43 protein-coding genes, 1 tRNA gene, 2 pseudogenes and 3 riboswitches (1 of these 49 cut by a window edge) are annotated in these 57,671 nt (G+C 61.8%); of the genes and pseudogenes, 27 read left to right on the plus strand and 19 right to left on the minus strand.

The annotated features are described in order from the left end of the window. The first annotated feature begins 109 nt into the window (after nt 1-109). From M0D67_RS11285 to M0D67_RS11315, 7 genes are all read left to right on the plus strand, one after another. Complete coding sequence (locus M0D67_RS11285) at nt 110-580, plus strand: F0F1 ATP synthase subunit B (RefSeq protein ID WP_168435572.1); 471 nt, start codon at nt 110-112, stop codon at nt 578-580. A 2-nt stretch (nt 581-582) separates the two neighbouring features. Further along, on the plus strand, nt 583-1,122 hold the full coding sequence (locus M0D67_RS11290; RefSeq protein ID WP_054038574.1) for a F0F1 ATP synthase subunit delta: 540 nt from the start codon (nt 583-585) through the stop codon (nt 1,120-1,122). Between the two features lie 58 nt (nt 1,123-1,180). Continuing rightward, on the plus strand, nt 1,181-2,722 hold the full coding sequence (gene atpA / locus M0D67_RS11295; protein ID WP_054038572.1) for a F0F1 ATP synthase subunit alpha: 1,542 nt from the start codon (nt 1,181-1,183) through the stop codon (nt 2,720-2,722). A gap of 139 nt (nt 2,723-2,861) precedes the next feature. After that, nucleotides 2,862-3,746, plus strand: coding sequence for a F0F1 ATP synthase subunit gamma (gene atpG, locus M0D67_RS11300; RefSeq protein ID WP_115781412.1), 885 nt, complete (start codon nt 2,862-2,864; stop codon nt 3,744-3,746). Between the two features lie 116 nt (nt 3,747-3,862). Further along, nucleotides 3,863-5,257, plus strand: a complete 1,395-nt coding sequence (gene atpD, locus M0D67_RS11305; RefSeq protein WP_266238849.1) for a F0F1 ATP synthase subunit beta — start codon at nt 3,863-3,865, stop codon at nt 5,255-5,257. A 156-nt stretch (nt 5,258-5,413) separates the two neighbouring features. After that, nucleotides 5,414-5,839, plus strand: coding sequence for a F0F1 ATP synthase subunit epsilon (locus M0D67_RS11310; RefSeq protein ID WP_012434800.1), 426 nt, complete (start codon nt 5,414-5,416; stop codon nt 5,837-5,839). Nucleotides 5,840-6,081: 242 nt separating this feature from the next. Next, the gene (locus tag M0D67_RS11315) at nt 6,082-7,812 is read left to right on the plus strand and encodes an AMP-binding protein (RefSeq protein WP_171925296.1); all 1,731 of its coding nucleotides are present in this window, start codon (nt 6,082-6,084) and stop codon (nt 7,810-7,812) included. Between the two features lie 849 nt (nt 7,813-8,661). Here the strand turns inward: M0D67_RS11315 and M0D67_RS11320 are convergent. Then, nucleotides 8,662-9,459, minus strand: a complete 798-nt coding sequence (locus M0D67_RS11320) for a transporter substrate-binding domain-containing protein (RefSeq protein WP_154558723.1) — start codon at nt 9,457-9,459, stop codon at nt 8,662-8,664. A gap of 218 nt (nt 9,460-9,677) precedes the next feature. Between M0D67_RS11320 and hemE the strand changes: the two genes are divergently transcribed. From hemE to M0D67_RS11355, 7 genes are all read left to right on the plus strand, one after another. Then, nucleotides 9,678-10,778 (plus strand): uroporphyrinogen decarboxylase, encoded by a 1,101-nt coding sequence (hemE, locus tag M0D67_RS11325; protein WP_171925297.1) that lies wholly within the window; start codon nt 9,678-9,680, stop codon nt 10,776-10,778. 464 nt (nt 10,779-11,242) lie between these two features. After that, nucleotides 11,243-13,489, plus strand: coding sequence for a primosomal protein N' (locus M0D67_RS11330; RefSeq protein ID WP_171925324.1), 2,247 nt, complete (start codon nt 11,243-11,245; stop codon nt 13,487-13,489). 181 nt (nt 13,490-13,670) lie between these two features. Then, on the plus strand, nt 13,671-15,101 hold the full coding sequence (locus tag M0D67_RS11335) for a YeiH family protein (protein WP_171925298.1): 1,431 nt from the start codon (nt 13,671-13,673) through the stop codon (nt 15,099-15,101). After that, nucleotides 15,101-15,346 (plus strand): hypothetical protein, encoded by a 246-nt coding sequence (locus tag M0D67_RS11340; protein ID WP_171925299.1) that lies wholly within the window; start codon nt 15,101-15,103, stop codon nt 15,344-15,346. The genes M0D67_RS11335 and M0D67_RS11340 overlap by 1 nt, the downstream gene beginning before the upstream one ends. Nucleotides 15,347-15,941: 595 nt before the next feature. After that, nucleotides 15,942-19,871 carry a trifunctional transcriptional regulator/proline dehydrogenase/L-glutamate gamma-semialdehyde dehydrogenase gene (gene putA / locus M0D67_RS11345; protein ID WP_171925300.1) on the plus strand — a complete coding sequence of 1,310 codons (3,930 nt, stop codon included), beginning with the start codon at nt 15,942-15,944 and terminating at the stop codon, nt 19,869-19,871. Nucleotides 19,872-19,960: 89 nt separating this feature from the next. Continuing rightward, entirely contained in the window at nt 19,961-21,109 is a 1,149-nt protein-coding gene (locus M0D67_RS11350) for a branched-chain amino acid ABC transporter substrate-binding protein (protein ID WP_154558718.1), read from the plus strand. Nucleotides 21,110-21,363: 254 nt separating this feature from the next. Then, complete coding sequence (locus M0D67_RS11355) at nt 21,364-21,978, plus strand: hypothetical protein (protein ID WP_171925325.1); 615 nt, start codon at nt 21,364-21,366, stop codon at nt 21,976-21,978. An 81-nt stretch (nt 21,979-22,059) separates the two neighbouring features. On the opposite strand, the gene M0D67_RS11360 is transcribed toward M0D67_RS11355, so the two are convergent. The 9 genes from M0D67_RS11360 to M0D67_RS11400 form a co-directional block, all read right to left on the minus strand. Then, nucleotides 22,060-22,326: a PepSY domain-containing protein gene (locus M0D67_RS11360; RefSeq protein ID WP_154558717.1), complete on the minus strand. Its 267-nt coding sequence runs from the start codon at nt 22,324-22,326 to the stop codon at nt 22,060-22,062. 149 nt (nt 22,327-22,475) lie between these two features. Further along, on the minus strand, nt 22,476-24,191 hold the full coding sequence (locus M0D67_RS11365) for a thiamine pyrophosphate-binding protein (protein WP_171925301.1): 1,716 nt from the start codon (nt 24,189-24,191) through the stop codon (nt 22,476-22,478). Between the two features lie 51 nt (nt 24,192-24,242). Then, nucleotides 24,243-25,631, minus strand: coding sequence for an L-serine ammonia-lyase (locus tag M0D67_RS11370; RefSeq protein WP_154566475.1), 1,389 nt, complete (start codon nt 25,629-25,631; stop codon nt 24,243-24,245). 28 nt (nt 25,632-25,659) lie between these two features. Beyond that, nucleotides 25,660-26,790 (minus strand): alginate lyase family protein, encoded by a 1,131-nt coding sequence (locus M0D67_RS11375; RefSeq protein ID WP_154566474.1) that lies wholly within the window; start codon nt 26,788-26,790, stop codon nt 25,660-25,662. A gap of 117 nt (nt 26,791-26,907) precedes the next feature. Beyond that, on the minus strand, nt 26,908-29,838 hold the full coding sequence (gene gcvP / locus M0D67_RS11380) for an aminomethyl-transferring glycine dehydrogenase (protein ID WP_266238850.1): 2,931 nt from the start codon (nt 29,836-29,838) through the stop codon (nt 26,908-26,910). A 94-nt stretch (nt 29,839-29,932) separates the two neighbouring features. Further along, nucleotides 29,933-30,313 carry a glycine cleavage system protein GcvH gene (gene gcvH / locus M0D67_RS11385; protein WP_154566472.1) on the minus strand — a complete coding sequence of 127 codons (381 nt, stop codon included), beginning with the start codon at nt 30,311-30,313 and terminating at the stop codon, nt 29,933-29,935. 63 nt (nt 30,314-30,376) lie between these two features. Then, nucleotides 30,377-31,495 carry a glycine cleavage system aminomethyltransferase GcvT gene (gene gcvT / locus M0D67_RS11390; RefSeq protein WP_266238851.1) on the minus strand — a complete coding sequence of 373 codons (1,119 nt, stop codon included), beginning with the start codon at nt 31,493-31,495 and terminating at the stop codon, nt 30,377-30,379. A gap of 80 nt (nt 31,496-31,575) precedes the next feature. Next, nucleotides 31,576-31,735, minus strand: a riboswitch (glycine riboswitch). 33 nt (nt 31,736-31,768) lie between these two features. Beyond that, a riboswitch (glycine riboswitch) is annotated at nt 31,769-31,870 on the minus strand. 141 nt (nt 31,871-32,011) lie between these two features. Then, complete coding sequence (locus M0D67_RS11395; RefSeq protein WP_154566470.1) at nt 32,012-32,365, minus strand: hypothetical protein; 354 nt, start codon at nt 32,363-32,365, stop codon at nt 32,012-32,014. A 200-nt stretch (nt 32,366-32,565) separates the two neighbouring features. After that, complete coding sequence (locus M0D67_RS11400; protein WP_171925304.1) at nt 32,566-33,615, minus strand: oxidoreductase; 1,050 nt, start codon at nt 33,613-33,615, stop codon at nt 32,566-32,568. Nucleotides 33,616-34,046: 431 nt separating this feature from the next. Between M0D67_RS11400 and M0D67_RS11405 the strand changes: the two genes are divergently transcribed. Both M0D67_RS11405 and M0D67_RS11410 read left to right on the plus strand, forming a co-directional pair. Next, complete coding sequence (locus M0D67_RS11405; RefSeq protein ID WP_171925305.1) at nt 34,047-36,137, plus strand: UvrD-helicase domain-containing protein; 2,091 nt, start codon at nt 34,047-34,049, stop codon at nt 36,135-36,137. 220 nt (nt 36,138-36,357) lie between these two features. Then, the gene (locus M0D67_RS11410; protein ID WP_171925306.1) at nt 36,358-36,951 is read left to right on the plus strand and encodes a hypothetical protein; all 594 of its coding nucleotides are present in this window, start codon (nt 36,358-36,360) and stop codon (nt 36,949-36,951) included. An 82-nt stretch (nt 36,952-37,033) separates the two neighbouring features. Here the strand turns inward: M0D67_RS11410 and M0D67_RS11415 are convergent, their stop codons facing one another. Continuing rightward, nucleotides 37,034-37,933, minus strand: a complete 900-nt coding sequence (locus M0D67_RS11415; RefSeq protein ID WP_171925307.1) for a cytochrome c5 family protein — start codon at nt 37,931-37,933, stop codon at nt 37,034-37,036. Nucleotides 37,934-38,229: 296 nt separating this feature from the next. Between M0D67_RS11415 and M0D67_RS11420 the strand changes: the two genes are divergently transcribed. Beyond that, nucleotides 38,230-38,305: transfer RNA gene (locus M0D67_RS11420), tRNA-Arg, on the plus strand. Between the two features lie 75 nt (nt 38,306-38,380). On the opposite strand, the pseudogene M0D67_RS11425 reads toward M0D67_RS11420, so the two are convergent. The 3 genes and pseudogenes from M0D67_RS11425 to M0D67_RS11435 form a co-directional block, all read right to left on the minus strand. Then, a pseudogene (locus tag M0D67_RS11425) lies at nt 38,381-38,503 on the minus strand (site-specific integrase); the annotation flags it as partial. Continuing rightward, nucleotides 38,502-38,777: a BrnA antitoxin family protein gene (locus M0D67_RS11430; RefSeq protein WP_154566466.1), complete on the minus strand. Its 276-nt coding sequence runs from the start codon at nt 38,775-38,777 to the stop codon at nt 38,502-38,504. The gene M0D67_RS11430 and the pseudogene M0D67_RS11425, both read right to left, overlap by 2 nt. Then, nucleotides 38,749-39,030 carry a BrnT family toxin gene (locus tag M0D67_RS11435; protein ID WP_154566465.1) on the minus strand — a complete coding sequence of 94 codons (282 nt, stop codon included), beginning with the start codon at nt 39,028-39,030 and terminating at the stop codon, nt 38,749-38,751. The genes M0D67_RS11430 and M0D67_RS11435 overlap by 29 nt, the downstream gene beginning before the upstream one ends. 291 nt (nt 39,031-39,321) lie before the next feature. Between M0D67_RS11435 and M0D67_RS11440 the strand changes: the two genes are divergently transcribed. Beyond that, on the plus strand, nt 39,322-39,678 hold the full coding sequence (locus M0D67_RS11440) for a helix-turn-helix domain-containing protein (RefSeq protein ID WP_233465125.1): 357 nt from the start codon (nt 39,322-39,324) through the stop codon (nt 39,676-39,678). A gap of 95 nt (nt 39,679-39,773) precedes the next feature. Further along, the gene (locus M0D67_RS11445) at nt 39,774-40,076 is read left to right on the plus strand and encodes a hypothetical protein (RefSeq protein WP_171925308.1); all 303 of its coding nucleotides are present in this window, start codon (nt 39,774-39,776) and stop codon (nt 40,074-40,076) included. A gap of 59 nt (nt 40,077-40,135) precedes the next feature. On the opposite strand, the gene M0D67_RS11450 is transcribed toward M0D67_RS11445, so the two are convergent. Further along, nucleotides 40,136-41,155, minus strand: coding sequence for an NADP-dependent oxidoreductase (locus tag M0D67_RS11450; RefSeq protein WP_266238852.1), 1,020 nt, complete (start codon nt 41,153-41,155; stop codon nt 40,136-40,138). Between the two features lie 164 nt (nt 41,156-41,319). Further along, a riboswitch (yybP-ykoY riboswitch) is annotated at nt 41,320-41,491 on the plus strand. Between the two features lie 100 nt (nt 41,492-41,591). Here M0D67_RS11450 and M0D67_RS11455 point away from each other — a divergent pair. Next, the gene (locus tag M0D67_RS11455) at nt 41,592-42,602 is read left to right on the plus strand and encodes a sodium:calcium antiporter (RefSeq protein ID WP_171925310.1); all 1,011 of its coding nucleotides are present in this window, start codon (nt 41,592-41,594) and stop codon (nt 42,600-42,602) included. Between the two features lie 59 nt (nt 42,603-42,661). Here the strand turns inward: M0D67_RS11455 and M0D67_RS11460 are convergent, their stop codons facing one another. Continuing rightward, nucleotides 42,662-43,723, minus strand: coding sequence for an HAD family phosphatase (locus M0D67_RS11460; RefSeq protein ID WP_266238853.1), 1,062 nt, complete (start codon nt 43,721-43,723; stop codon nt 42,662-42,664). A 636-nt stretch (nt 43,724-44,359) separates the two neighbouring features. Here M0D67_RS11460 and M0D67_RS11465 point away from each other — a divergent pair. From M0D67_RS11465 to M0D67_RS11495, 7 genes and pseudogenes are all read left to right on the plus strand, one after another. Further along, nucleotides 44,360-45,154 carry a hypothetical protein gene (locus tag M0D67_RS11465; protein WP_171925312.1) on the plus strand — a complete coding sequence of 265 codons (795 nt, stop codon included), beginning with the start codon at nt 44,360-44,362 and terminating at the stop codon, nt 45,152-45,154. Nucleotides 45,155-45,191: 37 nt separating this feature from the next. Continuing rightward, on the plus strand, nt 45,192-46,616 hold the full coding sequence (locus M0D67_RS11470; RefSeq protein ID WP_171925313.1) for a DUF1254 domain-containing protein: 1,425 nt from the start codon (nt 45,192-45,194) through the stop codon (nt 46,614-46,616). Between the two features lie 28 nt (nt 46,617-46,644). After that, nucleotides 46,645-48,132: a DUF1254 domain-containing protein gene (locus M0D67_RS11475; protein WP_266238854.1), complete on the plus strand. Its 1,488-nt coding sequence runs from the start codon at nt 46,645-46,647 to the stop codon at nt 48,130-48,132. Between the two features lie 101 nt (nt 48,133-48,233). Then, nucleotides 48,234-49,205: a transporter gene (locus M0D67_RS11480; protein ID WP_171925315.1), complete on the plus strand. Its 972-nt coding sequence runs from the start codon at nt 48,234-48,236 to the stop codon at nt 49,203-49,205. A gap of 78 nt (nt 49,206-49,283) precedes the next feature. After that, the gene (locus M0D67_RS11485) at nt 49,284-50,402 is read left to right on the plus strand and encodes a BamA/TamA family outer membrane protein (protein ID WP_266238855.1); all 1,119 of its coding nucleotides are present in this window, start codon (nt 49,284-49,286) and stop codon (nt 50,400-50,402) included. A 167-nt stretch (nt 50,403-50,569) separates the two neighbouring features. Continuing rightward, nucleotides 50,570-51,298, plus strand: a complete 729-nt coding sequence (locus M0D67_RS11490; protein WP_171925317.1) for an acetyltransferase — start codon at nt 50,570-50,572, stop codon at nt 51,296-51,298. 170 nt (nt 51,299-51,468) lie between these two features. Then, nucleotides 51,469-53,821 (plus strand): annotated as a pseudogene (locus tag M0D67_RS11495) (carbohydrate-binding family V/XII). A gap of 21 nt (nt 53,822-53,842) precedes the next feature. Here the strand turns inward: M0D67_RS11495 and M0D67_RS11500 are convergent. The 3 genes in view from M0D67_RS11500 to M0D67_RS11510 are tightly spaced (at most 46 nt apart) and all read right to left on the minus strand, a layout consistent with a single transcriptional unit that may run on beyond the window. Beyond that, entirely contained in the window at nt 53,843-54,505 is a 663-nt protein-coding gene (locus tag M0D67_RS11500) for an acetyltransferase (RefSeq protein WP_171927655.1), read from the minus strand. A gap of 32 nt (nt 54,506-54,537) precedes the next feature. After that, nucleotides 54,538-55,686, minus strand: a complete 1,149-nt coding sequence (gene vioA / locus M0D67_RS11505) for a dTDP-4-amino-4,6-dideoxy-D-glucose aminotransferase VioA (protein ID WP_171927654.1) — start codon at nt 55,684-55,686, stop codon at nt 54,538-54,540. A gap of 46 nt (nt 55,687-55,732) precedes the next feature. Then, on the minus strand, nt 55,733-57,671 hold the 3' portion of the coding sequence (locus tag M0D67_RS11510; RefSeq protein ID WP_171927658.1) for a tetratricopeptide repeat protein. Its footprint extends 407 nt past the window's final position; the window shows 1,939 of its 2,346 coding nt (coding positions 408-2,346); its start codon lies off the right edge, out of view — the gene reads right to left on this strand; it ends in the stop codon at nt 55,733-55,735.

The following is a 57,671-nucleotide window of genomic DNA, read 5'->3' on the forward strand; positions in this document are numbered from 1 at the left end:
AACTGGTAAAGGCGCAGGGCGGAACGGGCACTTGGGCGCTGATCGAATACAGAATCGATGAGCGCCTTGCCGTTTCACTTTCCGAACTAGCAACGTTTAAGGAAACACCGTGAATCTCAACGCAACCCTGTTTGCGCAAATGGTCGTGTTCCTGATCCTCGCGTGGTTCACGATGAAGTTCGTGTGGCCGCCGTTGATCAACGCCCTCGACGAGCGCTCAAAGAAGATTGCTGACGGTTTGTCTGCCGCTGAAAAGGGCAAGGCTGAACTCGAAGCCGCCCACAAGCGCGTCGACCAGGAACTGGCTCAGGCACGCAACGACGGTCAGCAACGTATTGCTGAGGCAGAAAAGCGCGCAGTGACAGTCGCCGACGAAATCAAGGCTCAAGCACAAGCTGAAGCCGCTCGCATCATCGCGCAAGCGAAGGCCGACGCGGAACAGCAAGTCGTGAAGGCCCGCGAAACGCTGCGCGGCGAAGTTGCCGCGCTGGCAGTGAAAGGCGCTGAACAGATCCTGAAGCGCGAAGTCGACCAGGCAGCTCACGCTGACCTGCTGAATCAACTGAAAGCCGAGCTCTGATCATGGCCGAACTTGCAACCATCGCCCGTCCGTACGCAGAAGCGCTGTTTGGCGTGGCCGAAGCTGGTGACATCGCCGCCTGGTCCACGCTCGTGCAGGAGCTGGCACAGGTTGCGCGTCTGCCCGAAGTGCTGTCGATCGCCTCGAGCCCGAAAGTGAGCCGCGCACAGGTCAGCGATCTGCTGCTGTCCGCGGTCAAGTCGCCGCTCAAGGACAATGCGCAAGCGAAGAATCTGGTGCAAATGCTGGTCGATAACCATCGTCTGCAATTGCTGCCGGAAATCGCCACGCAGTTCGAAGAGTTGAAGAACGCCCGCGAAGGGGCGGCAGATGTGCTGATCGTCAGCGCATTCCCGCTCGAAGGCGCGCAGTTGAACGAACTCGTCGCAGGTCTCGAACGCAAATTCAAGCGCAAGCTGAAGCCGACGGTCGAAGTCGACTCGTCGCTCATCGGCGGCGTGCGCGTGACGGTCGGCGACGAAGTGCTCGATACCTCGGTCCGCGCGCGGCTTGCCAGCATGCAGACGGCTCTGACGGCCTGAAGTGCCCAAGGCGCTGAAGCGGCTGGCACGCAACAGAATTGACTATCAGGAGCGAATAATGCAACTCAATCCCTCTGAGATCAGCGAGCTGATCAAGAGCAGGATCCAGGGCCTTGAAGCGAGCGCAGACGTTCGCAACCAGGGCACTGTGATCTCCGTGACCGACGGTATCGTGCGTATCCACGGCCTGTCGGAAGTGATGCAGGGCGAAATGCTCGAATTCCCGGGCAACACCTTCGGTCTCGCACTGAACCTCGAGCGCGACTCGGTCGGCGCCGTGATTCTGGGTGAGTACGAACATATTTCGGAAGGCGACATCGTCAAGACGACGGGCCGTATTCTCGAAGTGCCGGTGGGTCCGGAACTGCTCGGCCGCGTGGTCGATGCACTCGGCAACCCGATCGACGGCAAGGGCCCGATCAACGCGAAGAAAACCGACGCAATCGAAAAGATTGCTCCGGGCGTGATCTGGCGTAAGTCGGTTTCGGAGCCGGTTCAAACCGGTCTGAAGTCGATCGACGCGATGGTGCCGGTTGGCCGTGGCCAGCGTGAGCTGATCATCGGCGACCGCCAGTGCGGCAAGACCGCAGTCGCAGTCGACGCGATCATCAACCAGAAGGGCAAGAACCTCTTCTGTATCTACGTCGCGATCGGTCAGAAAGCTTCGTCGATCATGAACGTGGTCCGCAAGCTGGAAGAAACCGGCGCGCTGGAATACACGATCGTCGTGGCCGCTTCGGCTTCGGAATCGGCTGCGATGCAATACCTCGCACCGTACGCCGGCTGCACGATGGGCGAATACTTCCGCGACCGCGGTCAAGACGCCCTGATCGTTTATGACGATTTGACCAAGCAAGCTTGGGCATACCGTCAGATCTCGCTGCTGCTGCGCCGCCCGCCGGGCCGTGAAGCGTATCCGGGTGACGTGTTTTATCTGCACTCGCGTCTCCTGGAGCGTGCTGCTCGCGTCTCGGAAGAGTACGTCGAGAAGTTCACGAACGGCGAAGTGAAGGGCAAGAGCGGTTCGCTGACGGCACTGCCGGTCATTGAAACGCAAGCAGGCGACGTGACCGCATTCGTTCCGACGAACGTGATCTCGATTACCGACGGCCAGATCTTCCTGGAAACCGACCTTTTCAACGCAGGTATCCGCCCGGCAATTAACGCCGGTGTGTCGGTCTCGCGCGTGGGTGGTGCGGCTCAAACCAAGGTTGTGAAGAAGCTGTCGGGCGGTATCCGTACCGACCTGGCGCAGTACCGTGAACTCGCAGCGTTTGCGCAGTTCGCATCTGACCTCGACGAAGCAACCCGCAAGCAACTGGAGCGCGGCCGCCGCGTGACGGAACTGCTGAAGCAGCCGCAGTATCAGCCGCTGCAAGTGTGGGAACTGGCTGTCGCGCTGTTCGCTGCGAACAACGGTTACCTCGACGACCTCGAAGTCGCGCAAGTGCTGCCGTTCGAAAAGGGCCTGCGCGATTACCTGAAGTCGAAGCACGCAGACCTGATCAAGCGCATCGAAGACACCAAGGAACTCTCGAAGGACGACGAAGCCCTGCTGCACACGGCTCTCAAAGACTTCAAGAAGTCCGGCGCTTATTGATCCGCGAGTGACCCGCAAGGCATAAACGGACCTTGAAGCGGCGCGGGCCGCAGGCAACTGAACTCGCGCTGCTTCGATCGCTTTGCATGGGACCCGAGTAACCGCTAAAGCGCTGACTCGGGCCGACAAGGAGTAAGCAATGGCTGGAATGAAGGAAATTCGCGGCAAGATCAAGAGCGTGCAAAACACGCGCAAGATCACGAAAGCGATGGAGATGGTGGCCGCATCGAAGATGCGCCGCGCTCAGGAGCGCATGCGCGCTGCTCGCCCGTATGCCGACAAGGTCCGCGATATCGCTGCGCACATGAGCCGTGCGAACCCGGAGTATCGTCACCCGTTCATGGTGTCGAACGAAGGCGCGAAAACGGCCGGCATCATCCTCGTCACGACCGATAAAGGTTTGTGCGGTGGTATGAACACCAACGTGCTGCGTGCGTCGCTGCAGAAGTTCAAGGAACTGGAAGGCCAGGGCAAGACGATCGAAGCAACTGCGATCGGTACCAAGGGTCTGGGTTTCCTGAATCGTCTGCGCGCCAAGGTGGTGTCGAATGTCGTGCATCTGGGCGACACGCCGCATCTGGAAAAGTTGATCGGCGCGGTGAAGGTGCAGCTCGACCTGTACTCGGAAGGCAAGGTTTCGGCGGTGTACCTCGCGTACACGCGCTTCGTCAACACGATGAAGCAGGAGCCGGTGATCGAGCAACTGCTGCCGCTGTCGGCAGACCAGTTCGAGCGCAAGGACGAAGACGGCACGACGCCGAGCACGCAGTGGGACTACATCTACGAGCCGGATGCACAGGCAGTGGTGGACGAACTGCTGGTGCGTTATGTCGAAGCGCTGGTCTATCAGGCCGTCGCGGAAAACATGGCATCGGAGCAGTCGGCACGGATGGTCGCAATGAAGGCCGCTTCGGACAATGCGAAGACGGTCATCAACGAACTACAGCTCGTGTACAACAAGAGCCGTCAGGCCGCGATCACGAAAGAACTGTCGGAAATCGTCGGTGGCGCGGCGGCAGTCTGACCATAAAGGTCAGGTACGCCGCTTCGTGTGCGCCCTGTGAGGCGCACCCGGCTGGGCGCCCCCACCAAAACTGCGCCTTTGCGCGAGTGAAGAATTGAGTATCTAAAGGAAAAGCGATGAGTACTACTGCTTTGGTAGAAGGCAAGATCGTACAGTGCATCGGCGCGGTGATCGACGTGGAATTCCCGCGTGACCACATGCCGAAGATTTACGACGCGCTCATTCTCGAAGGTTCGGAACTGACCCTCGAAGTCCAGCAGCAGCTGGGCGACGGCGTCGTCCGCACCATCTGTCTGGGTGCATCGGACGGTCTGCGCCGTGGTACGACGGTGAAGAACACCGGCAAGCCGATCAGCGTGCCGGTTGGCAAGCCGACCCTCGGCCGGATCGTGGATGTGCTGGGTCGCCCGATCGACGAAGCCGGCCCGATCAACTCGGACGTGGTTCGCGGTATTCACCAGAAGGCCCCGGCGTTCGACGAACTATCGCCGTCGACGGAACTGCTCGAAACCGGCATCAAGGTTATCGACCTGATCTGCCCGTTCGCCAAGGGCGGTAAGGTTGGCCTGTTCGGTGGCGCCGGTGTGGGCAAGACCGTGAACATGATGGAACTGATCAACAACATCGCTAAGGAACACGGTGGTTACTCCGTGTTCGCCGGTGTTGGTGAGCGTACCCGCGAAGGGAACGACTTCTATCACGAAATGAAGGACTCGAACGTTCTCGACAAGGTCGCGCTGGTGTACGGCCAGATGAACGAGCCGCCGGGCAACCGTCTGCGCGTCGCGCTGACCGGTCTGACGATGGCTGAGCACTTCCGTGACGAAGGCCTCGACGTGCTGTTCTTCGTCGACAACATCTACCGTTTCACGCTGGCAGGCACGGAAGTGTCGGCACTGCTCGGCCGTATGCCGTCGGCAGTGGGCTATCAGCCGACGTTGGCTGAAGAAATGGGTAAGCTGCAAGAGCGTATTACGTCGACCAAGACCGGCTCGATCACGTCGGTTCAGGCCGTGTACGTCCCTGCGGATGACTTGACCGACCCGTCGCCGGCTACGACTTTCGGCCACTTGGACGCAACCGTCGTGTTGTCGCGTGACATCGCTTCGCTGGGTATCTACCCGGCAGTGGACCCGCTCGATTCGACCTCGCGTCAGATCGACCCGAACGTGATCGGCGAAGAGCACTACGCAATCACGCGCGGCGTGCAGCAAACGCTGCAGCGCTACAAGGAATTGCGCGACATTATCGCGATTCTGGGTATGGACGAACTGGCGCCGGAAGACAAGCTCGCCGTGGCGCGCGCTCGTAAGATCCAGCGTTTCCTGTCGCAGCCGTTCCACGTCGCTGAAGTGTTCACGGGTTCGCCGGGCAAGTACGTGCCGCTGAAGGAAACCATTCGTGGCTTCAAGATGATCGTTGAAGGCGAGTGCGACCACCTGCCGGAACAAGCGTTCTACATGGTCGGCACGATCGACGAAGCCTTCGAAAAGGCCAAGAAGATCCAGTAAAGGTCGGGTGTAACGAAGCGGGTGCCGCTCCGCGCTGAAATGCTACCTGCGGGGTAGTATTTCGCGGAAACGGCGCCTCTCACTACACTCAATCCAGCCTTGCATGGGACCCGAATAAGCGCCAAAGCGCTAACTCGGGTCGCCACAGGAGTCGATATGGCAACCATTAAAGTAGACGTCGTCAGCGCGGAAGAGCAGATCTTCTCGGGCCAGGCGAAGTTCGTCGCGCTGCCGGGCGAAGCAGGTGAACTCGGCATTTTGCCGGGCCACACGCCGCTCATCACGCGGATTCGTCCGGGTGCGGTGCGCATCGAAGCTGAAAACGGCGAAGAAGAGTTTGTGTTCGTCGCCGGCGGTATCCTCGAAATCCAGCCTGGCGCTGTGACGGTTCTCGCCGACACGGCGATCCGCGGCAAGGATCTCGACGAAGCCAAGGCCGAAGATGCACGCAAGCGCGCAGAAGAAGCGCTGCAGAACACGGGTTCGAACCTTGAATACGCTACCGCGCAAGCGGAACTGGCGTACGCGACGGCTCAGCTCGCTGCGATCCAGCGTCTGCGCAAGCTGCGCGGTCAGAACTAAGCACCACGTATCAGAGAGAAAGCAGCCTTCGTGGCTGCTTTTTTTTGACCTTCACTTGACGTTTACGGAAAGGTCAGCAAAATCGTGCATTCCGAGCGAACAATGCGCGGTTGCGGCGCCCCCAGCAGCAGTCGATGCGGTGCGGGTAAGACTTGATGCCGTACAGACACACGCCGGTGGCACAATCGATTTCAATTTCATTTCAATAGACTGGGCGAGCTTCCGCTCACGGAGACAACACCATGGCAACCCACCTGTCAGGCGAAGGCGCACTCATCGAACCCAAGGACAACCTGTCGTATGTTCGCGGGTCGACCGAGATCCCGTTGAGCGAAGCACCGGTAGGCCAGTTTCTGCGCGACACCGCGGCGCGTTTCCCTGAGCGCCCGGCCGTGGTGTTTCGTGAGCAAGGAATCAGCTGGACATGGAAGGAGTTCGCCGAAGAAATCGACGTGCTGGCGGCCGGTCTTCTCGCACTCGGCATCGTGAAGGGCGACCGCGTCGGCATCTGGTCGCCGAACCGGGTGGAATGGCTGCTTACGCAGTTCGCGACGGCACGCATCGGCGCCGTGCTCGTCAACATCAACCCGGCTTACCGGCTCGCCGAACTTGAGTACGCCTTGAACAAGGTGGGCTGCAAGGCGATCATTGCCGCAGAGCGTTTCAAGACATCGATGTACCTCGAGATGCTGCAGGAGCTCGCGCCGGAGCTGGCGACCCAGGCGCCGGGCGAACTGCACGCCGCACGCCTGCCCGATCTGCGCTACGTGATCCGCATGTGCGACACGGAAACGCCCGGCATGCTGACCTTCTCCGACGTGATCGAGCAGGGCCGCGCAACACTCGACGTCGCCAGGCTCGACGCCATCGGCGCGACGCTTTCCTCCCACGACCCGATCAACATTCAGTTCACCAGCGGTACGACCGGCAATCCGAAGGGCGCGACGCTGACCCACAGGAACGTCGTCAACAACGCGCGCTATATCGCGATGGCGATGCGCCTAACGGAGCAGGACGGCCTGTGCATTCCCGTCCCGCTCTATCACTGCTTCGGCATGGTGCTGGCGGTGCTGGCCTGCGTATCGGTCGGCGCGAATATGGTGTTTCCAGGTGAGGGCTTCGATCCAGCTGCCACCCTGGCGGCCGTCGCCGAAGAGCAGTGCACCGCGCTGCACGGGGTGCCGACCATGTTCATCGCCGAACTCGATCATCCGAATTTCGCCACTTATGACTTTTCGCGGCTGCGCACCGGAATCATGGCCGGTTCGCCGTGCCCGATCGAGACGATGAAGAAGGTCGTCTCGAAGATGCATCTGAACGAGATCACGATCGCATACGGCATGACGGAGACCAGCCCGGTGTCCTTCCAGAGTTCGACTACCGATCCGCTCGACAAACGCACCACGACGGTCGGGCGTATCCAGCCGCATCTGGAGGTGAAGATCGTCGACCCGCTCGGCGCGATCGTGCCGATCGGCGAGACGGGCGAACTGTGCACCAAAGGTTATTCAGTGATGCAGGGCTATTGGGGGGACGAAGCGAAGACGCGGGAAAGCATCGTCGACGGCTGGATGCATACCGGCGATCTGGCGACGCTCGATGCCGAAGGCTACTGCAACATCGTCGGCCGCCTGAAGGACATGCTGATTCGCGGCGGCGAAAACATCTACCCGCGCGAGATTGAGGAGTTTTTGTTCCGCCACCCGAAAATCCAAAGCGTGCAGGTCTTCGGCGTGCCCGACGCGAAGTACGGCGAGGAAGTGTGTGCGTGGATCGTATTGCGCTCAGGAGAGCAGGCCACAGCGGAGGAAATCCAGCAGTTCTGTCAGGGCCAGATCGCGCACTACAAGGTGCCGAAGTACATCCGCTTCGTCGACGAACTGCCGATGACGGTGACCGGCAAGGTGCAGAAATTCGTCATGCGCGAACGGATGATCAGTGAATTGAAGGTGCAGGAAGACAAGACGGCCTGATGGCCAAGCGGGTTCGGCGCCGCGCGAAGATTCGCGCGGCGCCGGCCGACATCTTGGGGAAAACCGTTTGCCATCGAATGAATCCGTGGGCCGCAAATTGACCCGCCCGGCAGCTCGCAAACGTTTGACCAGACGAAAAAAAAGCGGGCCTGGAGCCCGCTAAAAACCACACGCTACGGGGTTAGCGCGAGGAGACCAAAGATGGAACCAACTGAGACGACGACCCTGCGTCGACTACGGCCCCAGCAGGGATGCCCCTTCACAGGGCTTCGGCAAACGCCGACCGGCAAGTGCATCGTATCCGCTCACACCACGCACCCAGCCACATCCGTGTTGAAACCGTTGAGGGCATTGTGGGCGAATTAACCTACGAGCGCGGTAACAAAGTGTTTCAGGTTGTAACGCCCGCCAGATAAGGCGTTGCGGGACTTATTTCCAATCCGAAACGTTTTAAAAGTAATTTTTACCGATGACTGTAACGCAATTTCATACGCTTGATTGATGCTATTCGCGACGCATATTGCGGCGTAATCCATTCAGTCGATTCCGCATGAAATGGTTGCATGCTCATCTTTTTCTGCATGAATCGGCTGTATTACAGGCGCTTTTCCAGCGTTACGAAGTCCGTCTGTGTGCGGACAAGTATGTGCGCTGCGCTGCAACACCCCGCACATGAGGGTAATCGTGCAAGCGGCCGGTTCGTTGGGCCCTTGTTCAACGGCATTGTTCGGGTTTTGCGTAGCGCCTTGGGGTCTGGTTACACGATTGTCTCAGCCATGCGGACCTATTAATCGTTCAAGCCGCTTGCCTTTTCCAATTAAGCGCGACGCAGGCCGCACCTCACAACCTTCACTTCAGCCACTTATCCGAGATCGCCTGATATTCCCCGGTCGCTCGCGCAAGGTGCAACCATTGATCGACGTATTGCTGGAAGGCCACATCGCCGCGCGGCAGCAGCCAAGCCTTCTCGCCATACTGGAAGGGCTTGTCCGGATGCACCGAGCAAAGGCCCGGATTCAGCTTTTGTTGCAGCAGGGTCTCCGATGCATCGGTCACCATCACGTCGGCCTTACCGGCGAGGATTTGTTTGAAGATCGTCACGTTGTCCGGATAGACGGTCAGGTTCGCATGCGGGAAATACTGCTTGGCGAAACGCTCGTTGGTACCGCCCGGATTGACGATCACGCGGGTCGCCGGTTGATCGATCTGCGCCACCGTTTGATACTTGTTGACGTCGTCACACCGAACGATCGGCGTCTTGCCGTCGATCATGTACGCCTGCGTGAAAAACGCGCGCTTCTGGCGCTCGAGCGTCGGCGAAACACCGCCCACGCCGACGTCGCATTTCGCCACGAAGTCGTTCATCAGGTTCGGCCACGATGTCTTGACGAATTCCGCCTTCACGCCGAGCGATTTGGCGAGCGACTCGGCCATGTCGATATCGATGCCTTCGAATTGGCCGTCTGCCTTGTAAAACGAGTACGGCTTGTAATCGCCGGTCGTACAGGCGCGCAGCGTGCCGCGCGCGAGAATGTCGTCTAGCCGCGAGGGCGCCGCGGCGGTGGCGGCGCTCTGCGCCTGGGCCACGCCTGCGTGCATCAAAACACCGGCCAGAACGCCGAGCAGTGCGAGTGCTGCCTTGTTCATCGAGTCTCCTTGATTGCGCGTAATTGTTTGGTAAGGCCGTCGGATGATAGCCCGGCAATTCACGCTTGAACATTGGCCGTTCAGCCGAGTCATGGCGCCGCACCGGGCTGCAAAAAAGCCGGCCGCAAGCAAGGTGCGCCACAGTTATTGCCCGCATCAAGCGCGATGCGGCCTGCCGGGTCCGGTAAAATGCTTCTTTGCCTTCAGTCGTACGCAACGTGGCCCATAAACTCCTGAACGATACTTTCCTGCGCGCGCTGCTGCGCCAGCCGACCGACTACACGCCGATCTGGCTGATGCGGCAGGCTGGCCGCTACCTGCCGGAATACAACGCGACGCGGGGTCGCGCGGGGAGTTTCCTCGGTCTGGCGAAGAACCCGGCGTACGCAGCGGAAGTCACGCTGCAGCCGCTCGAGCGCTATCCGCTCGACGCCGCGATCCTGTTCTCCGATATCCTCACCGTGCCTGACGCCATGGGCCTGGGTCTCGAGTTCGTCGCTGGCGAGGGCCCGAAATTCGCTCGTCCGGTGCGCACGGAAGACGATGTGGCGCGCCTGGCCGTCCCCGATATCGACGCCACGCTGCGCTACGTGACCGACGCGGTGCGCGAAATCCGCACCGCGCTGACCGACGCGCAAGGCCGCCAGCGCGTGCCGCTGATCGGCTTTTCGGGCAGCCCGTGGACACTGGCGTGTTACATGGTGGAAGGCGGCGGTTCAGCGGACTTCCGCACGGTCAAATCGATGCTGTACGCGCGTCCGGACCTGATGCACCGAATTCTCGACGTCAATGCGAAATCGGTTGCGGCGTACCTGAATGCGCAGATCGAAGCCGGCGCGCAAGCCGTGATGATCTTCGACACGTGGGGCGGGGCGCTCGCGGACGGCGTCTACCAACGCTTCTCGTTGCAGTACATCCAGCAGGTCGTGAGCCTACTGAAACGCGATCACGACGGAGAAAAAGTGCCGGTGATCACCTTCACGAAGGGCGGCGGGTTGTGGCTCGACGAGATCGCCGATATCGGCGTGGATGCGGTGGGTCTCGACTGGACCGTGAACCTGAGCAAGGCGCGCGAGCGCGTGGGTAGCAAGGTGGCGCTGCAAGGCAATATCGATCCTTCGGTGCTGTTTGCGCCGCCGGCCGCAATCCGCATGGAAGCGCGTGCCGTGCTCGACAGCTTCGGTAATCATCCTGGTCACGTTTTCAATCTCGGCCACGGCATTTCGCAGTTCACGCCGCCGGAGAATGTTGCTGAGCTCGTGGATGAAGTCCATCGTCATAGTCGCGCGATTCGCAGTGGCGCGCATGCACCAAGCTGACGCCGAAAACGTTGCCATTTTTGCTGCAGCGCAGCGAACTGGGCTCTCGGCCTAAGGGAATATTTGTAGTCGGCAGGCCGTCAGATGGCGGTCTTGCGAAAGTCAAGACTTGACTTATGCACATTGTTCACGCTGCGGCGCGGTAGAAGCTTTCGTCGTGCCCTAGCCCTTGCACATTGCAGGCGCATTTGATCTAAGCCTTGTCTGGCAAGGGTTTCAAGGGGGCACGGCAAAATGTGCGGAAACCCACAGAAGGCCGCTGCAGCGCGGTTCCCGGCCTATCTGAACGAAGTTCTCAACAAAGTTATCCACAGGCAAGCGGACCGATTGCAATTGTTCAGCCGAATCCAAAACTTAGCGCCGAAATTGAAGTTTTACTTTAACTTCGACGGACTCGTCGTTTGCTCAATGTGCACCGTGACGCGGCGTCATGCCGCATCCGTTCACTCGATCCACATCGCCGCGTGAGTGAAGTGTTCGTCCGCGTCGCGCTGGATCATCCGCTGCCGACCTTGTTCGACTACCGCTGCGACACGCCCGAGCGTGTCGCGCCGGGCATGATGGTGAGCGTGCCGTTCGGCAAGCGTCACGTGGTGGGTCTCGTCTGCGAAGTGACCACTCACAGTGACGTACCCGCTGACCGCCTGCGAGCGGTTACCCATGTCTGTACCGCCTGCCCGCCAGTGTCGACCGAATGGCTGCGGCTCGCAGCCTTCGCCGCCGACTACTATCAACGCGGTCTCGGTGAGGTGGCACTGCCCGCTTTGCCGCAAGCCCTGCGTGACGCTTCGCGCTGGTCGCGCCTTTTCGCACCTGAGGAGCGCTACAGCCTGACCGCTGAGGGTCGCGCCGCGTTGCCGGAAACATTGCCGGCGCGTGCAAGCGCATTGCGCAAGCTTGCCCAAGCCTTGGCGGAGGCCGAATTTCTGAGCGTCGCCGACGCTCGCGCGCTTCATCCCAAAGCCATCGCAACCCTGGACGCATGGCAAGCCGAAGGCTGGGTCGCGCTTGAGGTGATCGAAGCCGCCGAAGTGCTCGCCACTCCCGCATCACCGGATACGCCCGCACCCATCCTGCCCACGCTCACAGACGAACAGGCGACTGCGGTCGAAGCGATTCGCGACGCGAACGGGTTCGCGCCCTTCCTGCTGCACGGCGTGACGGGCAGCGGCAAAACGGAGGTGTATCTGCGCGCGCTCGCCGAGATTCTGGCGGCGAAGCCCGACGCGCAGGCCCTCGTCCTCGTTCCTGAAATCAATCTGACGCCGCAGTTCGAGTCGGCCTTCCGTGCGCGTTTTGCCGCGCTCGAAGGCACCTCGATCGTCACGCTGCACAGCGGTCTCGCGGAAGGCGAACGCGCCCGCAACTGGTTCGCGGCGCACACCGGGCGCGCTCGCATCGTGCTCGGTACGCGGCTGGCGGTGCTTGCCTCGCTGCCGAAACTCGCGATCATCGTCGTCGACGAAGAACACGATCCGGCCTACAAGCAACAGGAAGGCTTGCGCTATTCGGCACGCGATCTGGCGATCTATCGCGGCAAGCAACTCGGTTTGCCGGTTGTGCTCGGCTCGGCTACGCCGTCGCTGGAAAGCTGGTGGCAGGCGGATCAGGGACGCTACAAGCGTCTCACGCTGTCGCGCCGTGCAGTTGCCGAGGCCGTTCTGCCGACCGTCAGGCTGATCGATCTCGAAGAAGAGCGGCGGCGCGGGCGGGCCTCGGTGGAGGGTTTGTCCGGGCCGTTGATTGCGGCGTTGAAGGCGCGGCTCGAGCGCGGCGAGCAAAGTCTCGTGTTCCTGAACCGGCGCGGTTACGCACCACAGCTCTCCTGCGACGCCTGCGGCTGGGTGGCCGGTTGCCCACGCTGCAGCGCCTACGTCGTCTTGCACAAACCGGAGCGCGCGCTGCGCTGCCACCACTGCGGCTGGGAATCGCGCATTCCGCGCTCGTGCCCGGACTGCGGCAATGTCGACATCGCGCCGATGGGACGCGGCACGCAACGCGTCGAAGAAACGCTGGCGAGCGCGGTGCCCGGCGCCCGCGTGCTGCGCATCGACGCCGACAGCACACGCCGCAAAGGCAGCGCGCAGGCGCTGTTTTCCGATGTCCACGCCGGCGAGGTCGACATCCTCGTCGGCACGCAGATGATCGCAAAGGGCCACGACTTCCAGCGGGTGTCGCTGGTCGGCGTGCTGAACGCCGACACCGCCTTGTTTTCACACGACTTCCGCGCGAGCGAACGCCTCTTCGCGCAATTGATGCAAGTGAGCGGCCGCGCAGGCCGCGCCGGTTTGCCGGGTGAAGTGCTGGTGCAGACGCGCTATCCGCGCCATGCGCTGTATCACGCGCTGGGGCGACATGACTACGTCGGCTTTGCCAATTCGACGCTGGCCGAGCGGCGCGACGCTCATCTGCCGCCGTTCGCCTATCAGGCTTTGCTGCGCGCCGAAGGCCGCACACTCGAAGCCGCGCTCGCGTTCCTGCAGCAGGCGGCCGCCGCGCTGACGGAGATCCCGGCCGCCGGGCGCGTGACAGTCTATGACGCCGTGCCGCTCACCATCGTCAAGGTGATGCACGTACATCGGGCGCAATTGCTGATCGAAAGCGCGTCGCGGGCCGCGTTGCAGGCCACTTTGCGCGCATGGCAACCGATGCTGCGCGGCCTGAAAGGCGTGCTGCGCTGGAATCTCGAAGTCGATCCCCTCGACATCTGACGCCCGCTGCCGGCCGCTTTGCGACAACTTCGCAGCATTACTCCTTTAAGTCATATTCATAGAGCGAATGGTCGTTTCGTTTTGGGACGTCGCTCGCCTATATTTCGCCGAATCGGCGCACCTTCAGGCAAAACTCAAAAATACCGCGCCGATGCACCTCAACTTCCTCGGGGCATTTGCGATGAGCGATACCAACCAGACGTTGCCGACCGGCGCCGCGCCCGGCAAACCGCGCAGTGACCATAGCGCACACGGCGGCGGGCTCTTTTCAACTGAAGACTGGTGGGCCGTCTGGATCGGCCTGCTGGTGATCGTGATTGCCTGGGCGCTGTTCGCCTCGGGCAGCAGCATCAAGTGGCTGGCGGTGGCGCCCGCCAAATGGGCGAGCGTGGGACAGGCCGCGCAGGACATCGGCAAGCATCTGCCGAACTATGTCGCGCTGTTCGTCGTGTTCGCTGTGCTGTTCGGCGTGAGCCTTGCCGCGCTGAAGCAGCGGGTCGGCATTTTCCTTGGCTCGTTCCTGATCCTGTTCATCGCATCGGCGCTGATCTTCACGCTGGGCGCGTGGGTCAATGCGTCGAAGTACAACCTCGAGCCGCCGTTGGTGGCACTGGCGCTCGGCCTCCTGATTTCCAATGTGTTCACGTTGCCCGAGTGGTTTTCAGCGGGCTTGCGCGTGGAGTTTTATATCAAGGTCGGCATCGTGTTGCTCGGCGCGACGCTGCCGTTCACCTTGCTGGTGTGGGCGGGGCCGGTCGCGGTCGGGCAGGCGACCATCGTCTCGCTCGTGACGTTCTTCGTGATCTTCTTTGCCGCCAAGGCGTTCGGTCTCGACCGGCGGTTTGCGGCCGTGCTGGGCGTGGGTGGCGCGGTGTGCGGCGTGTCGGCGGCGATCGCGATTGCCGGTGCGGTGCGCGCCAAACGCGAGCAGGTGTCGGTAGCGATTACGCTGGTGGTCTTGTGGGCGATCGTGATGATTTTCGTCCTGCCCTTTGCGTCGCGCTCGCTGGGACTCTCGACAGCAGTGGCGGGCGCATGGATCGGCACGTCCGAGTTCGCCGACGCCGCGGGTATTGCCGCCGCGCAAGCTTACGGCGACTTCGCGAAACACGCGGGCGGTGCGATTGCGGGCGCCCCCGAGGCATCGCTGCAGGCGTTCACGCTGATGAAGGTGGTCGGCCGCGATATCTGGATCGGTATCTGGGCGTTCGTGCTCGCCATCGTCGCGACGACGCGCTGGGAGTCGCAGGACAGCGGCGTCAAAGCGAAGGCGAACGCCGGTGAAATCTGGGCGCGTTTTCCGAAGTTCGTGATCGGCTTCGTAATCGCTTCAGCGCTGGTGACGTGGATCGCCAGCCACTACTCGCTGGCCGACTACCGCAAGGTCGTCACGCCCGAATTCGTCGCGCCGATCACTGCCTTGCGCACGTGGGCGTTCACGTTCTGTTTCCTGAGCATCGGGTTGACCACACGCCTGCGCGCGCTCTCGGCCACCGGCCTGAAACCGTTCCTGGCCTTTACGGCGGGCGTGGTAGTCAATATCGCCATCGGCTACGCGCTGTCCGCGCACGTGTTCGCACCGTACTGGAATAGCTTGGGGCAGGGCACGTGATGAGCGAGGCGGTCCGCATCGCCGGCACGGCCCACGCACGCTTCGATGCGTGCGCGCCGCGCTGCGCAAGCTGCCGGTATCGCGCCGAGGATCGGCATTCACTGGAGCAGAGCATTCCGGGCCTCGCCGTGTTCAGTTCCGGGTTTGGCGCGAGCGTGGCGGATAGCCGGCTATGCCGTCTGCACGACCAGCTCGTTTCGCCTGACGACACCTGCGCGCAGTACGACCCCATTCCACGGCATTGACGCGTGCGTCTGCATCGCCGCCCGGTGTGAGCCGTGCGGCGCGTACCTGCTTTGCGGTGTCAGTCGAGGAGCGGCGTCTTGATGTCCATCATTAACCGTCCGGCTTAGCCCCTCAATCGTTCAAAGCTGCCCGCGCATCGCCAGCCGATGCGCGCGATGCCGGACGCGCCCGTCTTTCTTCCGTCTCACGTCTGCCCGGGCCGCGCGTCGCGCCGCGGATGAAAAGCACGCCACACGTGGCGCACATCGCCCAGATGCCCAATATCACTAACCACTTTTCCATTTCGCCAGTCCTCTAAAACCCCGTACCGTTTTTATGTGCGTGCCTTGCGGCCGCGACCATCCATATTCTGTATAACGGCGCGCCGAGCAATCTGATAAGGGTAAAAGCGAAAAGAATCACGCCAGGGAAAGTACTGATCGCAACCGCCGTCGCCACGCGCAGCGCCATTCGGCGCAAACCCCCGCCGTACAGGGCTTTTAAAAAGGTGCAACCATGCTCAGCGCATGGTTGCACCTTTTTATTTGGAGGCGTACGATTCGCCCAACTTTTAGTCTTTCCCAGCGAATTCGTTTGGTATCCGAAGAAGGAAACATGGCTAGCACCACCCTTGGCGTCAAGGTCGACGACCTCCTGCGTTCCCGGCTGAAAGACGCCGCCACCCGGCTCGAACGCACTCCGCACTGGCTGATCAAGCAGGCGATCTTCGCGTACCTCGAAAAGATCGAGCACGGCCAATTGCCGCCGGAATTGTCGGGCCACACCGGCTCGGCCGATCTGGCTGACGGCGCCGCGGTGGAGCACGAGGAAGACGGTGCGTCGCATCCGTTCCTCGAATTCGCGCAGAACGTGCAACCGCAATCGGTGCTGCGCGCGGCGATCACCGCTGCGTACCGCCGTCCCGAGCCGGAATGCGTGCCGTTCCTGCTCGGCCAGGCGCGTTTGCCGGCCAACCTCGCGGGCGACGTACAGACGATGGCCGGCAAGCTGGTCGAAACGCTGCGCACCAAGAGCCGTGGCGGCGGCGTCGAAGGGCTGATCCACGAGTTCTCGTTGTCGAGCCAGGAAGGCGTCGCGCTGATGTGCCTCGCCGAAGCGCTGCTGCGGATTCCCGATCGCGCCACGCGTGACGCGCTGATCCGCGACAAGATCAGCAAGGGCGACTGGAAGTCGCACGTCGGCCAGGCGCCGTCGCTGTTCGTCAACGCCGCAACGTGGGGCTTGATGATCACCGGCAAACTGGTGGGGACCAACAGTGAGGCGAGCCTCTCGTCGGCGCTCACGCGTCTGATCGGCAAGGGCGGCGAGCCGCTGATCCGCAAGGGCGTCGACATGGCGATGCGCCTGATGGGCGAACAGTTTGTCACGGGCGAGAACATCTCCGAAGCGCTGGCGAATAGCCGCAAGTACGAAGCACGCGGCTTCCGCTACTCGTACGACATGCTCGGCGAAGCGGCGACCACCGAAGCCGACGCGCAACGCTACTACGCCTCGTACGAACAGGCGATCCACGCGATCGGCAAAGCGGCCGGCGGCCGCGGCATTTACGAAGGCCCGGGCATCTCGATCAAGCTGTCGGCGCTCCACGCACGCTACTCGCGTTCGCAGCAGGAACGCACGATGAGCGAACTGCTACCGCGCGTGCGCTCGCTGGCGATCCTCGCGCGCCGCTACGACATCGGCCTGAACATCGACGCTGAGGAAGCCGACCGCCTCGAAATCTCGCTCGATCTGCTTGAAGCGCTGTGCTTCGATCCGGAACTGGCTGGCTGGAACGGCATCGGTTTCGTGGTGCAGGCGTATCAGAAGCGCTGCCCATTCGTAATCGAATACCTGATCGATCTGGCGCGCCGCAGCCGCCACCGCATCATGGTCCGTCTCGTGAAGGGCGCGTACTGGGATACCGAAATCAAGCGCGCACAAGTGGACGGCCTCGAAGGCTATCCGGTCTACACGCGCAAGATCTACACGGACGTCTCCTACCTTGCCTGCGCGAAGAAGCTGCTCAGCGCGCCGGATGCCGTCTATCCGCAGTTCGCCACGCACAACGCGCACACGCTGTCGGCGATCTATCACCTCGCGGGCAATAACTACTACCCCGGCCAGTACGAGTTCCAGTGCCTTCACGGCATGGGTGAACCGCTGTATGAGGAAGTCACCGGCCGCGACAAGCTGAACCGTCCGTGCCGCGTGTATGCGCCGGTTGGCACGCATGAAACGCTGCTCGCGTACCTCGTGCGCCGCCTGCTGGAAAACGGCGCGAACACGTCGTTCGTGAACCGCATCGCCGACGAAAACGTCGCGATCAAGGACCTGATCGCCGACCCGGCCGACGAAGCCTCGAAGATCGTCCCGCTCGGCGCACCGCACGCGAAGATTCCGCTGCCGCGCAATCTGTTCGGCGCCGAGCGTCTCAATTCGATGGGCCTCGATCTGTCGAACGAACATCGTCTGGCCTCGCTGTCGTCGGCGTTGCTGGCGAGCGCGCATCATCCGTGGCGCGCCGCGCCGATGCTCGAAGACAACGAGATCGCCGTGGGCGTCGCACGTGATGTGCGCAACCCGGCCGATCATCGCGACCTCGTCGGTACTGTGGTGGAAGCGACCTCGGAACATGTGAGCGCCGCAATGGCCCACGCAGTCGCCGCCGCACCGATCTGGCAAGCGACGCCGGTCGATGCCCGCGCCGATTGCCTCGCGCGTGCGGCCGATCTGCTCGAAGCCCAGATGCACACGCTGATGGGTCTTGTGGTGCGTGAAGCCGGTAAGTCGCTGGCGAACGCGGTCGCGGAAATCCGCGAAGCAATCGATTTCCTGCGCTACTACTCGACGCAGATCCGCAACGAGTTCTCCAACGACACGCACCGCCCGCTTGGTCCGGTGGTCTGCATCAGCCCGTGGAATTTCCCGCTGGCGATTTTTATGGGCCAGGTGGCTGCAGCTTTGGCGGCTGGTAACACCGTGCTCGCGAAGCCGGCCGAACAAACGCCGCTGATCGCCGCGCAAGCCGTGCGTATCCTGCGCGAAGCCGGCGTGCCGGCGGGCGCGGTGCAACTGCTGCCGGGCAATGGTGAAACGGTCGGCGCAGCGCTGGTGGCCGATCCGCGCACCCGTGCGGTGATGTTCACCGGTTCGACCGAAGTCGCGCGTCTGATCAACAAGACGCTCTCGAACCGTCTCGATCCGGAAGGCAAACCGATCCCGCTGATCGCCGAAACCGGCGGCCAGAACGCGATGATTGTCGATTCGTCGGCGCTCGCTGAGCAGGTGGTCGCGGACGTGCTGCAGTCCTCGTTCGACTCCGCCGGTCAACGGTGTTCCGCGTTGCGCGTTCTTTGTCTACAAGAAGATGTTGCGGACCGCACGCTCGAAATGCTGACGGGCGCGATGCGCGAACTGTCGGTGGGCAATCCGGATCGCCTGTCGATCGACGTCGGCCCGGTGATCGACCTCGACGCGAAGCGCGGTATCGACGCGCACGTCGCGGCAATGCGCGAGAAAGGCCGCAAGATCGAGCAACTGCCGATGCCGGAAGGCACGGGACAAGGCACGTTTGTTCCGCCGACGCTGATCGAACTCGACAGCATCGACGAATTGAAGCGTGAAGTGTTCGGCCCGGTGCTGCATGTGGTGCGTTACCGCCGCAGCCAGCTGGACAAGCTGCTCGAACAGATTCGCACGACTGGCTACGGCCTGACGCTTGGCATTCACACGCGGATCGACGAAACGATCGCTCACGTGATCAGCCGCGCGCATGTCGGCAACATCTACGTGAACCGCAACGTGATCGGCGCGGTGGTGGGTGTTCAGCCATTCGGCGGTGAAGGTCTGTCGGGCACGGGTCCGAAAGCAGGTGGCGCGCTGTATCTGCAGCGTCTGCTGGCGACGCGTCCGGCTGGGTTGCCGAAGTCGCTGGCCGATGCGTTGATCGTTGATGTGCCGCAAGCGGGTGTGAACGGGGATAATCCGTCCGCTGCCTTGACGGCGCTGCGCGACTGGCTGATCAGCGAACAGCAGCCGGTGCTGGCCGCACGCTGCGACGGTTATCTGTCGCATGTGCCGGCGGGCGCAACTGCGGTATTGTCTGGACCGACCGGCGAGCGCAACACGTACACGCTGGGCGCACGCGGCACGGTGCTGTGCATTGCCTCGACGGCGAGCGGCGCACGCGTGCAGTTCGCTGCGGCGCTGGCTACGGGAAATCACGCCTTGTTCGAGGGCGCGGCTGGTGAACAATTGGTGGCGCAGCTTCCTGCCGCGTTGAAGTCCCACGCAAGCGTGAAGAAGAGCGCCGATACGCCGTTCGACGCCGTCCTGTTCGAAGGCGATAGCGACGAACTGCTGGCGCTGGTGAAGGAAGTTGCGAAACGTGCGGGGCCGATCGTCTCGGTGCAGGGCGTCGCGGCTCGCGCGCTGGAAAGCGGCGATGAGGACTATGCGCTCGAGCGTCTGTTGACGGAACGCTCGGTCAGCGTGAATACGGCAGCAGCAGGCGGTAATGCAAATTTGATGACGATCGGTTGAGCGAACCTCATCGATTACTTCAAAAAAACGGAAGCGGTACGGCGACCCCGAAAAACCGCTCCATCCACACCTGGTACCAAGGAGAAGCTATGCAACACAAAATGAAACAGCTGGCAGGCGCAGCGCTGGTTGCAGCAATGTCGCTGGCGGGGACGGCCAACGCTCAATCGACCGAAGACGTAAAGATCGGCTTTGCCGGTCCGATGACGGGCGCACAGGCGCACTACGGTAAGGACTTCCAGAACGGCATCACGCTGGCTGTGGAAGACATGAACGCAACCAAGCCGGTGATCGGCGGCAAGCAGATTCGCTTCGTGCTCGATTCGGCCGACGACCAGGCTGACCCGCGCACCGGCACGACCGTTGCACAAAAGCTGGTGGATGACGGTATCAAGGGCATGCTCGGCCACTTCAACTCGGGCACCACGATTCCGGCTTCGCGCATCTACGCGAACGCGGGTATCCCCGAAATCGCAATGGCGACGGCGCCTGAGTACACGCAACAAGGCTTCAAAACCACGTTCCGCATGATGACGTCCGACACGCAGCAAGGTTCGGTCGCCGGCACGTTCGCTGTGAAGACCCTGGGCGTGAAGAAGATCGCGATCGTCGACGACCGCACGGCCTACGGCCAAGGTCTGGCTGATCAGTTCGAAAAGGCAGCGAAGGCAGCGGGCGGCTCGATCGTCGATCGTGAATACACGAACGACAAGGCTGTCGACTTCAAGTCGATCCTGACCAAGCTGAAGTCGGTCAACCCGGACCTGATCTATTACGGCGGCGCGGATTCGCAAGCGGCACCGATGGTCAAGCAGATGAAGGCACTGGGCATCAAGGCACCGCTGATGGGCGGCGAAATGGTCCACACGCCGACGTTCATCCAGATCGCGGGTGACGCAGCGAACGGTACGGTGGCATCGCTCGCCGGCCTGCCGCTGGAAGAAATGCCGGGCGGCAAGGACTATGTCGCGAAGTACAAGAAGCGCTTCAATGAAGATGTGCAAACGTACTCGCCGTACGCTTACGACGGCGCAATGGCCATGTTCGACGCCATGAAGAAGGCTAACTCGACAGATCCGGCCAAGTACCTGCCGCTGCTCGCGAAGACCTCGATGCCGGCAGTGACGGCAGCGAACCTCGCGTACGACGGCAAGGGCGACCTGAAGAACGGCGGCATCACGCTGTACAAGGTTGTCGACGGCAAGTGGACGACGCTGCAAAGCGTGGGCGGGAAGTAAGCGGTTTTTGCAACTTGCTTTAACGTCAGGAACCCCGCTTCGGCGGGGTTTTTTTATGGCGCTTTGAGTTTGTGCTGCTTGCGTGAACTCGATTAGTTAGCCTTCTCCCGAAAAAAAACTCATCGACAATCCTCACGGGTGGCGCGAAATCAGTAGGGCGCTTTTATACCTTGCGGCCGGTACGTGAAGTTCTACTTCGTGGGCAATCCGGAGACCGTGTTTATCAGCGTGCACCAGTGAGCGAAGCTGTGAAGATGAAACTCTACGAAGAAGGCGAGGAGAGCAAGGCAATCTGCCACCACTGCCAGCAGCTTGTGAGCACGACCTTTGCGCGGCGCGACGTACCTTTCAGCGACGGCAAAGGTGAAGTGAAGAATATTCTCGCGGCGGTGTGCGACGTCTGTGACCACGTGGTCGCCATTCCGGCGCAATCCGCGCCAGCCGTCCGCGAAGCGCGGCAGAAGGAAGTCAGGCCGATTGAGGCGCAACTGCCGGCCATCTATCTGGATGTTCTCGATTCGGCCGCTTATATGGTCGACAGCGCGAGCTCGACCGAATTCCGGAAGGTGCTCATGACGCTCTATCTGCACCGGTTTGCATCCGGTGAATATCCGCGGGCACGGTTGATTAAGGCGCACCGATCAGCGTCGGAGCGTTTCAAGGAACGCAGAGGCGCTGCACGGCGACGACTGTCGATGAAGGTGACACCTCGCATCGCCGAAGATATCAAGACGCTGATGCATGACACGGATATGAGCCAGACTGAGGTCATCAAGTCCGTGATCTATCAAATCCAATCCGACGTGATTGAATCTCACAAGCCTGCTCTGATGAAGGAGCTTGGCGCTTTATCGGTCATATACGCTTGAGTCATGTGCTCGTGGCGCACAAAAAAGCCCCGCATTGATGCGAGGCTTTTCTCATGGAGAGCCTTGCATAAACCGGGGTTTTTACTCCATCTTCTGCCTGATGACTGCAAGCGTCTTGGTGTCGTAGTTCAATTCCACCTTTCTGCCGTCCTTGTTGTAGGCTTCGACCTCATAGCAGTTGTCGTCGACCTTGAACTTCGCGATCTTGTAGCCTTGCGCTTCGATCTGCGCACGGGCGTCACTCTCCTTCATCCATTCTGCCGTGGGATGAACTGGACAGGACACGTCCATCGCGAACACGGCGCTCGACAATCCCAGCGCACTTGCAAATACCGCAGCCTTAAGCATATTGACTCCCTGAATCGTTCAGACGAATGGCTACCCTAGCCGATTCGTCAAACGGTGCACAAGGTGATCGCATGGTAAGTCTGCTGTATGTCAAAAATTCGACTTAAGACGCATCGGCGCAGAGGGACGTTGTCCACAAACCTTCTACGCTAAGCCGTCTCGCCTCGCAGTTTCCTTCCCTGCTCGCGAATCTGCTCCAACGTTGCGCCCGGCGTGCTCGCCTCCTGCGGCATGCGAATCTCGATCACTGCCGCGCGCTTCGCCTCAAGAGAACGCTGCAACGCCGGCAGGAAATCTTCAGTTCGCTCCACCGTCTCTCCATGTGCGCCGAACGACTTTGCGAATGCCGCAAAATCCGGATTCGTGAGACCGGTGCCATGCACGCGATTCGGATAGTGCCGCTCCTGATGCATCCGGATCGTCCCGAAGTGGCTGTTGTTCACGACGATGAAAATCACATGCAGGTCGTATTGCATTGCCGTCGCGAGTTCTTGCGCGGACATCATGAAGCAGCCGTCGCCGGCTAACGCGACTACTGCGCGTTGCGGATACATCGACTTCGCCGCAATCGCCGCGGGTACGCCGTAGCCCATCGCGCCACTGGTCGGCGCGAGTTGCGAGCGGAAATGCCGATATGAAAAATGCCGATGCAGCCAGGTTGCGTAGTTGCCCGCGCCGTTTGTGAGAATCGCGTCCTCCGGTAGATGCGCGCGCAACTGCTGGATCACTTCGCCCATTTGCACGTCGCCAGGAATCGGGCGTGGCTTGCGCCAGTCGAGATATGCGCGATGCGCTTCGTCCGCAGCGCCGGTCCATGTGAGCTTGTCGGAAGACGGCCTCAACGCTGCAAGCAATGCTGCAAGTTCTGGCATGCCCGAGACAATCGGCAGATCTGCCGCATACACGCGCCCCAGTTCTTCCGCGCCTTGATGCACGTGCACCAGCGTTTGTTTGGTCTTCGGAATGTCGAGCAGCGTGTAGCCGTTGGTCGTCGCTTCGCCTAGCCGTGGACCGAGCGTGAGGAGCAGGTCCGCATCGCGGATACGCTGAGCAAGCGCCGGATTGATACCGAGACCAACATCACCCGCATAGTTCGGATGCTCGTTGTCGAGCGTGTCCTGGAAGCGGAATGCGAGGCCGATCGGCAATTGCCAATCCTCGACGAAGCGTTGCAGGTCGGCACATGCTGTTGGTGTCCAACCACTGCCACCGGCAATCACCATCGGCCGTTGCGCGCCTTCCAGCAATCGACGCAACTCTTCTATCTGCGCTGCGGACGGCGACGCCGCCACACGCTTGTATGCGGGCGCGCCGGCAACAAGGTCGCACGCATCGCTCAACACATCTTCCGGCAACGACAACACGACCGGCCCCGGACGTCCCGACGTCGCCGTGTGAAACGCATGGCTCAGATATTCGGGAATACGCTTCGGGTCGTCGATTTGCGCGACCCATTTCGCCATCTGCCCGAACATGCGCCGGTAGTCGATTTCCTGGAAGGCCTCGCGATCGAGATGCTCGCGGGCGCATTGGCCGATCAGCAGGATCATCGGCGTCGAGTCCTGAAACGCGGTGTGCACGCCGATCGATGCATGCGTCGCGCCCGGTCCGCGCGTGACGATGGCGACACCCGGACGCCCGGTCAATTTGCCGACGGCCTCCGCCATGTTCGCGGCCGCCGCCTCGTGCCTGCAGACGATAGTCTGGATGCGGTCTGTTTCATCGTGCAGCGAATCGAGCACGGCGAGAAAGCTCTCGCCGGGAACACAAAAAACACGTTCGACGCCGTGCGTCAGCAAAGCGTCGACGACGAGACGCGCGCCTGTGGTTTGAGCGGTGGAAGAAGATTCAGAAGCGAGCGGCATTGCGATGAAGCCTCCAGGCGTTGCGATGGGTGCGGTCGGGTCGTTGTGTTCTCAACACTCCACAATATTCACCGCCAACCCACCGCGCGACGTTTCCTTGTACTTCGTTTTCATATCCGCGCCGGTCTGCATCATCGTCTTGATCACAGAGTCCAGCGACACGTAGTGAGTACCGTCACCGCGCAGCGCCATTCGCGCCGCATTCACCGCTTTCACCGAGCCCATCGCATTGCGTTCGATACACGGAATCTGCACCATCCCGCCGACCGGATCGCACGTCAGCCCGAGGTTGTGCTCCATGCCGATCTCGGCCGCATTCTCGACTTGCTCAGGCGTGCCGCCCATCACCGCCGCGAGCGCACCCGCGGCCATCGAGCAGGCCACGCCCACTTCACCCTGGCATCCCACTTCCGCGCCTGAAATCGACGCGTTCAGCTTGTACAGAATGCCGATTGCCGCCGCCGTCATCAGGAAGTCGATCACACCCTGCTCGTTCGAGCCGGGCATGAAGCGCGTGTAGTAATGCAGCACGGCCGGGATGATGCCGGCCGCGCCGTTGGTCGGCGCCGTGACCACGCGCCCGCCCGCAGCGTTTTCTTCGTTCACGGCGATGGCGTAGAGATTGATCCAGTCGACCATCGACAGCGGATCGCGCAGCGCCAGCTCAGGATTGCTCGACAGCGCACGATACAACTGCGGCGCGCGGCGCTTTACATGGAACGGACCGGGCAAGTTACCGTCCGCATCCGGATTGTTGATACCGCAGCCGCGCGACACGCACGACTGCATCACATTCCAGATCTTCAGCAGACCCGCACGCGTTTCTTCTTCCGTGTGCCAGACGCGTTCGTTTTCCCACATCAATTGCGCGATGCTCTTGCCGGTCGATTTGCACAGCGCGAGCAATTCGTTGCCGCTGCGGAACGAATGCGGCAATTGTTCGACCGCGCTCAGCACCTTCGTGTTCGGCGCGCCCGCCGTCACCACAAAACCGCCACCGACCGACAGATACGTCGACTCACGCAGCGTCTCGCCTTGCGCATCGAACGCGCGCAGCTTCAGCCCGTTCGGATGCTCGGACAGCGCCTGGCGATAAAACGAAATGTGATCTTTCTGGACGAACGGCACGTCGTGCGTGCCGAGCAAAGCGAGCTTGCGCGACGCCTTCACCGCTTCGAGTCGCTGTGCGATCGTATCCGGATCCACCGTGTCGGGTGCATCGCCCATCAGGCCGAGCATCACGCCGCGATCGGTGCCGTGACCCTTGCCGGTCGCGCCGAGTGACCCATACAGATCCACTTTCACAGATGCCGTTGCGCCAAGCAGCCCGTCGCGTTCGAGCCCTTGCGCGAACATCAGCGCCGCACGCATCGGCCCGACCGTATGCGAACTGGACGGACCAATGCCGATTTTGAAGAGGTCGAACACGCTGACTGCCATTTACTGCTCCCTGCTGATAAAGGTTAGTTTAGCGCGCCGGCAGCGGTAAGCACACGGCGAGCCATGCGGGCGGCGTCGGTGCGAGCTGCAGCGCGATCGGCGTATAGCGTCCGTCGAGACGCGCCGCCAGGTGAAACAGTTCCGTCGCGTTTTTCGGATCCCATTGACCCGAATAGCCGGGCAAACCGGCCTCGCGACGTTTGGCATCGAACGGAACGTTCGAATGCACGAATTCTTCATGCGTTTTGCTGCCATCCGCGTACGGCGTGAGCCAGTTCAGCGCGCCTTGTAACGACGCGCCGTTCGCACCCTTTTCCGGCAACCAGTTGCGGTTGTGGCGGCGCGCGGCGAGCGCGGCGGTCACGAGCGGCTGCAGGTCGTAGGTGACGTAGTGCAGCGCGTCGCGCTCGCCGAAGTCGAACGTCGAGCCGTCCGGCGCAATGTTGTCGCCGATATGCTCGTCGAACAGGCGCTGCGCCGCGTTGATCATCTTGCGGTTATCCAGCGTAAACGCGGCCATCGAGATCAGCTTGATCCGGTGGCTTTGCCAGTTGTTCTTGAACGTGCCCGTGAGCGGCCGCGGCTGCGCGTCGATCTGCGCGATATAGCCGCTCGCGAGCTTCGTCAGGAACGCCATCGAAGCATTGCGCGTCTTCACCGGCAACGCGCTCGCGGTCATGTCGTAGGCGAGGATCAGGCCCTCAAAATGGGTTTCGTCGATCGGATTGAAACTGGGTTGATAAGTCGTGACCCACGCATACAGCAGGCGGTCGACCAGTTTCAGATAACGGTCGTCACTGGTCGCGCGCCAGGCGAGCGCGGCGTCGCGCAGCAGATCCAGATCCTTCTCCGCCTCGACGCTTTGATCGTAGATGCCCTCGTGCGGCAACGTGCCTTCGGTATGCAGTTTCGCCAGCGCATGCGGCGGGTCGTTCAGATGTGCCAGTACATTGCTCACCAGTGCCTTGACGCCTGGGTCGGCATTCGTGCGCTCGCTGGTTTGCAACGCGGGCGCCGCGCAAAAATTCATTGCGGCCTGCGCCTGCCGTAGCGGCAGCAGCACCGCCGCGCCAGCCAGCAATAGCGTGCAAGCCTGTTGCCATGTTTGGGTTCGCCTGATTTCGGTCCGGCTTTGCATCAATCGCACCTGTCGCGCCATGCGAAACTCCTCGTTAGGCTGATTCGGTGTGTGATGTTAGCCGTTTGCGGACACAAGCGACAGAACCGCGCAACGCCTGCTTACAACCTTCAGGCGCTGCGCGGTTTGCGGGCCGGCTTACTCGTAGTCGGCGATCGGCACGCAGGAGCAGAACAGATTGCGGTCGCCGTACACGTTGTCCGCACGGCCGACCGGCGGCCAGTACTTCTTGGCGATCAGCGTGGGCAGCGGATACGCGGCGGTTTCGCGCGCATACGCATGTTTCCAGTCGTTCGCGATGACTACCGCCGCCGTGTGCGGCGCGTGCTTGAGCGGATTGTCTTCGCGGTCCGAGCGGCCGTCTTCCACAGCGCGGATTTCCTCGCGGATCGCGATCATCGCTTCGATGAAGCGGTCGAGTTCTTCCTTCGATTCCGATTCGGTCGGTTCGACCATCAACGTGCCCGGCACCGGGAAGCTCATGGTCGGTGCGTGGAAGCCGTAGTCGGCGAGGCGCTTGGCGACGTCGTCGACGGAGATGCCGCTGGTTTCCTTGATCGGACGCAGATCGAGAATGCATTCGTGCGCGACCAGTCCGCCTGGGCCCGAGTACAACACTGGGTAATGCGGCGCGAGTTTGTTCGCGACATAGTTTGCGTTGAGGATCGCGGTTTCGGTGGCGGCCGTGAGGTTCTTCGCGCCCATCATCGCGATGTACATCCACGAAATCGGCAGGATCGACGCGGAACCGTACGGCGCGCCCGACACAGCGCCGATACCGTTCGGTGCGCGCTCGTAGCCCGACGAAATCTGATTCGGCAAGAATTGCTCGAGATGCGCGCCGACCGCAACCGGACCGACGCCCGGTCCGCCGCCGCCGTGCGGAATACAGAAGGTCTTGTGCAGATTCAGGTGCGAGACGTCGCCGCCGAACTGACCCGGCGCACAGAGGCCGACCATGGCGTTCATGTTCGCGCCGTCCACATAGACCTGGCCGCCGTGCGCATGCACGATCTCGCAGATTTCGCGGACGTTCGATTCGAACACGCCGTGTGTGGACGGATACGTGATCATGATCGCCGCGAGCTTGTCGGCGTGTTGCTCGGCTTTCTTTTTCAGGTCTTCGATATCGACGTTGCCTTGCGCGTCGCAAGCCACTACGACCACCTGCATGCCGGCCATCTGCGCCGATGCCGGGTTCGTGCCGTGCGCCGAAGCGGGAATCAGGCAGACGTTGCGGTGGCCTTCGCCGCGCGATGCGTGGTACGCGTGAATGATCAACAGACCCGCGTACTCGCCTTGCGAGCCGGCGTTCGGCTGCAGCGACACCGCTGCGTAGCCGGTGGCCGCGACCAGCATCTGTTCGAGCTGATCGATCATTTCGCGGTAGCCGACCGTTTGCTCAGCCGGTGCGAACGGGTGAATCTGACCGAACTCGGGCCACGTGACCGGCAGCATTTCGGAGGTCGCGTTCAGCTTCATCGTGCAGGAGCCGAGCGGGATCATCGAGCGGTCGAGTGCGAGGTCCTTGTCGGAGAGGCTGCGCAGGTAGCGCAGCATTTCCGTTTCCGAATGGTGGCGGTTGAACACGTGGTGCGTAAGGTACGCGCTGGTGCGTTCGAGCGCAGCGGGCACGGTGTTCTCGGCGGGGAGTTCTGCGTCGAGGGCGTCGATTTGCGGGACTTCGTCGACAAATGCCGCTTGCGCAAACGCTGCGAGCAGATCGGCCAGATCGCTGCGCGTGGTGGTTTCGTCGATCGAGATGCCGACGCGCGTATCGCTCACGCGGCGCAGATTGATGCGCCGCGCCGTTGCCGCGTCATGCAGCGCCTGGGTGCGTGCGCCGGTTTCGAACGTGAGCGTGTCGAAGAACGTGTCGTTGACGAGCGTGTAACCGAGCTTCTTCGCGCCGGCTGCGAGCAATGCAGCGATGCGGTTCACGCGCAGCGCGATCGTCTTCAGACCGTGCGGGCCGTGATAGACGGCGTACATACTGGCCATGATCGCGAGCAGCGCTTGCGCGGTACACACGTTCGAGGTCGCCTTCTCGCGGCGGATATGTTGTTCGCGCGTTTGCAGCGCGAGACGCAGTGCCGGATTGCCTTGCGCATCGACAGTCACACCGACCAGACGGCCCGGCATCTGACGCTTGAATTCGTCGCGCACGGCGAGGTAAGCCGCGTGCGGGCCGCCGAAACCAACCGGCACGCCGAAACGCTGCGTGTTGCCGACGGCCACGTCCGCGCCCCATTCGCCCGGCGGCGTCAAAACGGTCAGCGCGAGCAGATCGGCAGCGACTACCACGTGGCCGCCTGCGGCATGGATCGCTTCAGCGAGCGCGCGGTAGTCGCGCACGTCGCCGTTTACGCCCGGGTATTGCAGCAGCACGCCGAACGCATTCGCGTTCGCCGCCTCCGCAGCCGGGCCCACTTTCACTTCGATGCCGACCGGCGTGGCGCGCGTCTTCACCACTTCGATGGTTTGCGGCAGCACGTCGTCGGCGACGTAAAACACGTTCGACTTCGGCTTGCCGACGCGTTGCAGCAGCGTCATCGCTTCAGCGGCCGCGGTGGCTTCGTCGAGCAGCGAGGCGTTCGAGATCGTGAGACCCGTCAGGTCGACGATCATCTGCTGGAAGTTCAGCAGCGCTTCCAGACGGCCCTGCGAGATTTCCGGCTGATACGGCGTGTACGCGGTGTACCACGCCGGATTTTCGAGCACGTTACGCAGGATCACCGTCGGGGTGTGCGCGTTGTAATAACCCTGCCCGATGTACGAGCGGAACACCTGGTTCTTGTTCGCCAGTTCACGCAGCGCGGCGAGCGCTTCCGCTTCGCTTTTCGGCTGGGCGAAGGGGCCGAGCGGCAGCGTTTCGGTGCGGCGGATCGTCTTCGGAATGACCGCGTCGATCAGCGCGGCGCGCGACGCGAAGCCGAGGGCTTCGAGCATCGCTTGCTGGTCGGCCGAATCCGGGCCGATGTGCCGTTCAGCGAAGGCGTCATGCACTTCGAGCGCGGCGAGCGAGAGAGGAGTGCGGTTCATCAGACGATCCGGGTGTTCGAGCTTCATGAGGTGTTCCTGGCGGTGCGGGCGTCCGTTCGACTGTCGAATCGGACGCGCCGCGCCTGTCGGGTTTAAACGTAATGGTGCAAGTTGCGGTGAATCAGGCGCCGACGGCCTTGGCGTACGCGTCCGCGTCGATCAGGCGATCCTGCGATGCGTCCGCGGCCGGCTTGATCTTGAAGAGCCAGTTCTCGTACGGCGCGCTGTTGACGCCATCCGGCGTGTCGGCGACGGCCGGGTTCGCTTCGATGATTTCGCCCGAGACTGGCGCGTAGATATCGGAAGCGGCTTTCACCGACTCGATCACGGCGACGGTGTCGCCAGCGTTGACGGTCTTGCCCAGTTCCTGAACTTCGAAGAAGACGATGTCGCCGAGCGCTTCCTGCGCGTGGTCGGTGATGCCGACCGTCAGCGTGCCGTCCGCTTCGGTGCGGACCCACTCGTGCGATTCGGTGTATTTCAGATCGGCCGGGATGCTCATCGGATGCTCCTATGCGGTGTTATTCGGTATGAACTTAAAAAGGTAAACGCACGCGCCGGCTGCTTAAACTGCGAGCACTTTGCCGTTGCGTACGAACGGCAGTTTTACCACGCTTGCGGGTACGTTTTTGTCACGAATCTGGACGTGAACGGTGTCGCCCGGCTGCACGCCTTTCGGCACGCGCGCAAAGGCGATCGATTCCTGCATCGTGGGTGAAAAAGTGCCGCTGGTGATTTCGCCTTCGCCGTGCGGCGTGACGACTTTCTGGTGAGCACGCAGCACGCCTGCCGCCTTGCCGTTTTCCTTCAGCAGGATCAGACCGACGAACGAGGCCTGCGAGCCGTCGGCTTCAAGCTTGGCCTTGCCGACGAAATCGCGCGGCGAATTCAGATCGACAGTCCAGGCGAGGCCGGCGTCCAGCGGCGAGACGTTGTCGTCCATATCCTGGCCGTACAGGTTCATGCCGGCTTCGAGACGCAGCGTGTCGCGCGCGCCGAGACCCGCAGGGCGCACACCTTGACGCACCAATGCGTCCCAGAACTCGCAGACGGACGTTGCAGGCAGGACGATTTCGAAGCCGTCTTCGCCGGTGTAGCCGGTGCGGGCAATCATCAATTCGCCAAACGGCGTGTTGTCGACGATCGCGGCGTTAAATGGCTTAAGGAGTTCGGTCGAGGTACGGCTGGACGGCGCGACTTGCCAGACCTTATCGCGGGCGTTCGGGCCCTGCACGGCGACGATCGCCAGATCGCGGCGCGGCGTGATGGTCAGGCCGTAGCTGCCTTCGGCGTCGAGCTTGCTGAACCAGGCGACGTCTTTCTCCGCGGTGCCGGCGTTGACGACCAGGCGGAAGTGCGTCTCGCTGAAGTAATAGACGATCAGATCGTCGATCACACCGCCATTCGGGTTCAGCAGACAGGAGTAGAGCGCGCGGCCCGGCGTTTGCAGCTTGGCGACATTGTTGGCCAGCGCGTGTTCGAAGAAGGCGCGCACGCGTTCACCGGTGAAATCGACGACGCACATATGCGAGACGTCGAACATGCCGGCGTCGGTGCGCACGGCGCGGTGTTCGTCGATCTGCGAGCCGTAGTTGACGGGCATGTCCCAGCCGCCGAAATCGACCATGCGGGCGTTGAGCGCACGATGGGTGGCGTTGAGCGGGGTGTGTTTGAGTTCGGTCATGGGGCCTCAGGCGTCTCGCGAAACAAAAAAGGCCATGCGGCGCTACGCCTCGCGGCTGATGCCTGCGAGCGATTGCGTTGCATGACCCCTCTGTCCTCGATACCTGAGAGATTGCGCTGCCGTGCGATGGTGAAGCCGTGATCGCTACGGTGAAACGCGCGCCCCTTCGGTGGGCAGCTTGCCAGAATCTGCTCGATTAAACGATGCAGACGGCTACTGCCGCTCTCCAGAGTGCGAAAAACCGGTGCCTTGATGTTGCCTGGGCGCGGGTTCTTCGACGCAGTCGGTCCTTTTGCCTGAGAGTTTGCGGGTGTGCCCCTTCGGCGGCGCGGCCTGCGATTTTCTGCGGCCAGCACGCTCTCCCGACGCGTGCGGCGAATGTACGCGAGGGCCGGGGGCTTGTCAAATAAAGGCCCGCAAGGGGCATGGGGGTTGGCGCTGCGGGTTCGCGAATGTCAAAAAAAGCGCGGGACGTGATGCCCGCGCTCCTTTGCTTCAGTGCCAGAACTGGCGCGATTATTCGCCGATGGCGTGTGCCGCGTTGTCCAGTTCCTGGTTCAGCACGTGCTGTTCGTCGCCGGACAGGCCGCCGCCGTGTTGCGCCGCCATGTCGTGAGCTTCCTGACGGATCACGTCGAGGCGATGGTGCAACGCACCGCCTTGCGGGGGCGGGTAGTAGCCTTGGTTGACGCGGGCGTCGATGCGGCGGCTCAGGTTGTCGATCCGGCCGTTGACCTGGTTGAAGCGCTGATCCGCGATTTGTTGCGGGTTAGGGCGCGGCGCCGGCGCGGGTTGCTGAGGAGCCACCACGCAGGCGGCGAGGGAGCTGAGCAAAGCGCATGCTGCTAGTGCGCGGACGATACGAGGCATGGACTCTCCGGGAAGTCGTTGTCGTTTTGTGGTGCTACTGGGGTAGCAACGGATTGCCGGGGACTCACGCTGACCGCGGAGGCGGGGTTATTTGTAACGTTATGTTCCTTTCGGGGTTGTCAGGCGTTTTGCCATTGGCGGCGGCATGGTTCGCGTGCCGTCGCCAAATGGCCAAAAAGCGCCCCGTGGCGCTGGGAAAGTCAGCGAATGCGTTCAAACGGCAACCGGACGCCTTCCTCCGAGCTCCGGGCTGCAAGCTCGATGATCGTCATCACGTCGACCGCGTCCTGAGCGCTGACGGGAAATTTCGTGCCGTTCTGAATGGCATCCGCCAAGGCAATATAAAAGCCGACGTATTCGCCGTTGCGCGTAGGCACCTCCCGCTCGACTTCCTGGCCCTCTTCGAGCACACGCAACACACCAGGCGCATTGCCGGCGCCGAACCCGTCATCGCCCGGCCGCAAGCCGGCTTTCAACTGATCTTCCTGCGTATCGAGCCCGTATTTGACGTAGCTCCCCTGCGTGCCGTGGATCGTAAACCTCGGCGCGACGTACGCAGTCAACGCGCTGGCATGCAACACCACTTCGAACTCGCCGTAGCCCAACTGAATATGCACGTAGTCCGGCGCGCTGGCCTGATCGCGATGCGTCCGAACCGTCGCCGACACGGTCTGCGGTGCGCCGAACAGCGCCAGCGCCTGATCGATCAGGTGCGGTCCGAGATCGAATAGCAAACCGCCGCCGCGCGAAGCTTCCTCGCGCCAACGCTGCCGAACCTCCGGCCGGAATCGGTCGAAATGCGATTCGTATTGCGTGATACGCCCCAATTCTCTGCTGGCGAGCAGATCCCGCACGGTCAGAAAATCACCGTCCCAGCGGCGGTTATGAAAGGGGACGAACCGCTTGCCCCGGGCGAGTGCAATGTTGGCGAGCGTGTGAGCATCTGCGGCAGTCAGCGTGACCGGCTTGTCGACCACCACGTGCTTGCCCGCTTCCAGCGCGCGGCGCGCCAGGTCGAAGTGCGTGTCATTGGGTGTCGCGATGACGACGCAGTCGATTTCTTCGAGCGCCAGCAGGGCGTCGAGATCGGCCACCACCTTTGCGTGCGGGTAATCGGCCAGCGCGTGCTCGGGCTGGCTCGTCGCGATGGCCGCGATGCTCGCTCGCCCGCAGTGCTCGATCACCGGCGCATGAAAGGTCGCGCCAGCAAAACCGTAACCCATCAATCCAATCTTCAGCGATGCGGACATGCGTGTCTTCCTGCAAAAACGGCGCGCCGCTTTGCCACCGCGGCGACGGCGCGCAACAACGTAATTGTGGCATGTCCCGAAGGCGGACTGTCGGCATCGTCGCAGGCGCTTGTCGGCGGTGCCTGTCCGGCGGCGCTCGGACGGCAGTTGCAGCCGCGTTCGGGCCAGCTCACTCGAACGTCCGTTTTTCGTCGTCGGGCGAGCTGCCATCGCGGGCCCCGTTCCTGGCCATCCGACAGCGCGCCTGTCACGGCATCCGCTCCAGGCATCCGTGTTAACATCGCTCCTCTCGCGCGGATCGCTGCGAGCCGGAACGCCCCTCTCACTGAGGCACGCGCGCCAGCCACCCGCCCCGCGCAGCATGCCCCCGGGCCTTCGGTCTCGCGATTCCGCACCCAAGCGCCCTCAACCGCATTACCCATCCACTGACGATGTCCGCAGGCCTGAACCCCGCTCAAAATGAAGCGGTCCGTTATCTTGACGGCCCGTGTCTCGTGCTCGCCGGCGCAGGCAGTGGCAAGACGCGCGTGATCACGCAGAAGATCGCCCATCTGATCGAGGCCAAAGGCTTCGAGCCGCGCCACATTGCCGCCGTCACGTTCACGAACAAGGCCGCGTTGGAAATGCGCGAGCGCGTGGGCAAGCTGCTTGAAGGCAAGACGCTCACCACGCCCGGCAAGGAAGGCCGCAAAGTGCCCGTCAACCAGTTGACGGTTTGCACCTTCCACTCGCTCGGCGTGCAAATTCTGCGGCAGGAAGCGGAACACGTCGGTTTGAAGCCGCAGTTCTCGATCATGGATTCGGACGACTGCTTCGGCATGATCCAGGAGCAGGTCGGCTCGACAGACAAGGGTTTCATCCGCAAGATCCAGTCGATCATCTCGCTGTGGAAGAACGGCATGGTCATGCCCGAGCAGGCGATCGCGATCGCCGCAAACGAGGACGAACATCAGGCCGCGATCGTCTACCGCAATTACGTGGCGACGCTGCATGCGTATCAGGCGGTCGATTTCGACGACCTGATCCGTCTGCCCGCCGAACTCTTCGAGAAGAACGAGCAGGTGCGCGACCGCTGGCAGAACAAGCTGCGCTATCTGCTGATCGACGAGTATCAGGACACTAACGCGTGCCAGTACGAACTGGTGAAACTGCTGGCCGGCAAGCGCGCGGCGTTCACGGCGGTCGGCGACGACGATCAGGCAATCTATGGCTGGCGCGGCGCGACGCTCGAAAATCTCGGGCAGCTCAGCAAGGATTTTCCGAAGCTGCATCTGATCAAGCTCGAGCAGAACTACCGTTCGACGGTGCGCATTCTGACCGCCGCGAACAACGTGATCGCGAACAACCCGAAGCTGTTCGAAAAGAAGCTGTGGTCCGAACACGGCATGGGCGACACGATCACCGTCACGCCGTGCAACGACGAAGAGCACGAGGCCGAGTCCGTGGTGTTCCGCCTGTCCGCGCACAAGTTCGAGCGGCGCGCGAATTTTCGCGACTACGCGATCCTGTACCGCGGGAACTTCCAGGCGCGCATCTTCGAACAGGTGCTGCGTCGCGAGCGGATTCCGTATGTGTTGTCGGGCGGCCAGTCGTTCTTCGACAAAGCCGAGATCAAGGATATCTGCGCGTATCTGCGCCTGATCGCCAACGCGAACGACGACCCGGCGTTCATCCGCGCGATCACCACGCCGCGTCGCGGCGTCGGAAATACGACGCTCGAAGCGCTCGGCTCGTTTGCGGGTCAGGCGAAGGTGTCGTTGTTCGAAGCGGTGTACATGGGTGGCATCGAGGCGCGCCTGTCGCCGCGTCAGATCGAACCGATGCGCGTGTTCTGCGACTTCATGCAGCGCCTCACCGATCGTGCCGAGAAGGATGCCGCCGGGACCTTGCTCGACGAACTGATGGACGCAATTCACTACGAAGCCTATCTGTACGACGCGTTCGACGAACGTCAGGCGCAGTCCAAGTGGCAGAACGTGCTCGAGTTCATGGAATGGCTGAAGCGCAAGGGCACCAAGGCTGAACCCGAAGGTTCGGAGAAGAGCGAGGCAACCGGCTACGACACCGCCGACGGCTTCGGCGACACCGGTAAGAGTCTGCTCGGCCTGATTCAGACCGTCGCGCTGATGTCGATGCTCGAAGGTCGTGAAGAAGATCCGGACGCCGTGCGGCTTTCAACGGTGCACGCGTCGAAGGGGCTGGAATATCCGCACGTGTTTCTGGTGGGCGTCGAAGAAGGCATCATGCCGCACCGTGGCGGCCCGGACGACGAGCCGATCGACGACGCGCGCATCGAGGAAGAGCGTCGTCTGATGTACGTCGCGATTACACGGGCGCAGCGCAGTCTGCATCTGAACTGGTGTAAGAAGCGCAAGCGCGCGAGAGAGACCGTGGTGTGCGAGCCGTCGCGCTTCATCCCCGAGATGCTGCTCGACGACGCCCCGCCGCCGACACCCGAAGAAGCGCCGATGTCGCCGAAGGATCGGCTTGCGAGTTTGAAGGCGTTGTTGCAGAAGCCTTGAGTGATGGAGCGAACGCGTGTGCGTTGCGTTCGCTTGATCGCAAGCGCACGCTTGGCTCGGAGGCGCCGTGCGTAGGCAACCGCAATTCGTTTGCATTCCCCGACTTGCCCACATAACCCCGCGCGCGGCAGGTGCATCGGCGGTTTTTCCACGGACGCACGCTACAGTGGCACGGCCCGTTGATCGGGCGTCGATCAGGCATCAATCGGAGACCGCTCGCATGCACACGCCGCCGCTCGCGCACTATCGCCGCGCGCTCGAAACCTACATCGACGCAAAAGACAACACGCGTGCTAATCGCATTGCCGTGGCCTTCGCACCGGATGCGGTCCTCACCGTTTCGCTCGCTACGTCGAATATCGCGTTTCCGGCGCGCACAGTCGGGGCTGGTGCGATCACGAAAACGCTCGTCACCGATTTCGGCGCGCAGTACGCGCAGTGCCGCACCTATTACGTGTGCGATTCGCTCGCGGTGGACAACGGCACGATCGACGCCTTACCCTGGCTGGTGGTGATGCGCGAACGGGCAACCGGCGCATTGCGCGTGGGCCACGGAGTGTATCGGTGGACTTTCGACGCGGCGCCGGCCGTCACTGGGTTCCATATCCACATCGCACGCATGGACGTCGTGCCGGACGTCGACGGCAAATTGCTCGAAGCGTTGCAAGATGGGCTGAGCTATCCGTGGCTAGTGCCTGCCGACCTGCACACGCATTTGACGTCGCTGGCTCGTACCACGCCGGCGTTGGCATTTGTCGAGGCGTTCAGCCGCACCGCGGTTGCATCGGCAGGCGCCTGGGCCGACGGCGCATAAAGCGCATTTCGGATAAAAAAATCCCTGCCCGTGTCGCCACGGTGCAGGGATTTTTTGTCCTGCGACAACCGCCAGAAGCGCCTTATTTCGCCGCGCTGACCATGTAGTCGACGGCCGCCTTCACGTCCGCGTCGGAGGCAGTCGAGCCACCCTTGGGCGGCATCGCGCCCTTGCCGTGCAGCGCATAGTTGTAGACCGTGTCGATCGGGTCTTTCAGGCGCGACGCCCATGCTTCCTTGTCGCCGAACTTCGGTGCGTTCAGCACGCCGGCCGCGTGACAGGCCTGGCAAACCTGCTGATACAGCGCCTTGCCGGCTTGAGAGGCGTCCGCGCTTTGGGTTCCGCCCGCTGCTGGCGCAGCCGCTTGCGGCACGCTGGCCATGGCCGCCATTGCTGCAGCGGCTTGTGCGGCGCCAGCGTCCGAAGCACCCGCCGGCGCGGCGGCAGCAGCGCCAGACGCGGCGGCCGCCGCGCCCGCTGCCGGTTGCGCCGGTTCAGGGAAGCTCGCACCGGAATTGTTCGCCATGTAAGCCACCGCGCGGGCGATTTCGAAGTCGCTGTAGTCGTCCGGGCTGGTGCCGCCACGCGCGGGCATCGCGCCCTTGCCGACGAGCGCCGTGTGCCACAGCGTGTCGAAGCCCTGCGCGATGCGCGGCGCCCAGTCGGCGGTATTGGTGAATTTCGGCGCGCCTGCCGCACCCGACGCGTGACACGCAGAGCAAACGGCCTTGTAGACCTCTTCGCCGGACTTGTAGACGCGCGGCGCATTGGCGTCGCGAATGTCGACTTGCGCGAGCGGCTTGATGCGCGCGCTGACCTCGGCGTCGGAAAGACTGTCCGTGCCGGCGCCGGTGCGCGTCGAATTATCGACGTAGATCACGAGCAGAACGATGATGACGATCGGTACCGCAAAACTGGCAATGATCGCGGCGATGAGCTGCCCGGGGGTTTTGATTGGGGCTCCGTGTGGTGCTTCGCTCATGCTTGTCTCGTCTCCGTGGGTATGTGAGCGGTACAGCGTGACGGCAACTTCTTGTTCTTTAATCAGGCACGGACGATTATAGACGCAACATTTCGGCGGCGGCGAGGGGCGCGGCGAGGTGTTCAGCAGGCGTTTACCCGCATCGAAAGGTGCGGCCGGTGCCCCCTGGATGGCGGGCAGGAGGCGCCCAATCCCGCCATATAGGCCGTCCGGTGGACGGTTTGGCCGAAACCGGGTATCCTTTCGGTCTCGCTTTGGCGTCGCTCCTGTTCAGGTTGCCGCGCTTTCGTGTTGAAGCGCCCGTAGCTCAATGGATAGAGTACTGCCCTCCGAAGGCAGGGGTTGCTGGTTCGATCCCAGCCGGGCGCACCAATAGCCGTAAGGCTTTCAGCGGTTTCTCTGCTTCACCGTTTCCCCCAGCACAGTGAAAATATAGTCGGCCGGCAGTCATCTGTAGGTCGACGACGGTGTGTGCAGCTGAACCCAACGTGCCAGGCGATCGGCTGACAGGTGCGCGTAGCGTTGCACCATTTCCAGCGTTTCCCACCCTCCCGACTCCTTTAGCACCTCATGCGTGGTGTGTCTTGAGCCAGTCGCGCAGTGCGTCGTTCATGCGCGTTTGCCAGCCTTCGCCGCTTGCTCTGAAACGCTCCACTATCTCAGCGTCGTATCGAATCGTCACCGCGACTTTCGGGTGCGCAAGCTTAGGTCGGCCGCCGCGCGGCTTCATCTGTGCGAACTGTTCATCGGTCGGTTCGAACGTGTCAGGGTCGGCCGCGATGCCGCGAGCAATCGCGGCTTCTTCTTCGGGCGTGTTACGGATCAATTTGGGTTGCTTTTTCATAGCGGTCTATCTCCCGGTTGTTCGCCTTGCGCAGACTAATAACCCGAAAGGTTTCGCCGCGCTGCGTGAACACGACGCAATAGAGGCGGGCGTCGATCACGGCATAGCCAATTTCGCGCAACTCGCCGTAATCCTTGCGGTCGTCGGGTGCGCACCATACGGACGACCAATCAATCGCTTCGGCGATTGACAGAGATACGCCGTGCTTCTGCTCGTTGGCGTTGCTCTTGGTTTGGTCGTGAGTCGTTTTCATATGGTTATTGTAGTTACAAAAACAAAGGGCCGTAACAGGTTTTTGTAACTACGTTTACTTGCCTGGCTTGCGAAAGTGGTCTCGGTGTCGGTCGCTCGTCGGGTCGTCGCGCGTTTCCAGTTCTTCCTGATGGATGCGCGGCATGAATCCGTCCTCCGTCTAAAAACCAATCAAGAGGGTTTTGATTAACAACAACTCGATTGTGGAGTACTCCATTATGATGTAAATCAACCTATTAACTCACAATCCAGAGCTACAATCATGGCTGGACTTTCACCGCTGAGCTTAGCCATGAACCCAAAGGACGAACAGTTTTTCAAGGCGCTGGGCGCGCGTATCGCCAGCGCCCGCAAGGCCCACGAGTTCACCCAACAGCAACTCGCCGAGCAGCTCGGCATTGCCCAGCAGACCCTCGCTCACTACGAAGGTGGGCGGCTGCGGCTGCCTGCCTCACTGCTACCGGAGTTGACCAGAACGCTTGGGCTTTCATCCGATGAACTGCTGGGGCAGAACGTCACCCCAGACGGCAAACGCGGTCCGTCCTCTAAGCTGCAACAGCAGATCGAGGCGATCAGCCGGCTACCGAAGGCGCGGCAACGCTTCGTGTCCGAGATGCTTGATACGGTGCTGGCACAGAGCCAGCGGTAAGGAAGGAGATTTGATGCAGTAGAAGAAGCGCGGGCCGCATGGGCGGCAACCCATACGGCCCGCTGACCACCACCAACTCACCGAAGGAGTTGACCATGGCTGATGCCAATCTTAAACCACGTCGCGCACGCGACGAACACGTCACGCGCATTTCCGTTGCGCTTGAAGCAGACCGCACGCACGAACGCGGCAAGCGTACTGCCTTTCCCTGGATGCAGGTTACCGATGCCATGCTCGAACACGCCGGCTTCCTGCCCGGACACCAGGTCCGGTTCACCATCGACTACCGGCTCGGACAGATCACCATCACCCCGGACTATGACTACAGAGTTGCCGGCAGGTACATGACCGCGCCAGAGACCGAGGCCATGCTGCAAAGACGCAGCAAACGGAAATAAACAATCCACAAACGACAACCCCGGCCAGCGTCGGGGTTGTCGTTCAGGAACTCACACCTTCATACCCTCACCAGCAGCTTCCCAAGATTCTTCCCCTCAAACAGGCTATTCAGCGCGTTCGGCAACGCGTCAAACCCATCGACGTAAGTCTCCTGATAAACGATTTCACCGTTCTTCACCCACGGCGCAACCGTCTGCAGCATCTCATCCATCCGATGCGTAAAATCGCGCGCCAGAATCCCCTGAATCGTCGCGCGCTGAAACAGCATGTGCTGCAGGAAGCGCGGCGCGAGGTCCGGCGTGTCGAGACCGCCGTCGTATTGAGCGATCGCGCCGCAGATCACGATCCGTGCGCGGCGCTTGATGAGCGGAATCACCGCATCTGTGACCATGCCGCCCACGTTGTCGAAATAGACATCGACGCCGCCGGTCGCCGCCTGCAGCGCTGACTGCAAGCCTTCAAGCGTCGGATGCGCCCGATAGTCGACCGCGCCGTCGAGCTTCAGCGTGTCGGTCAGAAACGCGCACTTGTCCGGACCGCCCGCTATCCCAATGACGCGACATCCGGCGCGCTTGCCGAACTGCGCGACCAGCGAGCCGACTGCGCCCGCCGCACCGGACACGACCAGCGTGTCGCCCGGACGCGGCTTGCCCGCTTCCATCAAACCGAACCACGCGGTGCGTCCCGGCATGCCGAGCACGCCGAGCGCGGTCGAAACCGGCGCCGCGGCGGGGTCCAGTTTGGCCAGTTCGCTGTGATGGCACTTGGCATACAACTGCCAGCCGCTATAGGCCGACACCCAGTCGCCCTGCTTGAACAGCGGGCTCGCCGACGCCACCACTTCACCCACCACGCCCGCTCGCTGCACGATGCCGAGTGGATGCGGCACATCGTAGGTATTGCGTTCGTGCTGCTGGATGCGAATGTACGGATCGACGCTGATAATGCGCGCCCGGATGAGCACCTCATTGGATGACAATTTGTCGTCGAGTTCGCTTTCGCGTAACTCGTAATGCTCATCGCCAACGCGTCCTTCAGGACGCTTGACGTAAAACCACTGGCGGTTTTGAAAACTCATGTGAACACTCACTGCGGTCGTAAACGGTGAGTGATCTTACCAGTGGGGCCATCGCACGCTTGCGAGGCTGATGTCGCATCACCGGACGGCCGTAGCAAAACCAGAGGGCGCCGGCCCACGCGCCCGATTCCAAGCTTGTTGAAAGCCGCCCGTCCCGTTAGAATCCCCCAGTCACTGGGGAGTAGCCTTCCTTCATCCTTTGAAGGAGAGCGCGTCAACATACTTGGCCTGCGGGTCATGGCGCGTTCGACCGGGTCGGTTTGGCGAGACCATTGGCGCACTGCTTCGTTCTGGTCGGACGGGTCGCGGTGCGTCATTGGTTCGTTACTTTCGTCCGACCGCGGAGTTGCCCTGTGAAACATCGTTGTGCCCTGCCAGTCTCCCCACTTGCCGGTCCGTTGTGCCGCTTCCCCTTTGCATTTGCAGGGAGCCACGCATGACCGGTCTCCTGTTCCAACTCGCCATCATGCTGGTCGTCATTCTCGTGGCGGCCGAGCTCTTCACCAATGCCCTCGAGCATCTCGGCGAGCGTCTGAAAATCTCCGAGGGCGTGACGGGTTCGCTGTTCGCGGCGGTCGGTACCGCCTTGCCCGAAACCCTCGTCCCGCTGCTCGCGATTGCGGGCGGCACGACCGATAGCGCGGTCAATCAGGAGATCGGCGTCGGCGCGATTCTCGGCGCGCCGCTCATGCTCTCCACCCTCTCCACCTTCCTGATGACGCTGGCGATTCTCGGTTCGCGCGGTGCCGGCGGCTGGGTCACGCCGGAACGCACGGGTTTCACGCGCGATCTGAACTACTTCCTGTGCGCCTTTGTGCTGGCCGCCGCGGCAATGTACGTGCCGCATGAAGAGATGATCGTACGGGGGCTGTTCAGCGCGGCGCTGGTCGGTGTGTACATCGCGTATGTGGTGATGACGTTCCGTGCATCGAACAAACTGGTCGACGCCGGTCACGGCACTGAAGCGCCGGGCAGAATGCTGCTGTCGCGTCTTGGCTTGCCCACCAATCTCGCGACCATTGCCGTGCAGTTGGTGCTGGCGGTTGCGTTGCTGGTGTGGGGCGCGGAAGGCTTCATCCACGGTGTGCGGGGCGTGTCGCAGGTGCTCGGCGTCTCGCCATTGCTGCTGTCGCTGCTGATCATTCCGATCGCCACCGAGTTGCCGGAGAAGGTCAACAGCATCCTGTGGATTCGCCGTGGCAAGGACACGCTGGCGTTCGGCAACATCACCGGCGCGATGGTTTTCCAGGGCACGCTGCTGCCCGCCATCGGGATTCTGCTGACACCGTGGACGCCGCGTATCGAAGTGGTGACCGGTATCGTGATCACGCTCGCCGCCGCCGCGTGGCTGCGGATCAACGTGCGCGCGCGCGGCGTGCCGGTGTGGGCGCTGCTGGTGTGCGGCGTGCTCTACGCCGCTTATCTGGCGATCACGCTGAGCCGCTGAGCGCGTGATGAAAGACCGGGAAGGCCGCAGCGAAGCGCGGCCTTCCCAACCAGCCGCCCTTAATTGGACGGCGCCGCCGCAGCCGTTGCTGTGCTATCCGTCTTGAAGACCGTCTTCCAGTCATCCTTCACATCGACGACGAGCCAGCCTTTCGCGCCGGCTTCGTCCAGACCCTTGTCGAGCTTGCCGCTTTTCGCCGTGCGATCGTACGCATACTCCCGTTCGCCGTCGGTGTGGTGCAGCAGCGCCGCGAGGCGCGGACCGTCGCCAGCCGAGGTCCATTCGAGCATCGGCACGTCGCCGTCCGCGTTGCCGAACGCGATCACCGGACGCCGGCCGATCGCGCGGTCGATGGCAAGCGGTTTGGCCGCGCCATCGACGAGCGTGTCGACTTGGGCAAGCCGGGTCAACGCTACGGCGCCGTTCGTCTGGCTGTACTTGTATTTGACGGTGCTGCCGATCACCTGCTCGGGCGGAATGCCGTACACGCGCTGCGCGATCTCACGGACGAACTCGACATCGCTGCCCGTCACCAGATAGGTCCTGAAGCCGTTGGCGCGCAGATAGGCGAGCAACTCGAGCATCGGCTGATAAGCGAGGTCGGCGTACGGGCGATTGAAGCGCGGGTCGCTCGCGGAGTCGAACCATTCGTGCACGAGCGCGGCGAATTGATCGCTGGTCATGCCGGCATGCGCCGCCGCCAGCAGCCTCATCGAACCGGCGTCGCCGCTCGCCGCGATGCTCTTCAGATTTCCTTTCAGAATCGAGAGGAACGGGTCCTGCCGTTTCCATTCCGGATGCCGGCCGGCCACCGTCTTCACCCGTTGCAACGCGAACACCAGTTGTACCGAGGCGGGTTGCTCCGGCCACAACGTGCCGTCGTTGTCGAATACGGCGATCCGGTCGGCGCGCGGGATGAAGTCTTTCGACTCTGGCGTCGTGACCAGCGTGACGAAATCGACAATCGAGCGTTTGCTCGCAGTATCGTTCCACGACGCGAGAGTTGCGGCGGTCGACGCGCCGGTCGGCGACTCGCTTGCGTCGTGGTGCGGCGTAACGGTACAAGCTGAAAGAACCATAACGGTCAAAGCAATGCAGTACCGGTGCATCGTGCGAATCATAAAAGCCTCATCAAAAGCGGTGGGTCAAACTTTAAGCGAGCGCAAGTCTAATGGGACACGGCGCTTGTTGCAGCCCATTTTGTTGCTTTTTTTGGACGACGGCGTGAATGCCGGTAATTGTCAAATGGCGTATGCCGCTATGCAGCTTTTTATGCAACAAGCAAACAAATGCTCAACGTAGTGGCAAAAGTGTGGAATAAGAATGGCGGCCAAAATTTAACTCCGTCCGAAATTGCGTAGATTTCTATCGCGTTACAAATTTATCTCTGTAATCTCCTGAAACGTTTGCTACTATTCCGCCACAACACTCCCGGATTGTGAATTTTTTACCTCCGCATGCGTCGTTTGGTGCGGCGTCTCTTGAGTCTGAAAGGAGCGTCCATGCAAGCCCTGTATCCGGCCGTACCGTCTTTCCAGCTTGCTCGAAAGACTTAGTGCGAATTAATCGCGCATCTTATCCGCTTTGCATATTTCCCCGGTTGCGCGTGGCCACCGGGTGAGGTGAACTTACGCCTGCGATTAGTTTGCGTTAGTTCGACCTAATTCGAAAATACGAATGCCATTGCTCCTGCTTTATTTGCATCGGGCAAAAGAATGCGTTCGCCTATAAGAAATGCCCATAGACGAGGTGCGCGAATGGGTTGTAAAAGCGTGGTTGGGTCGGTAGCGTTATACGCCGCCTCGGTGGTGTTGTCGCCGGCGTTCGCTCAGGCATCGGCCGACGAAGCCAATAAGAGTAATAACCCGCTTAATCTGGCCGCCTCATTCAACATCCAGAATTACTACACGCCGAGCGTGTTCGGCGCGAGCGCACACACCAACGATCTGCTCTTGCGCCCCACCGTGCCGATCGGCCCGAACAGCCTGATCGGCGTGCCGGAAATTTTCCGCGCCACGGTGCCGGTCAGCACGCGGCCCGATCCAAGCGGCGGCTATAACACCGGCCTCGGCGACCTGAATCTATTCGACATCTTCCTGCTCTCGCAAGGCGACGTGCAGGTCGGCGTCGGCCCGCTCGTGACGATGCCGACCGCCACCGACCCGAGCCTCGGCACCGGCAAGTGGCAGGCCGGTCTTGCCGCGGTCGCCGTCAGCGCGACGAAGGCGCGGCTCCTCGGCGCCCTGGTGCAGTGGCAACACTCGTTCGCGGGACAAAGCAGCCGGCCCACCACGCAATCGCTCACCGCGCAGCCGTTCGGCATCTTCAACCTGCCGGGCGGCTGGTATATCCGCTCGACCGGCACCTGGACTTTCGACCTGCAGCATGGCAGCTATTACATCCCGGTGGGTCTGGGTGCGGGCAAAGCGTGGAAAGGCGGCTCGACCATCTACAACGCGTTTATCGAGCCGCAATACTCGGTAGCGCATTCAGGCGCCGGCGTGCCGAAGTTCACCATCTTCGCCGGGCTGAACATGACGTTCGGCAAATAAGCACAAAAAACTGAGTACAGAAACAGAGGACTTAACCATGACCTTATTCAAACGCCTGCCGACCTGCGCAGTCATCGCGGCCTTGTCACTGATCACGTTACCGCATACGCAAGCCGTCGCTCAAGCGAGCGCCCCCACGGCGGCGACAGCGGCCGTCACCGCCTCGCCTGAAGAAGCGCGCGCGATCGCCAAAGACGCGTTCCTCTACGCGTATCCGATGCTGTTCAACTACAAGACGCTTTATGAGCAGGCGCTCGATTCCAGCTCGAAGTCTTATGTGGGCGGCTTCGGCAAGTTCCGCAACTACTCGCATCCGTACGGTCCTGAGAACAAGGACATCGTCACGCCGAACAACGACACGCCGTACTCGTGGGCGTGGCTCGATCTGCGTCGCGAGCCGTGGGTGCTGACGGTGCCCCCGGTGCCGAAAGAGCGCTACTACGTCTTCCAGTGGATCGACCTGTACACCTACAACTTCGCGTACGTCGGTTCGCGCGCCACGGGCAACGGCGCGGGCCACTATCTGTTCGCCGGCCCGAACTGGCACGGTGATACACCCAAGGGCATCGACAAGGTGTTCCGCTCCGAGACGGACCTGATCCTGACGCTCGGCCGCACGGCGCTCAACGGCGCGAGCGACGTCAAAAACGTCGAGGCGATCCAGAAGCAATACAAGCTCACGCCGCTGTCCGCCTTCGAACATACGGCTGCGCCGCCGCCCGTCGCGAAGCTCGATTTTCCGAAGTGGGATGAAGCGAAGGCGACTTCGGTCGACTTCATCGCCTATCTGAACTTCATGCTGCAGTTCACGCAGCCGCCGGCGCCGTCCGAGCAGGAATTGATGGCGCGCTTCGCGAAGATCGGCATTGCGCCGGGCGCGCCGTTCGATCCGGCCACCGTGACGCCGGAAACGCGCGCCGCGCTCGAAGCCGGTGTCGCAGACGGCAAAGCCGCATTGGCCGACGCGGAAAAACACACCACTGGCTCGTTCAGCCTGTTCGGCAGCCGTGCGGATCTGAAGGACGACTACACCACGCGCGCCGTCGCGGCGGCGATGGGGATTTACGGCAATACCAAGGAAGAAGCGGTGTACGTCGGCACACGCGTGAACGGCGAACGCGCGCAACTGCTCGGCTCAGAGCCGTACGTGCTGCACTTCGACAAGAAGGACTTGCCGCCCGCGAAATTCTTCTGGTCGATGACGCTGTACGACCTGCCCGCGCGCCATCTGGTTGCGAATCCAATCAACCGTTACTCGATCGGCGATCGCACCAAAGGCCTGAAGTACGGCGCCGATGGCTCGCTGGATATCTACGTGCGGAACACGTCGCCGGGTGCGGACAAGACGTCGAACTGGCTGCCGGCGCCCACTGGTGCGTACACCCTCGTCATGCGCATCTATGGCCCGGATGAGAAGGTGCTCGACGGCGACTGGAAATTCCCCGAGCCCCAAAAGCGCTAAGCCGCGCATGGACGAACCTGAGGACAATATGAATAAGAAAACAGCGACATGGGTCACGGCCGCCGTGCTGGCGTCGGTTGCTGCACCCATTCTGGCGAAGACGCAGCAGGACCAGCCTGCCCACGCAACGGCCACTATGGCGTCCGTGCCGGGCCCGGTGGCCGGCTACGCGATCTCTGAAGAATACGCACGATTGGTAGCGCGCCAGACCTACTTCTGGGCGTGGCCGATGGTGAACGTCTACGGCCGTCTGCTGGCGATGAAGCAGGTCCCACAGCCGGGTCTGAACGGCGGCATCGTGCCGGTTGCGCCGCCCAATCATCTGTCGATGCTGCGCGACTACATTCAGCCGCAGGAGCGATTTGTTGCGTGTCCGAATCAGGACGTGGTCTACGGCTCCTCGATCCTCGATCTGAATCAGACGCCGGTGGTCGTGCAGGTGCCCGATTTTGGCAAACGCTTCTGGGTCTATCAGGCCGTCGATCTGCGTACCGACGGTTTCGCGAGTCTCGGCAAGATGTACGGCACACGTCCGGGCTTCTATCTCCTAGCGGGCCCTGACTGGCACGGCCAGGTGCCGAAGGGCATCCGCCAGGTGTTCCGCTCGTCGACCGGAGTCGGCAGTTTTATTCCGCGCGTTTTCATGGACGACACGCCTGAAGATCGCGTGGCCGTGCAGTCGGTGATTGCGAAGGTTGGCCTGTATCCGCTCGCCGAGTACGACGGCCAGGTCAAGGAGACCGACTGGTCGAAGCTGCCGAGCTTCGGCGAGGCCGGTGGTGCCGCGGGCGGCAACGCCGAAGAGATCAAGTGGGTCGATCCAAACCGCTTCTGGGACATGCTGCCCACCGTGCTCGACGAGACGCCGCCGCAACGCGGCGAAGAGGCGCTCTACGCGCAGGCGCGCGCATTGATCGTCGCGGCGCAGAAGGATCCGGCAATCAAGACCGCGATTGTTGAGGAAGGGACGAAGGCCGAAGCGGATCTGGTCACGCCGCTGTTCAACTTCAACACCTTTGGCAAGCGGCTGCCGGCGAACTGGAACACCATCAGCAACGGCGCCGCGTTCGGCACGGACTACTTCACACGCACGGCGGTGGCGAAGTCGAACATCTTCGTCAACAAGCCTAACGAGACCAAGTATTTCTACGCCGACGCCGACGCATCCGGTCAGCGTCTCGATGGCAACGCACGCTACACGGTGACGTTCGCCAAGGATCAGTTGCCTCCGGTCAAGGGGTTCTGGTCGCTGACGCTGTACAACTCGCATCACTTCTTCTCGCCGAACCCGCAGAACCGCTACTCGCTCGGCACCAAGAACAAGGACCTGAAGTTCAATGCGGATGGCTCGTTGACGCTCTACGTGCAGAACACGAGTCCCGGTGACGACAAGGTCTCCAACTGGCTGCCGGCGCCCGCCAATGAAGCGTTCTCGCTGTATGTCCGCGCCTATTGGCCGCAGCAACCGGCGCTCGACGGCAGTTGGACGCCGCCGCCGGTCAAGCGTGAACCGTAAGAAAACACGCCGATATGCACGCGTGCGGCTTGCCGCCGCGGTGTGTCAAAACCTTGTTTCGCAAAGTGGAAGTGCGGAAAGTTAATTTCATGAGGATGACTATGAGTCGCACAAACCGTTTGTCCGCAAGCCGGTCACTCGCCAGGTTGTGCACGGGTGCGCTTCTTACCACCGCCGGCGTGGGTCTTTCGCAACAAGCGTGGGCTACTGAAGGTGGCGTCGGCAGACCGATCACCGGCATGCAGGTCACGCCGTACGCAGGCGTGGTGCCGCCCACCAGCGACTGGATCGTGTCGGCCAACACGATTTACTACGAAGGCTCGCTCGGTGCGAGCAAGACGATCCCGATTGCCGGTACTGTCACCGCCGGGCTCGACTATTCGATCGTGTACACGCTCGTGAATGCGATCAAGACCTGGGGCATTACGGCGGGCGGCTGGAACTTCGCTTCTTCGTTCGGCGTACCGATCCAGTACACCGACGTGTCGTCGTTTCATGGCCGCTTGCCGAACGATCATGGCACCCAGTTCGCCGACCTCTTCTTCACGCCGGTGGTGGCCGGCTATCACCTGACCAGAACCGACCACATCGCGTTGAGCCTACAGATCTATGCGCCGACCGGCGCGTACACCTCGAGCCGCCTCGCCAATGCCGGGCAGAACACGTGGACCTTCACGCCGACGGTCTCGTACACGAAGCTGTTCCCGAAAGAAGAGATCGAGTTGTCGTTGAACTATGGCGTCGAGTTCTATACGCCGAACGGCGACACCCACTATCACAACGCACCGGTCAGCGTGCTCGACCTGCTCGCGCTCAAGCGCTTTGGCGGCGGCTGGGGTGTGGGCGTGGTGGGCGGCTATATCCAGCAGATCGGTCATGATAGCGGCGGCCTGGCCGATGCCACCGGCGGCAATCAGGGGCATTCGGTGGGTATCGGGCCGATGGTCACGTGGTCTGGCAAGGTCCAAAAAACGCCGGTGTCGGCGTCGCTGCGTTGGGTCAACGAGTTCAACGTCAGCAACCGGCCTAAGGGGAATGCGGTCGAACTGTCGATTAGTGCCACCTTCCAGTAACGGAGCATGCATCTGGTGATCCGTCGCTCCTCGTGTGTGCCGTTTCCCGTCGACGCCGCTCCACCGAGCGAGTCCGAGGTGCCCCGCAGACGATCGCTGCGCGCCTCGGCGGTGGTCGCGGCGTTGCTGCTCGTGTCGGTCCACGGCCGCGCGGCGTCGAAATTCACCGATCCCGAAGACGGTGCTTTCGACTTGAGCAATCTTCTGCTGACGCATAGGGGCGTCTTGCCTGTGCCGACGCTGATCACCGAGCCGGCGGTCGGCTACGGCCTGGGCCTCGGCCTGCTCTATTTCTCGCTGCCGACGAAAAGCGCCGATGCGCCCGACGACGCCAAAGTGCCGCCGAACATCACCGGCCTCGGCGGCTTCGTGACCGGCACGCATAGCTGGGGCGCGGGGCTGATGCACTTCCACACCTGGGACGACGACCACATCCGCTATCTCGGCGTAATTGGCAAGGTGGGGCTGCATCTGAATTACTACGGCATCCAGAACCAGCCGCGCGCCTATCAGCTCGACGGTATCGCGCTCGTGCAGCAGTTCCTGTTCAGGCTCGGCAATAGTCACTGGTATGTCGGCCCGCGCTATACCTTCTTCGACGCGAGCACGCGTTTCGACGCGAGCGTTCCGGCGGGGATTCGCGAGTTCGAGAGAGATCAGCGCGTCGCCAAGGGCGGCGTGGTGGTCGACTACGACACGCGCGACAACATGTTCTATCCGTCGAGCGGCACCTATGCGGAGCTGGAAGCCAACCTCGCGCGTGGCGGCCTCGGCAGTTCCACCAACTTTCAGGAGCAGACGGCACGCGGCTACCAGTGGATTCCGCTGTCGAAGAGCTGGGTGCTCGGCCTGCGTGCCGACACCGGCTTCTCGCAAGGAAACATTCCGTTTTTCGCGCAGCCGTATGTGTCGCTGCGCGGCGTGTCCGATGCGAAGTTCCAGGACAACAACCAGCTTACCGCGGAAGCCGAAATTCGCTGGAACGTCACGCCGCGCTGGTCGGTGCTCGGCTTCGGCGGCGTTGGTAAAGCCTACGGCCATCTGCATTCATTTTCGGATGCACCCACCGCGTTCGGCTTCGGCACAGGGTTTCGCTATCTGATTGCTCGCAAGCTCGGCGTGACGATGGGGATCGACGTCGCGCACGGGCCCGGGCAGAACGCGTTTTATGTGCAGGTGGGCAGCGCATGGCGGTGACTCGTGAAACGTGGTTACGCATCGAACTGGTCGTGAAATGCGGCCCTAATCGGCGAAGTGCGCCGCAGTGCTCGCCGATATGCTGTTCATGACCATCGTCGCCATTCGCGACCTCAATGTTGAGGCGTGGCCGGCGACGCGATGCGAACCACCTTTTGCGGACCATCATGAACGTAACCACCTCAGACGACTTTATCGGAGTTCAACCCCAACACCCCTTTTCGAAGGCCTTTATCGTGCTCGGGTATCGGGATGGATCGATCTCGACGATCCCGAACAACTTCTTTCGTGACTGGCTGGATGAAGAAGCGAAGGTTGGGACCTTCTCGATTGGCAAGTGTTCGGGAATCGGTGTCGGCTCGATCGCCAAATATGATGCCGGGTTGCAAAAGCTTGTAGTCGGAAAGTTCGTCGCGGGTGGCTTGAGACTGAAGTTCCTGCTGAATGGGCAACACGACATGCGGACGATTTCAACGTCGATGCTTAGCGTTTACGGCAGTGGGCTAAACAACGTCCCACCGCCTCAGTACGGCGACACGGTTATTCGCAACGACGTATGGATCGGCGACGAAGCGATGTTTCTTGGCGGTTCCACGATTGAAAACGGCTGCGTTATCGGTGCAAGAACCGTGGTGCCGCCCAATTTCAAAAGTGAACCCTATGGCATCTACGTGGGTAGCCCCGCACGCCTTGTTCGATTCCGTTTCTCCGAGCGCATCCGCGAGAAACTTCTTGAACTTGAATGGTGGGACATGTCGATGCCCTGGCTGCAAAAAAATAATGACCGCTTCCTCGTTGACCTGACGGCAGACGAGGGGCGGTCGATGGAAATCCTGACCGAGTTGTTGCGCGCAAAAAACGAGTCCGGCAAGGCGATGGCCGCGACGAAGACTTGATGCATCAGCACCGGGCAGGATGGCATTGCTTGATATGGAGGTCACGCTGACGGCGAGCAGGAGCGAATTCGCATCCTTGCCGATCAGCGGGCTCGGTTGACTTGCCGACCGGGGCCGCTGCGTCTGATGACCGGTCTATCCCGCCGTCAATGCTCATGGAGCGATGCACAATGAAAACTACGATGAAGCGATCCTTGCTGTTGCTTGCCGGCGTCTGCACGTCGCTTGCGGTGACAGTCGCTACGCCCGGGCAGGCGCTTGCCGCGGCCGCCGTGCAGCCGCTGCCGACGGCCTGGCCGCGCGACTTCGATAGCGCGCAGCAGCGCATCGAGTTGTATCAGCCGCAGGTGGAAGTGTGGCAGGGCAACCGGATCGAAGGGCGCGCGGCTTTTGCGGTCGGTGCGAAGAGCGCCACGCCCAACTACGGCGTCGCGCATTTCACCGCGCGTGCTGAAGTCGACAAGACCAGCTCGACTGTTCAACTGCTCGATATCGTCATCGACCAGGTCGATATGCCGGCCACGCCGGGTGCCGCGGCTGGGGTGAAAACTGCCTTGCAGGCACGCATCCCGAAAGACGGCCTCACCACATCGCTCGAACAGTTGCAGGCCAGTTATGCCAGCACCCACGAAGGCAGTGAACCCGGCCTCGCGGTGCAGAACAACGTACCTCACATCCTCTTTGCTGAACGCCCCACGCTGCTCGTGCTGGTCGACGGCGACGCGAACTGGCGTGCGCTCGGCGACACGCACTATCAACGGCTGATCAACACGCGGGCGATGCTGCTCAAGGACGCGAGCGGCACGCTGCATCTGAATGCTGCGGGCTACTGGTACGAGGCGACATCGCTCGACGGTCCGTGGCATCTGAACGCAGCACCGCCGCATGAGCTGGTCGCCGCGGCGAACAAAGCGCAAGCAAATCTGAAGTCCGACCCGCTGTTGCCGGCCGACGGCAAGAAACCGGCGCAGGCGCCGGACGTTGTCGTCGCCGCGCAGCCGGCCGAGCTGGTGGTGACGACCGGCAAGCCCTCGCTGCAACCGGTGAAGGGCGCGAATTTACTCTCCGTCGCCAACGCCGACCACGCGCTGTTCGTCGAGCCGCGCGACAACCATTACTACTTGCTTCTGTCTGGCCGCTGGTTTGCCGCAGCGGGCCTGAATGGACCCTGGACCTTCGTCGACGGCAAGAGCTTGCCCGCCGATTTCGCGAAGATCGCTGCCGACGACCCGCACGCGAACGCGCTCGTCTCCGTGCCTGGAACGTCGCAGGCCAAAGAAGCGGCGATCGCCGCAACCATCCCGCAGACAGCGACCGTATCGCGCAAGTCCACCACGCTGAAGGTGGTCTATGACGGCACGCCGAAGTTCGTGGGCATTGCCGGCACGTCGCTTTCGTATGCGGTGAACACGGCGACGCCGGTGATCCAGACGGCGCCTACGCAATTCTTCGCGGTCGCCAACGGGATCTGGTTCACCGCGAGCGCGGCAAGTGGCCCGTGGCATGTCGCCGATACCGTGCCGGCTGCGATCTATACGATTCCGGCGGCTTCGCCCGTGCATTACGTGACCTACGTCCACGTCTATTCGGCGACCCCGGATACGGTGGTGGTCGGCTATACGCCGGGCTATATGGGTGTCGTTGTCAACGCAGACGGTACCGTCGTGTACGGCACCGGCTATGTGTACGCGCCGTACGTCGGCGAGGTCTACTACGGCTATCCGGCCACCTATGGCTACGGCGCGGGCTTCGCGCTCGGCACGACGATGGGCTTTGCCTTCGGCTTTGCGATCGGCGCCACGTGGGGCGCACCGTCGCCATACTGGGGACCGTATTGGGGCGGCAGCTGGCAATACGCGAACGTCAACCAGGCGAATATTTACGGCCGCTGGGGAGGGCAGGCCACCGTGACCCACGCGAGCGGCTGGAACGGCTGGACCGGCAACAGTTGGGCGGGAACGTCCGTGTCCGGTTTCAATCCGTACACTGGCGCTCATTACCAGGGGAGTCGTGGCGCCGTCGAGAACGCGTACAACGGCAACTACGCGGCCGGACGGCAAGGCTCGTTCAGCGATCCGTCGACGGGACGCAGCGGTGCGGGACGTAGCGGCGTAGTGGGCAACCAGGGCACCGGCGATTACGCGGCGGGCGGGCAACGCGCCGGCTACAACGCGCAGACCGGCCGCTACGGCGTGGCCGAAGCGGGCGTAACCGGCAACACGAATTCAGGCGATCATCAGGCGGCCTCGCGCGGCGTGGTGGGCAACAAGAACACCGGTAATGCGGTCGCGTGGAACAACGGCAATGTGTATGCGGGTAGTAGGCAACGTCTACAAGCATGACCAGGGCGGCGGCTGGGAGCAGCACAGCGCCAACGGCTGGCAGCCGGTTCAGCCGAGCGCCAGCCAGACCCAGCAGCTCGACTCGTTAAAGCAGGGGCATGATCTGGGGAATGCCAGGGCGAGCGGGCAGTTTCAGGGGCGTGCGGCTGGCGGGGGCGGTGGGGGGCGGTTCAGGAAGTGAAGCGGGGGCGGCAGATTCTGACTAAAGATATTTGTCGCCCTGTTGGCGATCCCGGACCTTCTTCGCGGGGTTTCCGTACGTCACCGAAAAAGCATCGACCGCTTTCAGAACGATTGATCCGGCGCCGACCACGCTGTGTTCGCCAATCGTGATTCCATGGCGCAACACGGCGCCGATGCTCACGGCGGCGTGGCTGCCGACGCGGCAATTGCCGCCGGTGGTCACGCCGGGCGCCAGGCTCGAAAAATCTTCCATGACGCAATCGTGGTCGAGCGATGCCTTCGTGTTCACAACGCAGAACCGACCCACGCGGCAGTCGGCATTGATAACGGCGCCCGCCATGACGACCGTGCCGGCGCCGATGCGTGTCCCCTTGCCGACGCTGGCCGCCGGGTGGACTGCGCTGACAAATGGCAAGTGCGGACAGGCGTCGGCCACTTTGGCCGCCACGTTCGCGCGAACGTTGTTATCCCCGATCGCTATGATCACGCCCTTCAGATCGTGCTCGGCGGTCAATCTCGCCAGATCGGATTCACCGCCAAGAACCGGATAGCCGAGGGTTTCTTCGCCAACCGCCCGAAAGGCGTCGATGAGGCCGGCGATCCGGTAGGACCCCTGCTTTTCAACGATGTCGATAACGACTTTGGCGTGGCCGGAAGACCCGACCAGCACGATGTTTTGCATAGCATGCATCCCGCTTTTAAGACCGGCTCAATTCATTGAATGCCGGCGACGATGCTGACAATGCGCTCAACCTGTACCGGGTTCAGATCGGGATAGATCGGCAGACACAAGATCCGTTTCGACGCCGCGCTGGCGGCGCTCAGATTGTCCTTATGCGACGACGGCAGGCCTCGATACATCGGGAATTCAGAAATCAGCGGGTAGAAGTAGCGACGCGCATAGATATCGTGTTGCTTCAGGTGGTCATAAAGCGCATCACGGCTGATCGGAAAGTTATCTTCGACCTGAACGGGAAAGTACGCGTAGTTCGCGACTTTTTCGCCCGCGTCCGACAGGCAGCGAATGCCGGGCACGTCAGCCAGCAGCTCGCGATACTGCGCGTCGACCATCTTGCGTTTTGCCAATGCGTTATCTATGTGCTGCAGTTGCAGAAGCCCAAATGCAGCATTGATTTCGCTCATCTTGCCGTTGATGCCGGCGGCCACAACGGTCACCTCATCGACGAAACCGAAGTTCTTCAGATGGTCGATACGCTGCTTCGTCTTCGCATCCGGGCAGATGATCGCGCCGCCTTCGAACGTATTGAAGACTTTGGTGGCGTGGAAACTGACGATCGACAGATCGCCATGCTTGAGCACGCTGCCCTCTTCGGTCTGCACGCCGAACGCGTGCGCGGCGTCGTAGATGACCTTGAGGTTGTAGTTATCGGCGATCTTCTGGATGGCTTTCACATCGCAGGGATGGCCGTAGCAATGCACCGGCATGATCGCGGTGGTTTGCGGCGTGATGGCCGCTTCGATCTTCTCCGGATCGAGATTGAGCGTGTCCGGGTCGACGTCCACGAAAACCGGCTTGATGCCGTTCCACAGGAGCGAATGCGCGGTCGCTGCGAACGAGTAGGGCGTCGTAATCACTTCGCCATTGATGCGCAACGCCTGCAGTGCTGTGACGAGGGCTAGCGTGCCGTTCGCGAACAGCGCGAGGTGCTCCACGCCCAGATACTCGCAGAGCGCTTTTTCGAGTTGCTGGTGGAACGGTCCCCCGTTCGTGAGGATCTTGCTGTTCCAGATCTTTTCGAGGTACGGCATGAACTCGGCCAGCGGCGGCAGATGCGGCTGGGTCACATAGATGCGTTCGTCGTCCAGCGACGCGATCGCACGAAGAGGAGCGCTTGAGCCCATGGTTTCCTCGCTACTGTTTTTTAGTCCGGGTCACGGATGGCGGCCGTTATGCGGTGTGAACCGGGTCGCCGCTTGCTGCTTGCGGGTCGTGCGCGCTGAAGGCGGCCGGTGCGAGATCGTTGCACCAGCGCTGCCACATCGTGCGGAATGCGCGTGAAAGGCTTTTTGCGACAACTTCCGGCTGGAACGGGGGCGACTGCATGCAGCGATCCCGCAACGCCGTGCGAATGCTGGCGAGTGCAGGGATGTCGGAGGCCAGCTTGACACCCTTTGCCACGAAGTCGTCTGCGTCTTCGGCCGCGAACGCGTCGAGACCTGAATGAGCGAGCCATGCCGTCGCTGCCCGGCTCGCCATGGTCTTGCCGACTATCGTCAGCGTGGGCACGCCCATCCACAACGAGTTCAGAACGGTCGTCGAACCGGTATAGGGAAAGGTGTCGAGACAGATGTCGACCTGGAAGTGCTGTTGCAGGTAGACCTCTACTCGCGAACGCGTACGGAAAGTCAGGCGTTCCCGTGAAATCCCTTCGTTGACGAACCAGCTGATGAGATTTTCATCGCCTTCATCGCCGGTCATCGAACCCAGCACCATTCGGGCAGTGGGCAACTCGCGAAGCAACCTCGCCCACACGGCGATTACGTCGGGGCGCAACTTGTTCTGCCGGTTGAAACTGCCGAACGTGATGTAGCCGTTATGCATGGCCGGCAGGATGTTGACAGGCGGCGCATTCTTGTCCGGCTGAAACGGCCCGATGGAGGCGAGATGCACGAGCTTCTCGGAGAACTGCTGCTCGATGTCGCCGAACGGCGTAAAGAAACGGTCGCTCAGATAGTAGTCCATCGCGTCGAGACCGGTCGTCGCGGGGTAGCCGATCCAGCTGACCTGAATTGGCGCGGGCTTGCGCGCAAACGCCTGCAGCCGGTTACGGCCGGTATGCCCGCTCAGGTCGATCAGGATATCGATCTTGTCGGCCCGAACCTTGGCGGTGAATTGCTCGTCCGTCATGCCGGAAATCATGTTCCATTCGTGCATCTGGCTGCGCATCCACTGCGTGTAATCGTCCTCAAGCACATGGTTGGAATAGACATGGAGCTGCAGGCTCTCGTCTTTCGCGAGCGGCTCGATGATCGGCATCAAATAGGATGCGACCGCATGCCGGAACAAGTCGCCGGATACGATTCCAACCTTTAACTGGCGATGGGGCGCGCGGCTATTCGTGTGACGCTGCTTCGGCAAGCGCAGCGATGCTTCATGAATCCGGGCAAATTCGCGATGTTCAGCGTAGATTTGCTCCGCGGCGATGTTAGGGTTGTGCGCGATGGTGAAGAGCAAATTGCTGCGCGTCGGTGCAATTTTGGGATCGAGCTCAAGCGCGCGGCGAAAGCATAGTTCGGCCTCGTCCGTAGCGCCGGCGTTAAGCAACACGACGCCCAGCGTGCTATGCGACTCCGAGTAATCGGGCGCGAGTTCGGTTGCGCGACGGCACTCAGCGATCCCTTCGCGGGTGCGGCCCAAGCCGGCGAGCACCATGCCAAGGATACGATGACCTTCTGAATGGTCCGGATGCAGTTCGAGCAGTTTTCTGCACTCGGCTTCTGCATCGGCATAGTGACCAAGCAAGCGCAGCAAGTCGGCCAGCGCCTTCCGAACTTCGGAATCGTCGCTACCAAACTTGATGGCGTTTCTCAGGGGTTCGGCGGAATCGCTGTATAGGGCGGCTTTATGAAGCGCGATACCGAGGCAACGCCAAGCGAGACCGTTCGTTGGAAATCGTTCCGTCAGGCTTCGTCCGAGCTTGACGGCGTCCGGAACGTGGCCCTTGGCGAAGAGCGTGTTGAAGCGGTGTATTTCCTGTGGGGTGGGGCGGCGCGTATCGAGTGCTGCCGTTGTGGCATCCGAGGTGTCCCGATCTGTCGAAATGACCACCGTCGTAGTGAGTTCCGGCGAGGCAACGACCGGCGTGACCGCAGCGGTGGCGTACACG

It is taken from the genome of Paraburkholderia sp. SECH4 (assembly GCF_030511745.1).
GTDB classification, from domain to species: domain Bacteria; phylum Pseudomonadota; class Gammaproteobacteria; order Burkholderiales; family Burkholderiaceae; genus Paraburkholderia; species Paraburkholderia madseniana.

What these genes read in the sequence shown, in the direction of transcription:
- M0D67_RS11350 (WP_154558718.1), top strand. Translation starts at nt 19,961, where the DNA reads ATGCAACACAAAATGAAACAGCTGGCAGGCGCAGCGCTGGTTGCAGCA.
- M0D67_RS11315 (WP_171925296.1), top strand. Translation starts at nt 6,082, where the DNA reads ATGGCAACCCACCTGTCAGGCGAAGGCGCACTCATCGAACCCAAGGAC.
- M0D67_RS11360 (WP_154558717.1), bottom strand. Translation starts at nt 22,326, where the DNA reads ATGCTTAAGGCTGCGGTATTTGCAAGTGCGCTGGGATTGTCGAGCGCC.
- gcvH (WP_154566472.1), bottom strand. Translation starts at nt 30,313, where the DNA reads ATGAGCATCCCGGCCGATCTGAAATACACCGAATCGCACGAGTGGGTC.
- M0D67_RS11320 (WP_154558723.1), bottom strand. Translation starts at nt 9,459, where the DNA reads ATGAACAAGGCAGCACTCGCACTGCTCGGCGTTCTGGCCGGTGTTTTG.
- gcvT (WP_266238851.1), bottom strand. Translation starts at nt 31,495, where the DNA reads ATGACCGAACTCAAACACACCCCGCTCAACGCCACCCATCGTGCGCTC.
- M0D67_RS11435 (WP_154566465.1), bottom strand. Translation starts at nt 39,030, where the DNA reads ATGAAAACGACTCACGACCAAACCAAGAGCAACGCCAACGAGCAGAAG.
- M0D67_RS11365 (WP_171925301.1), bottom strand. Translation starts at nt 24,191, where the DNA reads ATGCCGCTCGCTTCTGAATCTTCTTCCACCGCTCAAACCACAGGCGCG.
- M0D67_RS11410 (WP_171925306.1), top strand. Translation starts at nt 36,358, where the DNA reads ATGCACACGCCGCCGCTCGCGCACTATCGCCGCGCGCTCGAAACCTAC.
- M0D67_RS11460 (WP_266238853.1), bottom strand. Translation starts at nt 43,723, where the DNA reads ATGATTCGCACGATGCACCGGTACTGCATTGCTTTGACCGTTATGGTT.
- M0D67_RS11500 (WP_171927655.1), bottom strand. Translation starts at nt 54,505, where the DNA reads ATGCAAAACATCGTGCTGGTCGGGTCTTCCGGCCACGCCAAAGTCGTT.
- M0D67_RS11290 (WP_054038574.1), top strand. Translation starts at nt 583, where the DNA reads ATGGCCGAACTTGCAACCATCGCCCGTCCGTACGCAGAAGCGCTGTTT.
- M0D67_RS11475 (WP_266238854.1), top strand. Translation starts at nt 46,645, where the DNA reads ATGAATAAGAAAACAGCGACATGGGTCACGGCCGCCGTGCTGGCGTCG.
- M0D67_RS11355 (WP_171925325.1), top strand. Translation starts at nt 21,364, where the DNA reads ATGAAACTCTACGAAGAAGGCGAGGAGAGCAAGGCAATCTGCCACCAC.
- M0D67_RS11450 (WP_266238852.1), bottom strand. Translation starts at nt 41,155, where the DNA reads ATGAGTTTTCAAAACCGCCAGTGGTTTTACGTCAAGCGTCCTGAAGGA.
- M0D67_RS11480 (WP_171925315.1), top strand. Translation starts at nt 48,234, where the DNA reads ATGAGTCGCACAAACCGTTTGTCCGCAAGCCGGTCACTCGCCAGGTTG.
- vioA (WP_171927654.1), bottom strand. Translation starts at nt 55,686, where the DNA reads ATGGGCTCAAGCGCTCCTCTTCGTGCGATCGCGTCGCTGGACGACGAA.
- M0D67_RS11455 (WP_171925310.1), top strand. Translation starts at nt 41,592, where the DNA reads ATGACCGGTCTCCTGTTCCAACTCGCCATCATGCTGGTCGTCATTCTC.
- M0D67_RS11400 (WP_171925304.1), bottom strand. Translation starts at nt 33,615, where the DNA reads ATGTCCGCATCGCTGAAGATTGGATTGATGGGTTACGGTTTTGCTGGC.
- atpG (WP_115781412.1), top strand. Translation starts at nt 2,862, where the DNA reads ATGGCTGGAATGAAGGAAATTCGCGGCAAGATCAAGAGCGTGCAAAAC.
- M0D67_RS11370 (WP_154566475.1), bottom strand. Translation starts at nt 25,631, where the DNA reads ATGGCAGTCAGCGTGTTCGACCTCTTCAAAATCGGCATTGGTCCGTCC.
- M0D67_RS11465 (WP_171925312.1), top strand. Translation starts at nt 44,360, where the DNA reads ATGGGTTGTAAAAGCGTGGTTGGGTCGGTAGCGTTATACGCCGCCTCG.
- gcvP (WP_266238850.1), bottom strand. Translation starts at nt 29,838, where the DNA reads ATGAAGCTCGAACACCCGGATCGTCTGATGAACCGCACTCCTCTCTCG.
- M0D67_RS11335 (WP_171925298.1), top strand. Translation starts at nt 13,671, where the DNA reads ATGAGCGATACCAACCAGACGTTGCCGACCGGCGCCGCGCCCGGCAAA.
- M0D67_RS11405 (WP_171925305.1), top strand. Translation starts at nt 34,047, where the DNA reads ATGTCCGCAGGCCTGAACCCCGCTCAAAATGAAGCGGTCCGTTATCTT.
- putA (WP_171925300.1), top strand. Translation starts at nt 15,942, where the DNA reads ATGGCTAGCACCACCCTTGGCGTCAAGGTCGACGACCTCCTGCGTTCC.
- M0D67_RS11490 (WP_171925317.1), top strand. Translation starts at nt 50,570, where the DNA reads ATGAACGTAACCACCTCAGACGACTTTATCGGAGTTCAACCCCAACAC.
- M0D67_RS11470 (WP_171925313.1), top strand. Translation starts at nt 45,192, where the DNA reads ATGACCTTATTCAAACGCCTGCCGACCTGCGCAGTCATCGCGGCCTTG.
- M0D67_RS11445 (WP_171925308.1), top strand. Translation starts at nt 39,774, where the DNA reads ATGGCTGATGCCAATCTTAAACCACGTCGCGCACGCGACGAACACGTC.
- M0D67_RS11440 (WP_233465125.1), top strand. Translation starts at nt 39,322, where the DNA reads ATGAACCCAAAGGACGAACAGTTTTTCAAGGCGCTGGGCGCGCGTATC.
- M0D67_RS11310 (WP_012434800.1), top strand. Translation starts at nt 5,414, where the DNA reads ATGGCAACCATTAAAGTAGACGTCGTCAGCGCGGAAGAGCAGATCTTC.
- M0D67_RS11430 (WP_154566466.1), bottom strand. Translation starts at nt 38,777, where the DNA reads ATGAAAAAGCAACCCAAATTGATCCGTAACACGCCCGAAGAAGAAGCC.
- atpD (WP_266238849.1), top strand. Translation starts at nt 3,863, where the DNA reads ATGAGTACTACTGCTTTGGTAGAAGGCAAGATCGTACAGTGCATCGGC.
- M0D67_RS11395 (WP_154566470.1), bottom strand. Translation starts at nt 32,365, where the DNA reads ATGCCTCGTATCGTCCGCGCACTAGCAGCATGCGCTTTGCTCAGCTCC.
- atpA (WP_054038572.1), top strand. Translation starts at nt 1,181, where the DNA reads ATGCAACTCAATCCCTCTGAGATCAGCGAGCTGATCAAGAGCAGGATC.
- M0D67_RS11340 (WP_171925299.1), top strand. Translation starts at nt 15,101, where the DNA reads ATGAGCGAGGCGGTCCGCATCGCCGGCACGGCCCACGCACGCTTCGAT.
- M0D67_RS11375 (WP_154566474.1), bottom strand. Translation starts at nt 26,790, where the DNA reads ATGGCGCGACAGGTGCGATTGATGCAAAGCCGGACCGAAATCAGGCGA.
- M0D67_RS11415 (WP_171925307.1), bottom strand. Translation starts at nt 37,933, where the DNA reads ATGAGCGAAGCACCACACGGAGCCCCAATCAAAACCCCCGGGCAGCTC.